This is a genomic window from Streptomyces sp. NPDC060035, assembly GCF_042736635.1.
Classification (GTDB): Bacteria; Actinomycetota; Actinomycetes; order Streptomycetales; family Streptomycetaceae; genus Streptomyces.
Map to the genome: position 1 here is coordinate 1 of NZ_JBHWVO010000023.1, position 57,291 is coordinate 57,291.

Annotated in this window: 46 protein-coding genes and 3 pseudogenes (1 of these 49 only partly in view); 22 read left to right on the forward strand and 27 right to left on the reverse strand. The window is 70.2% G+C overall.

Annotated features, from left to right (window positions below; translation table 11 throughout):
* Positions 1–15: 15 nt before the first annotated feature.
* Entirely contained in the window at positions 16–1,299 is a 1,284-nt protein-coding gene (locus ACFWBQ_RS29265) for a TetR family transcriptional regulator (protein ID WP_385502142.1), read from the reverse strand.
* Between the two features lie 48 nt (positions 1,300–1,347).
* Entirely contained in the window at positions 1,348–2,439 is a 1,092-nt protein-coding gene (locus tag ACFWBQ_RS29270; RefSeq protein WP_385502274.1) for an XdhC family protein, read from the reverse strand.
* Positions 2,440–2,581: 142 nt separating this feature from the next.
* Here ACFWBQ_RS29270 and ACFWBQ_RS29275 point away from each other — a divergent pair, with 142 nt between their 5' ends.
* The 5 genes from ACFWBQ_RS29275 to ACFWBQ_RS29295 all read left to right on the forward strand — a co-directional run bounded on the left by ACFWBQ_RS29275 (position 2,582) and on the right by ACFWBQ_RS29295 (position 7,756).
* Positions 2,582–3,451 (forward strand): FAD binding domain-containing protein, encoded by an 870-nt coding sequence (locus tag ACFWBQ_RS29275; RefSeq protein ID WP_385502145.1) that lies wholly within the window; start codon positions 2,582–2,584, stop codon positions 3,449–3,451.
* Positions 3,451–3,987 (forward strand): (2Fe-2S)-binding protein, encoded by a 537-nt coding sequence (locus ACFWBQ_RS29280; RefSeq protein WP_385502147.1) that lies wholly within the window; start codon positions 3,451–3,453, stop codon positions 3,985–3,987. The genes ACFWBQ_RS29275 and ACFWBQ_RS29280 overlap by 1 nt, the downstream gene beginning before the upstream one ends.
* A gap of 5 nt (positions 3,988–3,992) precedes the next feature.
* The gene (locus ACFWBQ_RS29285; RefSeq protein WP_385502151.1) at positions 3,993–6,380 is read left to right on the forward strand and encodes a xanthine dehydrogenase family protein molybdopterin-binding subunit; all 2,388 of its coding nucleotides are present in this window, start codon (positions 3,993–3,995) and stop codon (positions 6,378–6,380) included.
* Between the two features lie 104 nt (positions 6,381–6,484).
* Positions 6,485–7,117 carry an SRPBCC family protein gene (locus tag ACFWBQ_RS29290; RefSeq protein ID WP_385502155.1) on the forward strand — a complete coding sequence of 211 codons (633 nt, stop codon included), beginning with the start codon at positions 6,485–6,487 and terminating at the stop codon, positions 7,115–7,117.
* Positions 7,118–7,210: 93 nt separating this feature from the next.
* On the forward strand, positions 7,211–7,756 hold the full coding sequence (locus ACFWBQ_RS29295; protein ID WP_385502277.1) for a MarR family winged helix-turn-helix transcriptional regulator: 546 nt from the start codon (positions 7,211–7,213) through the stop codon (positions 7,754–7,756).
* Positions 7,757–7,774: 18 nt separating this feature from the next.
* On the opposite strand, the gene ACFWBQ_RS29300 is transcribed toward ACFWBQ_RS29295, so the two are convergent.
* From ACFWBQ_RS29300 to ACFWBQ_RS29315, 4 genes are all read right to left on the reverse strand, one after another.
* Positions 7,775–8,614 (reverse strand): alpha/beta fold hydrolase, encoded by an 840-nt coding sequence (locus ACFWBQ_RS29300; RefSeq protein WP_385502158.1) that lies wholly within the window; start codon positions 8,612–8,614, stop codon positions 7,775–7,777.
* A gap of 99 nt (positions 8,615–8,713) precedes the next feature.
* Positions 8,714–8,941, reverse strand: coding sequence for a hypothetical protein (locus ACFWBQ_RS29305; RefSeq protein WP_385502160.1), 228 nt, complete (start codon positions 8,939–8,941; stop codon positions 8,714–8,716).
* Complete coding sequence (locus ACFWBQ_RS29310; protein WP_385502162.1) at positions 8,938–10,518, reverse strand: amidohydrolase; 1,581 nt, start codon at positions 10,516–10,518, stop codon at positions 8,938–8,940. Before ACFWBQ_RS29310 ends, ACFWBQ_RS29305 begins: the two co-directional genes overlap by 4 nt.
* A gap of 288 nt (positions 10,519–10,806) precedes the next feature.
* A complete protein-coding gene (locus tag ACFWBQ_RS29315) occupies positions 10,807–11,751 on the reverse strand; it encodes an NADP-dependent oxidoreductase (RefSeq protein WP_385502278.1) in 945 nt (314 codons plus the stop codon).
* 114 nt (positions 11,752–11,865) lie between these two features.
* Here ACFWBQ_RS29315 and ACFWBQ_RS29320 point away from each other — a divergent pair, with 114 nt between their 5' ends.
* A complete protein-coding gene (locus tag ACFWBQ_RS29320) occupies positions 11,866–12,825 on the forward strand; it encodes a GlxA family transcriptional regulator (protein ID WP_385502165.1) in 960 nt (319 codons plus the stop codon).
* 5 nt (positions 12,826–12,830) lie between these two features.
* On the opposite strand, the gene ACFWBQ_RS29325 is transcribed toward ACFWBQ_RS29320, so the two are convergent.
* Positions 12,831–13,907, reverse strand: a complete 1,077-nt coding sequence (locus ACFWBQ_RS29325) for a saccharopine dehydrogenase family protein (RefSeq protein WP_385502167.1) — start codon at positions 13,905–13,907, stop codon at positions 12,831–12,833.
* Between the two features lie 107 nt (positions 13,908–14,014).
* Between ACFWBQ_RS29325 and ACFWBQ_RS29330 the strand changes: the two genes are divergently transcribed.
* Complete coding sequence (locus tag ACFWBQ_RS29330) at positions 14,015–14,956, forward strand: helix-turn-helix domain-containing protein (RefSeq protein WP_385502169.1); 942 nt, start codon at positions 14,015–14,017, stop codon at positions 14,954–14,956.
* Positions 14,957–15,005: 49 nt separating this feature from the next.
* Here the strand turns inward: ACFWBQ_RS29330 and ACFWBQ_RS29335 are convergent, their stop codons facing one another.
* On the reverse strand, positions 15,006–16,184 hold the full coding sequence (locus tag ACFWBQ_RS29335; protein WP_385502173.1) for a GDSL-type esterase/lipase family protein: 1,179 nt from the start codon (positions 16,182–16,184) through the stop codon (positions 15,006–15,008).
* A gap of 86 nt (positions 16,185–16,270) precedes the next feature.
* Positions 16,271–16,840 carry a TetR/AcrR family transcriptional regulator gene (locus ACFWBQ_RS29340; protein ID WP_385502176.1) on the reverse strand — a complete coding sequence of 190 codons (570 nt, stop codon included), beginning with the start codon at positions 16,838–16,840 and terminating at the stop codon, positions 16,271–16,273.
* 259 nt (positions 16,841–17,099) lie between these two features.
* Here ACFWBQ_RS29340 and ACFWBQ_RS29345 point away from each other — a divergent pair.
* The 5 genes and pseudogenes from ACFWBQ_RS29345 to ACFWBQ_RS29365 all read left to right on the forward strand — a co-directional run.
* Positions 17,100–17,198 (forward strand): annotated as a pseudogene (locus ACFWBQ_RS29345) (NADPH-dependent FMN reductase); the annotation flags it as partial.
* Positions 17,199–17,244: 46 nt separating this feature from the next.
* Positions 17,245–17,505, forward strand: coding sequence for an NADPH-dependent FMN reductase (locus ACFWBQ_RS29350; protein WP_385502179.1), 261 nt, complete (start codon positions 17,245–17,247; stop codon positions 17,503–17,505).
* Between the two features lie 656 nt (positions 17,506–18,161).
* On the forward strand, positions 18,162–18,659 hold the full coding sequence (locus ACFWBQ_RS29355) for a MarR family winged helix-turn-helix transcriptional regulator (protein WP_385502182.1): 498 nt from the start codon (positions 18,162–18,164) through the stop codon (positions 18,657–18,659).
* 270 nt (positions 18,660–18,929) lie between these two features.
* A complete protein-coding gene (locus tag ACFWBQ_RS29360) occupies positions 18,930–20,117 on the forward strand; it encodes a hypothetical protein (protein WP_385502184.1) in 1,188 nt (395 codons plus the stop codon).
* A gap of 848 nt (positions 20,118–20,965) precedes the next feature.
* On the forward strand, positions 20,966–22,171 hold the full coding sequence (locus tag ACFWBQ_RS29365) for a cytochrome P450 (RefSeq protein WP_385502281.1): 1,206 nt from the start codon (positions 20,966–20,968) through the stop codon (positions 22,169–22,171).
* Between the two features lie 90 nt (positions 22,172–22,261).
* Here ACFWBQ_RS29365 and ACFWBQ_RS29370 read toward each other — a convergent pair whose 3' ends face one another.
* From ACFWBQ_RS29370 to ACFWBQ_RS29390, 5 genes are read right to left on the reverse strand one after another with little or no spacing between them, the layout of a single operon-like run.
* The gene (locus ACFWBQ_RS29370) at positions 22,262–22,975 is read right to left on the reverse strand and encodes a DUF2470 domain-containing protein (protein WP_385502185.1); all 714 of its coding nucleotides are present in this window, start codon (positions 22,973–22,975) and stop codon (positions 22,262–22,264) included.
* Between the two features lie 29 nt (positions 22,976–23,004).
* Complete coding sequence (locus tag ACFWBQ_RS29375) at positions 23,005–24,252, reverse strand: alanine racemase (RefSeq protein WP_385502287.1); 1,248 nt, start codon at positions 24,250–24,252, stop codon at positions 23,005–23,007.
* A 57-nt stretch (positions 24,253–24,309) separates the two neighbouring features.
* The gene (locus ACFWBQ_RS29380) at positions 24,310–26,253 is read right to left on the reverse strand and encodes an IucA/IucC family protein (RefSeq protein ID WP_385502186.1); all 1,944 of its coding nucleotides are present in this window, start codon (positions 26,251–26,253) and stop codon (positions 24,310–24,312) included.
* Positions 26,254–26,259: 6 nt separating this feature from the next.
* Entirely contained in the window at positions 26,260–28,170 is a 1,911-nt protein-coding gene (locus tag ACFWBQ_RS29385; protein WP_385502188.1) for an IucA/IucC family protein, read from the reverse strand.
* Positions 28,167–29,369, reverse strand: coding sequence for an acetyl-CoA carboxylase biotin carboxylase subunit family protein (locus ACFWBQ_RS29390; protein ID WP_385502189.1), 1,203 nt, complete (start codon positions 29,367–29,369; stop codon positions 28,167–28,169). The genes ACFWBQ_RS29385 and ACFWBQ_RS29390 overlap by 4 nt, the downstream gene beginning before the upstream one ends.
* Positions 29,370–29,585: 216 nt before the next feature.
* On the opposite strand from ACFWBQ_RS29390, the gene ACFWBQ_RS29395 reads away from it, so the two are divergent.
* Complete coding sequence (locus ACFWBQ_RS29395; protein WP_385502190.1) at positions 29,586–30,458, forward strand: (2Fe-2S)-binding protein; 873 nt, start codon at positions 29,586–29,588, stop codon at positions 30,456–30,458.
* A gap of 69 nt (positions 30,459–30,527) precedes the next feature.
* Here the strand turns inward: ACFWBQ_RS29395 and ACFWBQ_RS29400 are convergent, their stop codons facing one another.
* Both ACFWBQ_RS29400 and ACFWBQ_RS29405 read right to left on the reverse strand, forming a co-directional pair.
* Positions 30,528–33,905: a pyruvate carboxylase gene (locus ACFWBQ_RS29400; RefSeq protein ID WP_385502191.1), complete on the reverse strand. Its 3,378-nt coding sequence runs from the start codon at positions 33,903–33,905 to the stop codon at positions 30,528–30,530.
* Between the two features lie 375 nt (positions 33,906–34,280).
* Entirely contained in the window at positions 34,281–34,697 is a 417-nt protein-coding gene (locus ACFWBQ_RS29405; protein WP_385502192.1) for a Fur family transcriptional regulator, read from the reverse strand.
* Positions 34,698–34,883: 186 nt separating this feature from the next.
* On the opposite strand from ACFWBQ_RS29405, the pseudogene ACFWBQ_RS29410 reads away from it, so the two are divergent.
* From ACFWBQ_RS29410 to ACFWBQ_RS29420, 3 genes and pseudogenes are all read left to right on the forward strand, one after another.
* Positions 34,884–35,261 (forward strand): annotated as a pseudogene (locus ACFWBQ_RS29410) (transcriptional repressor).
* Positions 35,231–37,462, forward strand: coding sequence for a catalase/peroxidase HPI (gene katG / locus ACFWBQ_RS29415; RefSeq protein ID WP_385502194.1), 2,232 nt, complete (start codon positions 35,231–35,233; stop codon positions 37,460–37,462). Before ACFWBQ_RS29410 ends, katG begins: the two are co-directional and overlap by 31 nt.
* A gap of 395 nt (positions 37,463–37,857) precedes the next feature.
* Positions 37,858–38,949 (forward strand): PucR family transcriptional regulator, encoded by a 1,092-nt coding sequence (locus ACFWBQ_RS29420; RefSeq protein WP_385502195.1) that lies wholly within the window; start codon positions 37,858–37,860, stop codon positions 38,947–38,949.
* Positions 38,950–39,008: 59 nt separating this feature from the next.
* On the opposite strand, the gene ACFWBQ_RS29425 is transcribed toward ACFWBQ_RS29420, so the two are convergent.
* The 3 genes from ACFWBQ_RS29425 to ACFWBQ_RS29435 form a co-directional block, all read right to left on the reverse strand.
* Positions 39,009–40,409: a carboxylesterase/lipase family protein gene (locus ACFWBQ_RS29425; RefSeq protein ID WP_385502197.1), complete on the reverse strand. Its 1,401-nt coding sequence runs from the start codon at positions 40,407–40,409 to the stop codon at positions 39,009–39,011.
* Between the two features lie 115 nt (positions 40,410–40,524).
* A complete protein-coding gene (locus ACFWBQ_RS29430) occupies positions 40,525–41,415 on the reverse strand; it encodes an alpha/beta hydrolase family protein (RefSeq protein ID WP_385502198.1) in 891 nt (296 codons plus the stop codon).
* A 295-nt stretch (positions 41,416–41,710) separates the two neighbouring features.
* Positions 41,711–41,833: a hypothetical protein gene (locus ACFWBQ_RS29435; RefSeq protein WP_385502199.1), complete on the reverse strand. Its 123-nt coding sequence runs from the start codon at positions 41,831–41,833 to the stop codon at positions 41,711–41,713.
* Positions 41,834–42,039: 206 nt separating this feature from the next.
* Between ACFWBQ_RS29435 and ACFWBQ_RS29440 the strand changes: the two genes are divergently transcribed.
* Positions 42,040–42,890, forward strand: a protein-coding gene (locus ACFWBQ_RS29440) for an IS5 family transposase (protein ID WP_385502200.1) whose coding sequence is annotated in 2 segments (ribosomal slippage) — positions 42,040–42,384 and positions 42,387–42,890 — 849 coding nt in all. Because the reading frame shifts where the segments join, the coding sequence is not laid out codon by codon here.
* A 317-nt stretch (positions 42,891–43,207) separates the two neighbouring features.
* Positions 43,208–43,303, forward strand: a pseudogene (locus ACFWBQ_RS29445) (helix-turn-helix domain-containing protein); the annotation flags it as partial.
* A gap of 117 nt (positions 43,304–43,420) precedes the next feature.
* On the opposite strand, the gene ACFWBQ_RS29450 reads toward ACFWBQ_RS29445, so the two are convergent.
* Together ACFWBQ_RS29450 and ACFWBQ_RS29455 are read right to left on the reverse strand one after the other, a co-directional pair.
* The gene (locus tag ACFWBQ_RS29450) at positions 43,421–44,290 is read right to left on the reverse strand and encodes a DUF4232 domain-containing protein (RefSeq protein WP_385502202.1); all 870 of its coding nucleotides are present in this window, start codon (positions 44,288–44,290) and stop codon (positions 43,421–43,423) included.
* Between the two features lie 35 nt (positions 44,291–44,325).
* Complete coding sequence (locus ACFWBQ_RS29455; RefSeq protein ID WP_385502204.1) at positions 44,326–45,141, reverse strand: TauD/TfdA dioxygenase family protein; 816 nt, start codon at positions 45,139–45,141, stop codon at positions 44,326–44,328.
* Positions 45,142–45,572: 431 nt separating this feature from the next.
* Between ACFWBQ_RS29455 and ACFWBQ_RS29460 the strand changes: the two genes are divergently transcribed.
* From ACFWBQ_RS29460 to ACFWBQ_RS29475, 4 genes are all read left to right on the forward strand, one after another.
* Positions 45,573–45,713, forward strand: coding sequence for a putative leader peptide (locus ACFWBQ_RS29460; RefSeq protein WP_385502207.1), 141 nt, complete (start codon positions 45,573–45,575; stop codon positions 45,711–45,713).
* A gap of 167 nt (positions 45,714–45,880) precedes the next feature.
* On the forward strand, positions 45,881–46,078 hold the full coding sequence (locus tag ACFWBQ_RS29465) for a hypothetical protein (RefSeq protein WP_385502210.1): 198 nt from the start codon (positions 45,881–45,883) through the stop codon (positions 46,076–46,078).
* A complete protein-coding gene (locus ACFWBQ_RS29470) occupies positions 46,072–46,719 on the forward strand; it encodes a hypothetical protein (RefSeq protein ID WP_385502211.1) in 648 nt (215 codons plus the stop codon). Before ACFWBQ_RS29465 ends, ACFWBQ_RS29470 begins: the two co-directional genes overlap by 7 nt.
* A gap of 342 nt (positions 46,720–47,061) precedes the next feature.
* Complete coding sequence (locus tag ACFWBQ_RS29475) at positions 47,062–47,877, forward strand: phosphotransferase (RefSeq protein ID WP_385502214.1); 816 nt, start codon at positions 47,062–47,064, stop codon at positions 47,875–47,877.
* A gap of 158 nt (positions 47,878–48,035) precedes the next feature.
* On the opposite strand, the gene ACFWBQ_RS29480 is transcribed toward ACFWBQ_RS29475, so the two are convergent.
* The 6 genes from ACFWBQ_RS29480 to ACFWBQ_RS29505 form a co-directional block, all read right to left on the reverse strand.
* A complete protein-coding gene (locus tag ACFWBQ_RS29480) occupies positions 48,036–48,389 on the reverse strand; it encodes a hypothetical protein (protein ID WP_385502216.1) in 354 nt (117 codons plus the stop codon).
* A 374-nt stretch (positions 48,390–48,763) separates the two neighbouring features.
* Positions 48,764–52,624: a S8 family serine peptidase gene (locus ACFWBQ_RS29485; RefSeq protein WP_385502217.1), complete on the reverse strand. Its 3,861-nt coding sequence runs from the start codon at positions 52,622–52,624 to the stop codon at positions 48,764–48,766.
* Between the two features lie 195 nt (positions 52,625–52,819).
* The gene (locus tag ACFWBQ_RS29490) at positions 52,820–53,815 is read right to left on the reverse strand and encodes a helix-turn-helix domain-containing protein (RefSeq protein ID WP_385502218.1); all 996 of its coding nucleotides are present in this window, start codon (positions 53,813–53,815) and stop codon (positions 52,820–52,822) included.
* A 170-nt stretch (positions 53,816–53,985) separates the two neighbouring features.
* On the reverse strand, positions 53,986–55,716 hold the full coding sequence (locus ACFWBQ_RS29495; RefSeq protein ID WP_385502219.1) for a CBM35 domain-containing protein: 1,731 nt from the start codon (positions 55,714–55,716) through the stop codon (positions 53,986–53,988).
* A gap of 100 nt (positions 55,717–55,816) precedes the next feature.
* The gene (locus tag ACFWBQ_RS29500; RefSeq protein WP_385502294.1) at positions 55,817–56,578 is read right to left on the reverse strand and encodes a carbohydrate ABC transporter permease; all 762 of its coding nucleotides are present in this window, start codon (positions 56,576–56,578) and stop codon (positions 55,817–55,819) included.
* Positions 56,579–56,694: 116 nt separating this feature from the next.
* Positions 56,695–57,291, reverse strand: the 3' portion of a protein-coding gene (locus ACFWBQ_RS29505) for a carbohydrate ABC transporter permease (protein ID WP_385502220.1). The gene runs 384 nt beyond the window's last position; the window shows 597 of its 981 coding nt (coding positions 385–981); the start codon falls outside the window, past its right edge — the gene reads right to left on this strand; its stop codon occupies positions 56,695–56,697.

The window sequence follows — 57,291 nt, forward strand, 5'->3', positions numbered from 1 at the left end:
GTCCCGGAGCAGTGATCACTGCTCCGGGACACCGGCCCCCAGCGTTTGCCCCAGGGCGCCGAGAAGCCCCGACAGCCGGCGCCGGTCCGCCGGCCCGAGCCCGGCAAGCAGCTCACGCTCCTGGGCGGACCGTGCGGCAAAGACCCGCTCGGACAACGCGATGCCCTCCGGGGTGAGGCACAACCGGACGATCCGGCGGTCATCGGCGTCGCGCTCCCGCCGGATCAGGCCCACCGCCTCCAGACGGTCCGCGTGCTGGGTGAGGCCGCCCGCGCGGACCGTACCGGCGGCCGCCACCTCGCCCATCGTCCGGCGGTAGGGCTCACCCGCGTCGCGCAGAGTGGCGAGCACCTCGTAGGCGGGCAGGCTGATGCCGTACTCGCGGACGGTCCTGCCGACAAGCCCCTGATAACGCTGGGCGCACTCGCTCAGCATGTCGAACAGGGACGAGGCGGAGTCGTCCGCACCGGGGGGCGTCGGTGCGGGCGCAGACCGCCGGGATTCCGGGCGCTGCGCTTCCGGGCGCTCGATTTCCTGGCTCCCGGCCTCCTGGCTCCCGGCCTCCGGGCCCTCTGGGCGTGCGGGTACGCCCTCGCCCGTACCTTCGGTGCCGCGCACCTGCCGGCGAGCCGGATCCAGGGCATCGCCGAAGGCGGCGGTCAGCACGTCCGTCAGCGCGGGAGCGAGTTCCCCGGTCGGGACGGAGGCCGCCGGCTCATGCGCGAAGACATAGCGTTCCATGATCACGCCGAAGAGGACGCTGCGGATCATGGCGGTGCGCACGTCCGCCTCGGCCGAGTCGCCGAGCAGCCGGGCGAGAGGTTCGCCGACCTGCTTCTCCAGGATCGTGCGCAGCAGTTCGGCGCTCGGCGGGTGACTGACCGCCGAGCGGATCAGCGCGGGCCAGGGATCCTCCGCCGGCAGGCGGTCCCACCGTTCCAGGTAGGCGCGGGCAAGGGCTGCCGGCAGATCGCCCGTGCCGTCGGCCCCGAGCACGTCGCCGCTGACGCCCGCCCCGCCCCCGATCGCCTCGCGGAACAGACCGTCCTTGGTGCCGAAGTACGCCATCACCAAGCCCGGCGTCACCCCTGCCTCGGCCGCGATGGCGCGAACCCCGACACCCTTGTAGCCGTGCGCGCCGAACAGCCGGCGGGCAGCATCGAGGACCGCGCGGCGATTGCCTTCCGGGTCGTGGGAGCCGGGACGGCGCGGCGCGGCCGCCGACTGCCCGCTGTCGCGCCCGGCCTGCGGTACGGGGCTGTCGGCCGCTCGTCCACGGCCCTTGCTTTCTGGATCCACAGCCCTCACATTAAACGAGTGTTCATAAAAACAGTCGTTCAAAAACGGTCACACTCTGTGCACCGGGCCGGGCCGGAGGGTGAGTGGCAGTCCGCTGCCGCCGCGCCGCACCGCGACGATCTCGGCCATGATCGACACGGCGGTCTCCTCGGGCCCCCGGCCGCCGAGATCCAGGCCGATCGGCGAACGCAGCCGTGCGATCTCCGCCTCGGTGGCGCCGGCGGCACGCAGTCGTGCGAGCCGGTCCTCATGTGTACGGCGACTGCCCATGGCCCCCACGTAACCGGCCCGGCTGCGCAGCGCGAGCGCGAGGACCGGCACGTCGAAGCGATGGTCATGGGTGAGCACACACACGGCGGTCGTCGCGTCGACCAGATCCTCCCGGGTACGGAACCAGCGGTCGGGCCGGTCGGTGACGACCTCGTCGGCCATCGGGAAGCGCTCGGGCGCCGCAAAGGCGGGTCTGGCATCACAGACCGTCACGCGGTGTCCGAGCGCGGCGCCGATATCCGCCAGGGGCCGGGCGAACTCGGCCGCACCGAAGATCAGCAGCTGCGGCCGGGGAGCGAAGGACTGCACCAGCAACTCCCGCTCCGGCGCGCAGGCGGTACCGTTGGCCGCTGCGTTTCCGCTGGTCACGAGCCCGCTCGCGGCCCGTCCCAGCATTCCCTCGGCGGCCTGGGCTGCCGCCCTGTCCGCCTGCGGGTCACCCAGCGAGCCAGTCACCGTCCCACCGCCGACGGCCAGTCCGCCACCGCCGACGGGAGTGACCAGAGCCACCGGCACACCGGCCGCCAGGTCGGCGGCGATCCGGCCGAGCGGTACCTCGGGACCCACCTCACGGATCAGCACCTCGATCGTGCCGCCACAGGTCAGGCCCACCTCGAAGGCGTCCTCGTCGCCGACTCCCCAGCGTTCGACCGTCGGCGGGGCGCCCGCGAGCACCTCCTCCGCGATCGCGCAGACAGCTGATTCGACGCATCCGCCGGAGACGCTGCCGACGATACGGCCGTCCTCGCCCACGAGCATCGACGCGCCCGGCGCGTGCGGCGCCGAGCCCCAGGTCCGCAGGACGGTCGCCATGGCGAAGCGGATTCCGGAGCGCTGCCAGGCGACTGCCTGGTCGATGATGTGTCGCATATCGCTCACCTCGGACAGGGAAATCTCGGACAGCCTCTTGCCAAGAAGAAACTTTAGTGTAAATCATTTTAGGTACTAGATAGATCTGCGCGTGTCGAATGCCACGGCGCGACGACGACCAGAGAGGACCGGTGGCAGCAAGTTGAAACCCTCACCCTTCGACTACACCGCCCCCAGCACCGTCGGCGAGGCGGTCGCCCTCCTCGCCGACGAGGAGCGGGAGGCAAAGGTCGTAGCGGGCGGTCAGTCCCTGATCCCCATGCTGAACATGCGCCTCGCCAGACCCGAGCTACTCGTTGACATCACCCGTATCCCCGAGCTCGGCCGCCTGTACGTCGACGAAGCGGGCAACCTCCGCATCGGAGCAGCCGTGCGGCAGGCCCGCGCCGCCGCCGACCCCGCGGTACGGGACGGGTGGCCGCTGCTGGCCGCCGCGATCGAGCACATCGGCCACCCGCAGATCCGCAACCGGGGCACCGTCTGCGGCAGTCTCGCCCACCACGACCCGGCCGCCGAGCTGCCCAGCGCGGCCCTCGCACTGGACGCCCGGTTCGTGATCACCGGACCGCGCGGCACCCGTACCGTCACCGCGGAGGACTTCTTCGTCGCGACCTTCTCCACTGCCGTCGAGGCGGACGAGCTGCTCACCGAGGTCGTGTTCCCCCCGCTCCCGGCGGATCACGGCTGGGCCTTCGAGGAACTGACCCGCAGACATGGCGACTTCGCCACCGTCGGCGTGGCGGTCGTTCTGGAACGGAGCGCCGGGACGGGCACCGTCCGGGCCGCCCGCGTGGTCTTCAGCGGCGCGGCCCCCGTCCCCGTACGTCTGTCCGCCGCCGAGGACGCACTCGTGGGCAGCGATGCCGACGAGCCGGCCCTCGCCGCCGCAGCCGGCGCCGCGCTGGCCCGCCTCACACCCTCCGACGACGTCCATGCCACCGCCGAGTACCGGCGCGAGGGCGCCGCCCATCTCCTCGTCCGCGCCTGCACCACCGCCTGGGAGCGCTGCTGATGACCCCGTCCGTCCCCACCCCGCTCGCGGCCCGTACACCTCCGCTCGCCGAGCCGTCCGCCTGGCACGAGATCGCCCTTACCGTCAACGGCCGGCCGGTCACCGCCCAGGTCGAGTCCCGGCTGCTCCTCAGCGACTTCCTGCGCGACCGGCTCGGTCTCACAGGTACCCATGTCGGGTGCGAGCACGGAGTCTGCGGGGCCTGCACCGTCCTTGTCGACGACGAGCCGGTGCGTACCTGTCTGACGCTGGCCGTGCAGTGCCGTGGCACCGAGATCCGCACGGTCGAGGGCCTCGCGCCCGGCGACGCCCCCCTCACCTCCGTACAGCGGGCCTTCCACGAGTGCCACGGCATGCAGTGCGGCTTCTGCACGCCCGGGTTCGTGATGACAGCGACGGCACTCACCGAGCAGTCCGACCGCCCGGACAAGGAGCAGGTCGCCGACGCCCTCAGTGGGCATCTGTGCCGGTGCACCGGCTACCGCAACATCCGCCGTGCCGTGTGCCAGGCACTCGACGAGCGATTCGGGGAGTGACCCGTATGTCCCACGATTCCGACCTGCACCGGCACGGCGACGGGCGTTGGATCGGCCGTTCCGTCCCGCGCGTCGAGGACGACCGGCTGCTGCGCGGCAATGGCCGCTACGTCGACGACATCGCCCTGCCCGGCGCCGTCGAGGCCGCATTTCTGCGCAGCCCGCACGCCCACGCCCGCATCGACTCCGTCGATGTGAGCGCGGCCCTGGCCGCGCCCGGCGTCGTCGCCGTGTGGACCGGCGACGACGTGGCGGACCTTCCCGCGATGCTGAACAAGGAGGAACTGCGCACCCCGCCGGGGCTCGCCGAGCTCCTGGACCCGGTGGTCCGCATGACTCCCATGCCACTGCTCGCCCGCGACAAGGTCCTCTACGTCGGCCAGCCCGTCGCCGTCGTCTTCGCCGAGAACCGCTACCTCGCCGAGGACGCCCTGGAGCTCGTCGACGTGCGCTACTCCCCGCTGGCCGTGCTCGTCGATCCCGAGCTCTCCTTGGCCCCGGACGCGCCTCTGCTGCACGAGGAGCTGCCCGACAACACGGCAGTCGCCGTCGCCGCCCGTGTCGGCGACCCGGACGCGGCGTTCGCCCGTGCGCACGCCGTGGTGAGCGAGCAGTTCGAGGCCCACCGGTACGTCGCCTCGCCGATCGAGACCCGCGCCATTTCGGCCCAGGTGGAGCCGTACAGCGGCCGGGTCAAAGTCTGGTCGGGCACCCAGACCCCGCACCGGCTGCGGGACGCCATCGCCCACACCCTCGGTCTGGAATCCGCCGCGGTCCATGTCATCGCGGCCGATGTCGGCGGCGGTTTCGGCCAGAAGGGCATCCTCTACGTCGAGGAGCTCCTCGTCCCGCATGCCGCCCGCCGCATCGGCCGACCCGTGCTGTGGCGTGAGGACCGCAACGAGAACCTCACCGCCGCCTCCCACGCCCGTGAGCAGATCCACCGCATCGAACTCGCCGCGGACGCCGAGGGCCGGATCGTCGCCGTACGCGACCGGATCACCGTCAACTTCGGCGCCTACAACATGACCGGCCTTGTGGTGCCGTACAACTCCCTCTGTCATCTGCTCGGCCCCTACCGCATCCCCAACGTGGACATCGACGTCGTCGGTGTGCTCACCAACACCACCTTCGCCACGCCCTACCGGGGAGCCGGACGCCCGGAGACGGTGTTCGCCATGGAACGCGCGATGGACCGGCTGGCCGCGGAACTGGGCATCGAGCCCGAGGAGCTGAGGGCACGCAATCTTGTCGGACCCGACGCGATGCCGTACGCGACCGGGCTCGTGGACCGTTCGGGCAGACCGCAGATCTACGACTCCGGGGACTATCCCGAGCTCCTGCGCCGCGCCGTGGCCAAGGCGGATGTCGAGCGGGTACGCGCACGGCAGCGCGAAGGCGCCCGTGACGGGAAGTACATCGGCATCGGATTCGCCATGTACATCGAGGCCACCGGACTCGGACCGTTCGAAACCGCCCGGATCGACATCGCCCCCAGCGGCAGGGTGCGCCTCGCCATCGGTGCCCCCTCCCAGGGGCAGGGGCACCGCACCTCCATGGCGCAGATCGCCGCGGACGCCATCGGGGTGCCGTTCGATGTGATCGACGTGGTCGGCGGGGACACCGAGGCCACCCCGTTCGGTGTGGGCACCATCGCCAGCCGTGCCCTGGTCACCGCGGGAAACGCCACCCACCGGGCCGGCCGACTGATCCGCGAGAAGATCGTCGAAGCGGCGGCACGCCGTCTCGGCGTCGACGCGGACGGCCTCCGCCTGAGCGAAGGCGTCGTGGCGTCCAAGGAGCCGGGCGGCCCGTCCATCGGTCTGGCGGAACTGGCCGCCCGCGCCCCGCTGCCCGGCACCCCCGAACCCGCCGACGGACGGTACGGCACCGAGATCAGCGAGACCGTGCACTTCCGCCCACCGGGTTTCGCAGTCGCAGGCGGAGCACACGCGGCGGTCGTCGAGGTCGACGAACACACCGGCGGCATCGAGATCCTGCATTACGTCGTCGTCCACGACGCGGGCAACATCGTCAACCCGATGATCGCGGAGGGACAGGTCACCGGTGGCATCGCCCAGGGGATCGGCGGTGCGCTCTACGAGGAGATGGTCTACGGCCCCGACGGCCAGCCCCGCACCGGCACGTACATGGACTACCTGGTGCCCACGTCCTCGGAGATACCCGACCTCGACATGGACGAGATCTTCACCCCCAGCCCCATGAACGATCTCGGTGTCAAGGGGCTCGGCGAAGGCGGCGCGATCGCCCCGCAGGCGGTACTGGCCGGTGCCGTCGAAGACGCGCTGCGCCCCTTCGGTGTGGTCGTGCGCCGAGGACCCCTCTCACCCAGCCGGGTCCGTGAACTGATCCGTACGGCCGACCGCACCTGAGCCGGTGCCGGACCTGAATCCGGCCCACGTATGAATCAGCACCGCCCCCGCGGCCTGCCCTCCCTGATTCCGGCCACGGCCGGCCCCTCTCCGATTGGACACCCATGCAGCTCGACCACTCCTTCACCGTCCCGGCGGATCCCGACGATGCCTGGAAGCTGTTCCTCGACCTCGGCCGGGTCGCACCGTGTATGCCCGGCGCCGTGCTGGACACTCTCGACGGTGACTCGTTCACCGGACGCGTCAAGGTCAAGGTCGGTGCGGTGCAGATGAGTTATCGCGGGGAGGGCACCGTCAGCCGCGACGGGTCCGCCCGCTCGATGCACCTCGATGTCAGCGGGAGCGAGACCCGAGGCGCGGGTACCGCGTCGGCCACGGTCACCGCGACGCTGACCGCCGACCCCGGCGGCACCCGGGTGCGCGTACGCACGGACCTCGACATCACCGGCCGTCCCGCGCAGTTCGGCCGGGGCATCATGACCGAGGTCGGCGACCGCATCGTCCAGCAGTTCGCCACTCGCCTCGAGGAGTTGCTGCGGAACTCCGGTGGCGCCGAGTCCGTCGCGGTCACGACGGCCGCGGCGGGGTCGTCCGGCCGGCTCTCGCCCGAGCCGGAGGCGGTGGACCTCGGAGCGGCGGTGCTGCCCGTTCTGCTCAGAAAAGCTGCCGCGCCGACGGCCGCGGTGCTCGTCGCCGTCGTGATGATTCAGCTGCTGAGGCGGCGTTCCCGCAGGTGACCCGGGGCTGGACAGCCCCTCCCCGGTCCGGCCCATCGCCTCAGCAGTAAGATTCTCAGTGCCGTGAGAAGCTGGCGGGCGCTGTACGAGGGGATGGGCATGGCTGCATCGAGGCCGGGGGACCGGGACGCCGTCGCGAGCGTGATCGAGGACTGGGCACGCGAACGCCCCGAGCTGGACACCAGCCCGCTCGAGGTTCTCGCGCGCCTTCACCGCTCCTTCCTGCGCTACAGCACCAGGCTCACGGCATCGATCGAGCATCACAGGCTGTCCGTGGCCGGCTTCGACGTGCTGACCGCCCTGCGGCGGTCCGGAGATCCCTACCGGCTGACGGCCGGACAGCTCGCGGACACCGGACTGGTCTCATCGGCAGGGGTGACGCTGCGGATCGACCGTCTGGAGAAGGACGGTCTCATCGTCCGCGAGCGGGACGCCGGCGACCGCAGAGTCGTTTACTCACGTCTCACCGACAAGGGCCTGGCGACGGTGGACACCGTCTTCTCGGAGCACCTCGACAACGAACGCCGGATGCTCAGCGGACTCTCGCCGTCCGAATGCCGCCAGCTGGCGCGACTGCTGCGCAAGCTGGAGGTTTCGATCCTCCATTCCGACGAGGAACCGACCGACGCCACGGTTTGATCAGCGGTAAGCCGTCCGTCAGCCGAGGAATGCCGCGGTGGCCGCCACGAACATGTCGGCATCGTCGAGCCACGGGAAGTGCCCGGCCCCGGGCTGAACGACCAGCTCGGCATGCGGAAACAGACCGGCGAACTCGCTCACCGCGGGCGGAGGCGAGTTCAGATCGACCTCTCCGGCCAGCAGGAGGACCGGCGCGGTGAACCGGGCGAGCGCCGCGCGCGTGGCGTCCGGGTCGAAGGCGCCCTCGGCCGCGAAGACGGCCGCCGCCTCCCGGTTCTTCTGCCTGTCCTCCGCAGCCCGGAAGGCCCGGGCCGCCTCGTCCCAACGGCCGTGGAAGAACGGGGCGACGGCCTCGAACGCGTCGGGAGTCGCGTTGCCGGCGACGATCGCTCCCAGGGCCGCGAAGGCCTCCGGGAACCACGGCTCGTCCCGGCGGAGCTGCGCCGTCTCGCGCCGGAGTTCCCCCGTGATCGTGATGCCGACGGCCATGACGCTCGGCGCAATCAGTGCGAGCTTGCCGATGCGCTCCGGGTGGCGCTCCGCGTACAGCGCGGCCAGATTGACGCCGGCCGAGTGCGCGAGGACGTCCACCGTGTCCAGGCCCAGGTGCGCGCGCAGGGATTCCACGTCGTCGACGAGCCGGTCGCAGCGGTAGGAGGAGACGTCCTCGGGTACGGCCGACCGTCCGGTTCCCCGAAGGTCCAGCATGATCAGCTGCCGGTGCTCGGAAAGGCCGCCGAGGTTCCCGAGGTATACGGAGTCCTGCATCGGTCCGCCCGGAAGGCAGAGCACCGGAGCGCCCTCTCCGCACGAACGGTGGGCAAGCTCGGTCCCGTCATGTGCGGTGAAGGCAGTCATGGACCGGACTCTGCCGGCGGCGTGCGGATGGAGCAACCGAGTTCCCGGGTGGCCGGCAGCCGACGAACGCAGGTGTGCGGGGGGCAACGCCTGCGCACGCTATCCGCACGGGCGGCCCGGATACTCGTCGTCCTCCGGCACGCCGGCCGCACGCATGCTGCGCAGGACGTCACGCAGGTCCGCATCGGACACCTCGGCGGGGATGTTGAGCTCCTTGTCGAAGACCATGCTCTCCCCGCCCGTGTTCCAGATGACCCACCGGTCGGGTGCCGCCGGCGTCTGCCACAGGTTCGTCCGTCGTCCGGGACCGTCGGGTCGCTCACTCACGGCTTCCTCGCCTCCTTGGTGTCACGACCGGCCACGAATGTGGCCACGACCTCGATGTCTCCGATCCGCGAAGGGTCGACGCGCCTCGGATCGTCCCCGAGCACCACGAGGTCGGCGCGTCTGCCCGAGGCGAGGGTTCCGGCGGTGTCGTCCCACCGGCAGGCGTGGGCACCGGCGACGGTGTACGCACGCAGGGCCTCATCGACGGTGATGCCCTCCTCCGGGCCGATCACCTGGCCGGAGGCGGAGGCACGCTCGACCATGAACTGGATCGCGCGCAGCGGCGAACCGTCCGTGACGGGGCGGTCGGAGCTGCCCACGAGCGTGACGCCGTGGTCGAGGAATCCCCGGCCCCGGTACATCCACGCCGCCCGCTCCTCCCCCATGACGGCCGCGTAGTCGTCGCCGAAGTAGCGCAGGAAGTTGGGCTGGATCACGGCGCTCACGCCGAGGCGGGCGAAGCGCGGGAGCTGGTCGGGCCGGATCAGCCCGGCGTGCTCGACGCGGTGGCGCGCGTCCGGCCGGGGCCGTAGCCGCTGCGCCCGCTCCAGGGCGTCAAGCGCGAGGTCGGCGGCGCGGTCGCCAATGGCGTGGACGGCGAGCTGCCAGCCGGCGAGATGGCCGTCCACGATGAGGTCGGTGAGACGGCCGGGATCGTCCTGGAGCTGACCTGTGTGGGTCATGCCCTCGTACGGGGAGGTGAGCGCCGCCGTGCGCGCCATCATGCCGCCGTCGGTGTAGATCTTGAGCGCTCCGAGCGAGAGCCAGTCGTCGCCGAACCCGGTGCGCAGGCCCAGGTCCAGGGCCCGCGGAATGCCGTCGTCCCGGTGCGCGGCGAGTGGCCGCAGGGTGTCCCCCGCCGCCATGAGCTGGACCCGCAGGGGCAGCCGGCCCTGGTCCCGGAGCAGTTGGTACGCCCCGGCCTCGACCGGGCTGTTGCCCAGGAGACCGCCACCGACGCCTGCCTCCGCGCAGGCGGTGACTCCTTCGGCGAGACAGCCGCGGGCCGCGTGCACGATCGCGTCGGCGAGCTCCGCCTGGGAGTACGGCAGGCGCAGCTTCCGTGCGGCGGTCATGGCGCTCTCCGCCAGGAATCCCTCCTGCTGCGGAACACCGGCCGGAAGGAGCTCCAGAACCGCGCTGTTGACCACGCAGGCGTGTCCGGAGTCGTGCATCAGGAACACCTTGCGTCCCTGGCTGACCCGGTCCAGTTCGGCGGCGGTCAGATGGCGTCCGAGAGCCCGTTGGTCGTACCCGACGAGGTCGACCCAGGCGCCGGGCGCAGGCGTCCGGGTGACGGCCTCCGCCACCACGGCGAGGACGTCCTCGACCCGCTCGCAGGGGGCCACGCTCGGCGTGCTCGCCCTGAGACCGGTCCACGCCAGGTGTACGTGGCTGTCGATGAACCCGGGCAGTACGGTGGCGCCCTGAAGATCGACGACCTCGCGTGCGGGCAGGGCGGCCACTTCGTCGTCGAGGCCCACGATCAGGCCGTGCCAGATGCCCAGTTCGTGGGCGACGGGTCGGTCCGGGTCCATGGTGAGGATGTGCGCGTTCGTCAGCCTCGTACAGAGCATGGGCAGTCCGTCACCGGTCGTCGGAGGTCTCGGCCATCACGGTGTCCGCGCCCGGCACTTCGCGGGCTGTCCGCCGCGTCGGATGACCGGCGACCGGGCGAAACTTAGGTAAAGCTAACTTGATCCGGCCGACCTGTCGACGGGGCGAACCGGACAGGTCGCCGGGCGGTCCCATCGACACTCTGGGAATGCGTGGGGCTGCTGCACCCTGGGCACGCGTTCCTGGACTCCGAGCGGCGCGTACCCGTGGCAGAAACCGGTCCGGCCACGGGTACGCGCACGGCCCGGTCAGGCGTCCACGGGGCCGACGATCAGCACGATCTTGCCGGTGGTCCGGCCGGTCTCTCCGAGGGTGTGGGCCTTCGCCGCTTCGGCGAGCGGAAGGGCCGCCTCGATATGGGCGCGCAGGGAGCCCGCTTCCACGAGGTCCGCGATCGCCTCCATGCCGGCCCGGTCCGCCTCCACGAGCAGGGTTTCGACACGCACGCCCAGCTCGGCCGCCCGGGCCGCCTCGCCCGGGTCGGTCCCCGGCAGGAGGGAGATGAGGATGCCGCCGGTGCGCAGGACTCCGAGGGAGCGGGTGCGGGTGTCACCGGACAGGGGGTCGAGGACGATGTCGATGTCCTGAACCACTTCCGCGAAGTCGACGCTGCGGTAGTCGATCACCTCGTCCGCGCCGAGCGAGCGGACGAAGTCGTGCTTGGCACCGCTCGCGGTACCGATGACGTAGGCGCCGCGGGCCTTGGCGATCTGGACGGCGAGGTGGCCGACCCCGCCGGCGGCCGCGTGGACGAGGACCCGCTGTCCGGGGCGGACCCCGGCGGTGTCGACGAGTGCCTGGTACGCGGTGAGAGCAGCGAGCGGGAGGGCTCCGGCCTGGATGTGGTCGACACCGGCGGGCTTGTGGGCGAAGGCCCGGGCCGGGCCGCTCACGTACTCGGCGTGGGAGCCCAAACCGTGGGGGTACGGAAGCATTCCGAAGACCTCGTCACCGGGCTTGAAGAGGGTGACGCCGAAGCCGACGGCCTCGACGGTCCCGGAGACGTCCCAGCCGAGGACGAGCGGCAGCCGGTCCAGGAAGAGACCGCCCTCCCGGTGCTTCCAGTCGGTGGGGTTGACGCCCGCCGCGCGGACGGCCACCAGAATCTGACTCGGCCCGGGGACGGGCCTCGGCAGGCGGACCTCCTCGAGGACATCCGCGGTTCCGTAGGTGTTCTGGCTGATGGCGCGCATGGTGGCGACGGCCGGGGCAGCGCTGTTCGCTGTGCTGTGACTCATACGTCCAGCATCGCGAGGGCATCCGTTCCGTACCATGGCATGATTGCCATCTTTCGACAGGATTCTGCCATGGGACATGTACACCGCGTCGTCGTGCTCGCACTGGACGGCGTATACCCGTTCGAGCTGGGCATTCCGAGCCGGGTCTTCGGGGCCGCAGGCGGCCGGTACGAGGTCGTGACCTGCACCGTCGACGGACGTCCGGTGCACACCAACTCCGACTTCTCGGTCACCGTCGAGCGGGGACCGGAGGCACTGACCACGGCCGACACCGTCGTGATCCCACCCGTCGATACCTCCTTCATCTCCCGGGAGGTACCGCCGCCGGTCGCCGCGGCCCTCGCGTCCGTGCCGAAGGGCACGCGCATCGTGTCGATCTGCACCGCCGCCTTCACTCTCGCCGCGGCCGGACTGCTCGACGGACGGCCGGCCACGACGCACTGGGCCGTCGCGCAGGTCTTCCGGGAGTGGTTCCCGCACATCTCTCTCGATCCGGACGTCCTTTTCGTCGATGACGGCGACGTTCTGACGTCGGCGGGTGCGGCCTCAGGGGTGGATGTGTGCCTGCACCTCGTGCGCAAGGACCACGGCAGCGGCGTCGCCAACCAGGTCGCGCGCGCCTGCGTGGTCCCGCCGTGGCGGGACGGCGGGCAGGCGCAGTACATCGAGCAGCCGGTGCCCGGGACCTCTGCGAGCGGTACCGCCGCCACCCGCCAGTGGGCGCTGGAGCACTTGTACGAGCCGCTGAGCCTGGCCGGACTCGCCGACCACGCACGCATGAGCCTGCGGACCTTTGCCCGCCGCTTCGGTGAGGAGGTGGGCATGAGTCCTGGGCGTTGGCTGATCCAGCAGCGGGTCGTCCGGGCACGTCACCTGCTCGAATCCACCGATCTTCCGGTGGACGACATCGCCGCGCAGGTCGGCTTCGGCACCGGCACGTCGTTGCGCCAGCACCTGCACACAGCCATCGGCGTGACTCCGCTCGCCTACCGGCGCACCTTCCGCGGCGTACCGGCGGACGCCCGCTGAGCGGATCAGTCCGTCTCGGCCGGCAGGTCGAGCCGGGTGAGGTGCTCGGGCGTCAGGGCACGCAGGAAGCTCCTGGCATCGAATGCCTCACCGGCCGCGGCCACGCCCGTTACCTTGCAGCGCCCGTCCAGGACGCGCGCGACTGCTTCCACGACGAGCGGTGCCGTGACGGCGTAGATGTCGCGCCCGCCCGCGACAGCACGACGTGTCTCCCCGCCACGGCGGACGACCGCCTCGACGAGGAAGGTCTGTGCGGAGCGCCCGCTGTCGTCGACGGGTACGGGCGCCGGTGTGTCCGTGGCACGGAGGTCCTGCAGCGGCGCGAGGTTCATCACCGCGCGCACCTCCGGCGTCCGCACATGGCGCGGGAGGGTGACCTGGTCGGCCGTCGCGAACGCACGTGCGTCCTGGGTGCCGAGTGGCTCCGGGAAACGCCACGGGAAGACGTCCTGGGAGTAACTGAAGGGCTGGAGCCTGCCTCCCGTATACGTGAGGTGCTGTCCCGCGTTGGTCTCTCCCGTGAGCCGTGTACCGGGGGTCGGGTGCCAGCTGTCGAGGCCGTAGGCAAGGGTGACTTCGTCCGCGTCCGGCCAGTCGCCCAGGGCCGCGGTGGCGAGCAGGTCACCCAGACCGCCGTAGAAGGCCAGGGACGGCACGAGGACGACGCCCGCCTCCCGGGCACCGTCGCCGTACGTGTCGAACAGCGCAGCGGTGACGCCCTGTTCGGCGGCGACGTCCAGATACGGGATGCCCGCACGGAGCGCCGCGGCGGCCACGGCAGGAGCTGTCGCGAGAAACGGTCCCGCGCAGTTGACGACCGCGGCAGCGCCGTCGAGGGCACGGTCGAGGGAAGCGGGGTCCTCGGTGGACGCCACGCGCACGGACACGTCGGCGGCCGGGCCGCGCAGCGCGTCGAGCTTGTGCCGGTCCCGCCCGACGAGGACTGGTGTCATGCCCCGGCGCAGCAGCTCCGCCACGACGAAGCGGCCGGTGTGACCGTACGCGCCGAGGACGGCGACCACCGGCCGCCCGGCACGGTCCCCGGCGGACGGTGCGGCAGATACGGAAGGGACATTGCTCATCGTTGGCTCCCGGTGTCCGGAGGGCGAACTGCCCCTGCCCGCAATGTTCCACGCCGGGTCCGCACTTCACCAGCGGCCGAAACGACGAGGGACGTACAGTTTCGGACATGCGGACAGTGATGATGGCGCTCACCGAGGGAAGCATGCTCTTCGAGGCAGCTGCGGCGTGCGAGGTCTTCGGCACGGACCACTCCGACCTGGCCCGCCCGTGGTACTCCTTCACCGTCTGCGGGACGGCCGGCACCCGTGTCGGGGACTGGTTCCGGGCCGAGACCACACAGGGGCTGGAAGCTCTTGCCGACGCGCACACGGTGGTCGTCCCGGCGTGGCGCGGCGTGGACATGGAACCGCCGGAAGAGTTGGTCGAGGCCGTCCGCGCCGCCCACGCGGCGGGAGCGCGGATCGTGTCCCTGTGCACCGGGGCCTTCGTCCTGGCCGCAGCGGGGCTCCTCGACGGACGCCGCGCCACCACGCACTGGGCCCATACGGACATGCTCGCCGCGCGCTACCCGCGCGTCAGGGTCGATGCCGGGGTGCTCTTCACGGACGAGGGCGACGTTTTCACCTCGGCGGGGAAGGCCGCCGGGATGGACCTGTGTCTGCACATCGTCCGTGCCGACCACGGGGCGACCGTGGCCAACGCGCTCGCCAGACTCCTCGTCACCCCGCCTCACCGGGAAGGCGGCCAGGCGCAGTTCATTCCGGCACCGGTGACGCATGGGCGCGACCATCCGCTCGCCGACCTGCTTCCCTGGGCACTGGCCCGGCTCGACCAGCCGCTCACGGTGGAGGACCTGGCCCGGCAGGCGGGCATGAGCAGCCGCAACCTGGCCCGTCACTTCCACGCCGTCACCGGAACGGCACCGCTGCGGTGGCTGCTCAGTCAGCGCGTGCGTCAGGCGCAGGAACTGCTGGAATCGAGCGACGCCGGCATCGAGCGGATCGCGGTGTGGACGGGAATGGGGACGTCCGCCACTCTGCGGCGGCACTTCACTCGTGTCACGGGCCTGCCGCCCGAGGCGTACCGGCGGACCTTCGGCTCCCGGTGAGACCGGGAGGAGCTTCCGGCCCGACGCGGCGGGCTGAACAGCGGCCGGATCAGGCGTTGTTGTCCGCGAAGACACCGGTGGCGGCGAAGGCCGCACCGGCGAAGCGCTCGCCGATCCGACGATGCGACTCGGTGTCCGGGTGGAGCTGGTCGGGCAGCGGCAGTTCGGCGAAGTCCGCCTCACCGTAGAGGTCGCGGCCGTCGAGGTAGTGCAGGTTCGGATCGTCGGCGGCCCGTGCGGTGGTGATGCGCAGGAGTTCCTGCCGGATGACGGTGAGCGTCAGACGGGTGGAGTCCGAAGGGTCGCCCGTGGCGAGGAAGCTCAGCTTCCCGGCGCTGAGGTTGCTGAAGTCCGGGGCGGCCGGGCCGGGCGTGTCCTCGTGGATCGGGCAGAAGATGGGCGAGACGACCAGCAGCGGAGTGGCCGGGTGCCCCTCCCGGACGGTGTCGAGGAAGCCGTGCACCGCCGGACCGAAGGCACGCAGGCGCATCAGGTCGGTGTTGACGAGGTTGATGCCGATCTTGACGCTGATCAGGTCGGCGGGGGTGTCCCGCATGGTCCGCGCGGTGAACGGGTCGAGCAGCGCACCGCCGCCCAGGCCCAGATTGATCAGTTCCACGCCGCCGAGGGACGCGGCGAGTGCGGGCCAGGTGCTGGTGGGGCCCGAGGCGTCGGAGCCGTGACTGATCGAACTGCCGTGGTGCAGCCATACCTTGCGCCCCCGGTCCGGCGCGGGCTCGACAAGGGCGTCGGTGCGCAGCTCGACCAATACGGTGGTCTCGTTGTGCGGCAGCCAGATCTCGATGTCCTTCTCGCCCTCGGGCAGATCGGCGAAACGGAGAGTGCCGGCCCGGCCGGGCTCATATGCGGCGGATCCTGTGGTCATGTCGATGGTCAGGGTGTTGCCACCGGCCACGCACGCCCGGCCTGCCAGACGGCCGTCGACGAGCAGGTCGTACATGCCGTCCGGGCGGGGCGGAGCACCCACGTAGATCCGCTTGGTCGGCACGGTGTCCAGTTCGACGACGGTGGCCCGGGTACGGAAAACCAGCCGTACACCGGAGGGCTGGGCCTCCGCCATCGCCAGCTGTCCGTCGGAGCACTGGGCGCGGGCCCAGGCAGGAAGCCGGTGCGGCAGAACACCTTGAGCGGTGCGCTCCAGGTCGAGGGCACCGCGGAGGATGTCAGCGGTGACGGGCGTAGTGATCCAGTTGTGCTCGGTGTACATGTCTCAGCCTGTTGATCGAAGTGTTCGGGTGCGGGGTTCGGCGGTGTACCTCGCGGCCGGGGCTTCCGGACGGTGCGGGGCCGCGGTCAGCGCGCGGGCCAGTTCCGCAACAGGGCGTCGAGGGCGTCCATCATCCGTGACCACGTCTCCTGGGTGTCGGGGGCGCTGTGGCTGAAGCCTCCGCCCATCTCCAGGCTGACGTAGCCGTGGAAGAAGCTGCCCAGCAGCCGGACCGCGTGGGTCTGGTCGGGCTCCGTCAGGTCGTAGCCGCGGAGGATCGCACGCGTCATCTGTGCGTGCCTGCTGCCGGCGCTGGCGGCCGCTGCCTGCGGATCGAGCCTCAACTGGGCCGCGGCGTAACGGCCTGGATGCTCCCGGGCGTAGTCGCGGTAGACGTTCGCGAGGGCGGCCAGGGCGTCCTTGCCGGCCCGCCCCGCCAGGGCGGCGGCGCCACGGTCGGCGAGTTCCTCCAGGGCGAGCAGGGCGATCCTGGTCCTGAGGTCCTGGGAGTTCTTCAGATGCGAGTACAGACTCGCGACCTTGACGTCGAACTGCCTGGCGAGCGCCGAGACGGTCACCTGCTCGAAGCCGACCTCGTCGGCCAGTTCGGCTCCGGCCCGGGTCAGGCGTTCTGCGGTCAGTCCTGCGCGCACCATGGTCCTCTCCCATTCGACGGCGCCCATTATGCATTTACCTAACACTTTTAGGCAAATCGAATAGTCAGCAGAAGCCGGAAAGGGAGGGTGGCCACTCCCCGAACGGCGGCGGGTCACCGCCCCGGCCGGCACACCCGCCCAACTTCCGTATACGCAGGTTCACTTCAGTCCCGTGAACAGATCCGGAGGGAGTTGACGTATCACCTCGGGCCCCACACCCTTGAGTTGACACATCAACTCGTAGGGATGGGAAACAGTCATGCCCAGAATTGCCGTGATCGTTGGAAGCGTTCGCCCGGGCCGGGTCACCCGCGAGGTGGCCGAGTGGGTGCACACCGTCGCTTCCAAGCGTCCGGAGGCCGACTACGAGCTGGTCGACATCGCGGACTTCGGCCTGCCGGCCTGTGCCGCCGCAGTACGGGCAGTACGAGGGTGCGCACACCAAGCGCTGGGCATCGAGGATTGCCGAGTTCGACGGCTTCGTCTTCGTCACCCCCGAGTACAACCACAGCGCCCCGGCTGCGTTGAAGAACGCGCTCGACTACATCTACGGCGAGTGGAACAACAAGGCCGCGGGATTCGTCAGCATCGGCGCCGCGGGCGGCGTGCGCGCGGTCGAGCACCTGCGGCAGATCGCCTCCGAACTCCAGATCGCGACCGTGTAGGCGCAGCTCGGACTGCCCGTCTCGGTCGACTTCCCGAGCTACCCCGCCTTCTCCCCGTCGGAGACGCGCGAGGAGGAGTTGGGCCGGGTGCTCGACCAGCTGGAGAACTGGGCCGGCGCACTGAAGGCAGTCCGCGCCTGACGGTACGGCACACGCCGCACATCCACCGCACCATCGCCCCTCCCGCGCGCGGGGCCGTGGGAGGGTACTCCTCATTGCGGAGGTGGGCGATACAGAGAGAGCCGTCGGTGACGGTTCGCAGTTCGGTCGACCGCCCAACACGTCCGCGCGGCGGCCTCCTGCCGCAACCGGCAGATCCTGGGTCCGCCGGAACGGAGGGCGCGCACAGGAGGTGCCATCGACAACGCCGCCCGCCGGACCTGATAGGCCGAGCGGGACCGGTTCGGCCCCATCGCATCCCACCACCGTCGCGAAGGGGCTGAGATCCATTGAGGCCGTCGGGTTCACCCTGACGAACTGTTCTCCCAGCGAGAACCGGGTGGAGAGGCTCTGCGAATTCCTCGGTGGCGGGCCGGCGCCGATCCACGGCGGGTGTGCCGTAACGCGGCATGCTGGGGCGGGTTGACACGGGCGCGTGACCATGGCGGAGTGGGATGACCTGTCACCTCCACTCGCTCTCCCTAGGATTTCGTGCCATGCACAGCACCGCAGACCATCTCTCGACGCGCGAAGACCTCGTCTGGCGCGCCTTCTTCGAGACCCAGGTGCTCTTCTGGCGACGGCTCGGCCAGCAGCTCCAGCACGACACCGGGCTGTCCGAACCGGACTTCGCCATCCTCAGCGCCCTGGCGCAGGCACCGGAACAGCGCCTGCGCGCATTCGAGTTGAGCGGTGTCACCCAGTTCGAGAAGAGCCGACTGCACCATCACCTGAACCGGATGATCGGCCGTGGGCTGCTCACCCGGGAGCAGTGCCCCGGAGCGTCCCGCGGGACGGTCATCGCCCTCAGCCCCGAGGGCCTCACGGCCATCACCACCGCCCTCCCGATCCGTGCCGCGCATATCCGCCAGTGGCTGACGGATCCGCTCAACGACGGTCAGATCGACTCGCTGACCGAGATCTCCGAGACCTTGCTCGAGAACCTGCGCGCGGCCGACGCTCCCCCGGCCACTCCCCCGATCGACTGCGCCTGACCGGCGCCGCCGCCGCCGGCTGACGCGGCCCATCGGCAAGCGGGGCAGCGGCGGGCCACTCGACACGAGGGCCGCGTCCCTACGCAGTCTGCTGTGCGCGTCCTTTTCGGCCCGGCAGCTGAAGGGCAGGACGCCCAGGTTGCGATATGCACCGAGGGAGAGAAAAGTTGTTCTTGTCAGCCTGCGAACCGTCGAGCATTGGGACTCCGGTGACTTTGGGCCGTGCCCACATGTCAAAGCAGGACACCCCGAAGCGCACCTGGAATCATCATGGCCAGAACCGCCCGGCGACAGATCTCCCGCTTTGTCGGCGCATCCTGCTTGGCTGCCGCACTCGCGCTGCCGACGGGCATGGCGACTGCTGTGGCAGCGCCTGATGCCCTCGCGCAGACCACGACCTCAGCACCTGCCGGCCCCACGCCACCCCCACCCCCGGAGGAGCAGGAGCAACAGCCCGAAGAACAGCAACCGGAACAGCAACCGGAGCAGGAGCAGCAACCGGAAGAGCAACAACCGGAGCAGGAGCAGCAGCCCGAAGAACAGCAACCGGAGCAGGAGCAGCAACCGCAGGAGGAGCAGCAACCGGAAGAGAGGCAGCTCCAACAGCTCACGCCGGCGGAGGAGCAGGACCTGCAGGATCAGCTGGACAATCTGGATGTGCCGAAGGAGTTGAAGGACAAGCTCCAGAAGACGCTCGACAAGACGATGGCTGCGGCCAAGGATCCGAACACCTCGGCGGCGGACAAGGCCACGTACGACAAGATCCTCAAGGAAATCAACGACGCGCTGAAGGTCATCGCGAACCCGAATACGTCGAAGGCGGACAAGGCCGCCCTGACGAAGATCATTGCAGGGATCAACGAGGCACTGAGAATCGTCCACGACCCGAACACGTCGCAGGCGGACAAGAATACGTATAAGAAGCTCGCGGAGGGAGTCGCGCAGAACCTGCCGAGTCTCACGGACCCGACGTTGCCGGCCGATGTTCGTGCGTTCAACAAGAAGGTCCTGCTGCTGATCAGCGACAGCCTGCTGGCTGCTCAGACCCCGGAGACGAAGCCGAAGGAGCCGGAGGACCAGGAAAAGATCAAGAAGGTTCTGAAGGAGAACGTCAACGCCCTGAAGACCTTCCGGAACCCGGACGCCACCCCGCAGCAACGGAGCGAGGCCAAGGCCCAGTTGGACCAGCTGGCCCGAGCGCCGGAGAACCCCGACTACCTGGAGTTCGTCCAGGAGCTGAAGCGCCTCGACGCGCCCAAGTCCTGCCTCGATTCGGTGGAGAACCGGACGCGTGAGGCCGGTTGGCCGGACGGATCCCTGTGGGGCGTTTCGGACCAGTCCTGCGGCGACACGGTGGAAGCGGGCGCGGCCGACACCGGGAGCGACTGGAGCGCACTGTTCCAGTGCGTGCAGCAGAAGCCGTTCTCCCAGTGTGTGGCCAGCATCCCCAAGAACTGATCAGGCCTCGGAAGAAGGCTCTCGCGGCGAGGCCGCGGGAGTCTTCTCCGCCGTGCAGGGCCGCTGCATCCCGTGTCCAACACTCTTTCCCCCCGTCTCGTCCAGGGTGGGGCGCCAGCGGCGCGGATGCCCCACCCTGGACGGGCGCCCGCAGCGCAGGGGTGCCGCAGGTCCTGGCCGTCCTCCACGTCGCCTTCTACGAGGAGAGTTCACACCAAAGGTTCACGCCCTTGGCGGGACGGTCATGCCCCTGGGCAGCGTCGCCGGACCGGTCCTGGCCGGGGCGTTGACCGGTGCAGACGTGTTCGGCCTGGGGGCGGGCCGCACAGAACGGCCGGCGCATCGGACCGATGCGCCGGCCACCCTCGTCCTGGTCGACAAGCCTTTGGGCCTGTCAGTGCATTGAGGGGGAAGCTCTCCAGTTGCCTTTCACGTCAGGCCTGTTGGTCTAGGCTCTGCATGCTCCCGACGTCGCACGGGAGTTCGGCATGTCCGGGAAGGGTCCACTTCGTGGCTGGGGCTGTGGTCTGCAAGGTAGCCGGTTCGAGGCCCAGCTGATGCTGGATTCCGACCAGGGATTGATCCTGCTCACCCATGCCGGGATGGGCGCGCGCACCTGGGTGTCGCGAGCGACCTCGAGGCGGACGTGGGCCTCGTGGCCCAGTAATGCAGCTGCTGGTGGCGAAGATCGGTGGCCGCCTGAGCAGTCCGCCGCGGGATCAGGCCGCCGCGTCGTCATGCCCGAGGAGCCGAGGGCCTCGGCAATGCGTCCCTCCATTCACCCTTCAATCTGGAGAGCCCTGTTGAACACGTCACCGGTGAACTCCGCAGTCGACCAGCCGCACCGCATGGACCCGGCGGGCGGCTGCCCGCACGCGGCCAATGCCCGACTGCTGGCCCAGGGGGCCGTCACCCCTGTGATCCTCCCCGGCGGGGTGGAGGGCATGGCGGTACTGGGCCACGATGCGCTCAAGGAGTTCCTCTCGCACCCCGACGTCGCCAAGAACGCACAGCACTTCGCAGCGCTCCAGGCGGGTGGGATTGCCGATGGCTGGCCGCTGAAGACGTTCGCCACGGTGCAGGGGATGACCACCGCCGACGGCGCCGATCACCGGCGGCTGCGGTCCCTGATGAACAAGGCCTTCACCGCACGTCGTGTCGAGGAACTGCGTCCGCGTATCGAGGCGTTGACGTCCTCGCTCCTGGACAACCTCGAAAGGGCGGCCGCCGCCGGTGACGGTGTCGCCGATCTGCGTACGCACTTCGCGTTGCCGTTGCCGATGGGCGTCATCTGTGAACTGCTGGGCGTGGACGCCGGACACCATGACCGGCTGCACCACTTGTCCAACCAGATCGTCGCCACGGACATCGGCCCCGCGGAGGCAATGGAGGCCAACCGGGAGATGGTGGAGGTGCTGGGCGCGGCCGTCGCCGCCCGGATGGAGAATCCGGGGGACGATCTCACCAGCGCGCTGATCGCGGCCCGCGAGGAGAACGGCGACCGGCTCAGCCCGCACGAGCTGATCGGCACCCTGATGCTGACGATCATCGCCGGACACGAAACGACGCTCAATCTGATCACCAACGCCGTACGAGCCCTGTGCACCCACCGGGATCAGCTCGCCCTGGCCCAGTCGGGCCAGGCGACCTGGGCGGACGTGGTCGAGGAGACGCTGCGCTGGGACAGCCCGGTCAGCTACTTCCCGTTCCGCTACCCGACCCGCGATCTGTCGCTCGGCGGCACCGTCATCCCCAAGGGGACTCCGGTGCTGGCCGGTTACTCCGCGGCGGGCCGCGACACGACGGCCCACGGCCCCGACGCCGAACGCTTCGACATCACCCGCAACAGCGAGGCGCGGCACCTCTCACTGGGCCACGGCGCGCACTACTGCATGGGCGCCCCTCTGGCCCGGATGGAAGGTACTGCCGCTCTCGAGCAGCTGTTCACGCGTTTCCCGGACCTCGATCTCGCCGTCCCCGAGCCCGAACTGCCGCGGCACGCTTCCTTCGTGGGCAACAGCGTGCAGAAGCTGCCGGTGCGGCTGCACGGCTGAGGCCGGGTCCTTCTCGGCAGCCGAGTTACGTCGAGGGCGCCGGCTGCCGCGCGGGCCGTTCCGTGGTGTCCGGGCGCCGCAGGCGGCAGTTCAGGGACGGGAGGCACCCCGGCAGTGCCGGGCGTGGGCGAGCAGGGCCTCGACCTGGACCCCCACCTCGGCGGCGTCGCGCACAGGGGCCGGGAAGAGGAGGCGGGCGTCGCGGTGGCCCTGGGCGTACTCGTAGCGGAGGGTGAACCCGTATCGGTCCATGGCATACGGGCGGACGTCGACCACTCCCCGGCGGACTTCGGGGGCGGCGAGGCGGGCGAGCAGCGCGACCACGTCCCGGTGGTCGTCGTCCAGATGGCCGAGCATGGCCGCCTCCTGGAGCGCGATGGCGTCCGGCTCCGCGCTGAACACAGCGTCGAGGGCGACGTGTTGGACGCGCCCGTGCCACTGGATGCCGGCACGCGCCGGGTCCAGGCCGAGAATCACGACGTTCCCGTGCCGCCGCCCGGACGGCGACAGCCAGCCGGACAGCGTGACCCGGGTGCGGATCCGGTCGCGTGCCCGGACGGGCGCGATGTCGGTGAACTCCACGAGAGCGCCCAGCGCGCCGCGTGGAGCGCACACCATCTCCGCGGCGAGCGGTGTGTCGTCGGGCACGCGGAGCGTGAGCCGCCCGTTCTCGACCGTGTGCATGGCCATGAGGTCGTAGGACGCGCCGGGGGTGGTCAGGCTGAGCGAGTCCGCGGCGGCGACGACAGAGCGGATCCGCTCCGCGTGGGACAGCTCGGCGGTGCGGGCAGGGGCGACTGCCATAGCGTCTCCTTAGGTAAGGCTTGCCTAAGTTAACACCCTTCGGGGCTCGGTGTCCCCGACCCACCGAGAAATCGGAAGCCCGGCGGTGGATGCATCAGGAAGTCGCGGTGGGAGATGTTCCAGGCGTACGCGCCGGCCAGGGCGAAGACCACCCGGTCCCCCGCACGGAGCCCGGCCGCCGCCAGGCCCCGGGCGAGCACGTCCTTCGGCGTGCAGAGCTGACCGGCGACCGTCACCCGGTCACCCGACGCCGCCGGACGCGGCCACGGGTGCGGCCACGGCTCGACGGGTACCACCTCCGCGGGCTGGTCGTGCCCCTTGGCGGCGGGCGTCCGCAGATGGTGGGTACCGCCGCGGACCACGGCCACGTCCTCCCCGTGGCTGCGTTTCACGTCCAGTACGTCGGTCACGTACCAGCCGCAGTAGGCGGTCAGGGCGCGGCCTGGCTCGATACGAAGGCGCACGCCGGGGTGCCGCCGGGCCAGGGAGTCCAGGCCGGCGCCGTAGGTGGCCCAGTCGAAGCGGTCTTCGGGGCGCGTGTAGTCCACGGCCATGCCACCGCCCACGACGACCTCGTGCAGGGCAGTCCGGTGGCGGCGGGACAGCGCGGCGGCGGCGTCCACGATCGCCTCGGCCACGCGCAGCAGGGCGTCGGCAGGCAGACCGCTGGCCAGATGCGCGTGGACACCGGCCGGTTCGAGGCCGGGGCAGTCGTCACCGGCGAGCAGACGGAGCGCTTCGGATGCCTCTTCGTTCCCCATGCCGAAGGGGGTCGGGCCGCCTCCCATCGTGAGGGCACTGCCGGTCAGCGTCCCCTCCGGAACAGACGGGTTGATGCGGAGCAGGACACGGGTGGGCGGGCGGCCCGGGACGTGGCTGCGGGCGGCCAGCGCCCCGAGCATCCGTACCTCGTGGAGGCTTTCGGCGTGCACGCGCTCCACTCCGGCGGCCAGAGCGGCGGCAAGTTCGCCAGGGGTCTTGCCGGGTCCGGAGAAAGCGAGGGGCCGGCCCGGCGCGGCGGCTCGGACATGGGCGAGTTCGCCGCCGGAGGACACCTCGAAGCCGTCGGTCCATGGGGCGAGGGTGGCGAGGATCTCGGGTTCGGGGTTGGCCTTCGCCGCGTAGTACAGCTCCACCGCGGGCGGAAGAGCCGCACGTACGGCCGCTGCATGGGCATGCAGGGCCGTCAGATCATGTACGTAACACGGGAGTTCGGCGGGCGCGAGAGTCTGCGCCTCGGCCCGTACGGCGGGGGTGAGCAGGGAAGGGGACACCAGTGATCCGTTCGTCGGTGGCGGCCCGGGCCGCTGGTCCGCGGGGAGCAGCACGCGGGGTCAGGGAGCGCAGGGACGGCCGGCGGTGGGCGCGGCCAGCGGGGACGGCAGGCGGACGTACCCGGCGTCGCGGTCCGCCGAGCGGCGCCAGCGGGTGAGCAGATTGGCCTTGGCCGGCAGCGGGGCCCCCGCCAGCAGGGCGGACAGCTGCGGCGGCCTGCCGAGGGAATCGGCGCTCTGCTCCAGAGTGGTGCGCACCTGCTGCCAGAGGACGGGTTCGATCTCGGGGTGGAGGTCGGCGACGGCGGCGAGGAGTTCGGCGAGGTGGTTGACGAACAGGCAGTAGACGACCCGGTCCCAGCCGCGGTGCCGGTCGTACGTGAGGGGCCCGGCGACCTCGGGGGGAAGCCTGCGCAGCGCCGGGGCGTGGTGGCCGGCCAGGAGTTTGGTGCCTTCGAGATCGCGGAACAGGACCCGCTCGGGAGAGCCGTCGCGGCCTACGCAGACGACGACGTTCTGGAGGTGCGGTTCGAGGACCACACCGTGGCGGAAGAACGCGGTCAGGACAGGCGGGACGAGCAGGGCGGTGTAGCGGCGCCACCACTCGGCGGCCTCGTCCGGTCCGGCTTCTGCGAGGAGTTCGGAGGCCCGGCCGGGGCCGAGCGGGTACTCGTCGGCGACGGCCGCGGCCAGCAGAGGCGTGGTGCCCGCGGGGGTGTGGCGGGCGAGGCCCTCCCGGACGATCACGCCGAAGCCTTCGAGCAGGGTGCGGTCGGGGCGGCCGTCCGCACCGGGAAGGGCGAGCGAGCGGTAGGCGGGCTCGCGGAGCACGGCGGCGGAGGGGTGGCGCCCGGCGAGGTCCGCGAGGACGGGGGCGAGCAGCCGGGTCAGGGCGACAGCGCCGGTGAGTTCGTACGAGGCGTTCTTCCGCAGGCAGTTGGTGATGCGTACGTCCAGACTGAACTTCAGGAAGCCAATCCCGTCGTGGACCGTGCGCACGGAGGCGGTGGGGGTCACCGGAGCCCCGGCCGGGCCGAGGTCGAGCACGTCCCGGCGAGCGAGGGCGGCCAGCAGAGCGGGGTGATCGCCGAGCAGTCGGTACTGCCAGGGGTGCGCGGGCAGCAGCCGGTACCCGGGCGGGGCCTCTCCGGCCCGGTCGAGGGCCGCCGCTCCCCCGGGCTCGGCGGTCTCCTCGGCGAGAAACCTCTCCCGGACGGCGAGGAGCCGCAGCGGGAAGCGTGCGCCTTCCTCCGGGGCGTACGCGGCCCACACGTCGGGGTCGGCACCGTGCGCCTTGGGCGTGGGGTGGAAGCGGTGGCCGAGGAGCAGGGACTGCTCGGATGCGAGATAGGCGGCGAGCGGATCCCCGGGACGGTCCGCGTCTAAGGGTCGCCCCGGTGCCGGGAAAGGCGTGCGCTCCGAGCGCGCGCAACCACCGGACCGGGCGTCGCCGTCGGACCGAGCGTCGCCCCCGGGGCGGGCCGGCGCCGGGGACGGCGTGTGCCCGGACCGGGCGGGCGTCCCGGACGGGCAGCCTCCCGGCCGGGACGCCGAGTCTCCGGCGGGGGCGATGACGGAAGCAGTGGCGGAAGCACTGGACCAGCGGCCGAGGGCGCTGGCGACGGCGCGGTGGCTGGCGGCCACCTGGCTCACGAACTCGTCGTTGTCCGTGCCGGTGCGCAGGGTGAGTTCGGCGTGCACAAGTTCGGCGAGCCGCTGCCAGCCGATCGTCGTCCAGACGCCTTCCGACCGGCTCTCCCGGATGCTGACGGGGCCGGTGAAGCGGTGGGCGCCCAGGAGCGAGGCACGGCGCACGCCGACCCGCAGAAGCGTGTCGTGGTGCGGCAGGCGCAGGACCAGGCGGCCGTCGGCGAGGGTGCGGTCCTTTGGCGCGGTCGCCTCACGCAGCAGGCAGTTCAGGATGGTGTGGCCGACCGCCTCGTCGGCGGTCGGCGGGCATACCGGTGCACGGGCCGGAGTGCGGGGCGTGGTGGTGCTGGGCATCGGTGTTCATGCCTTCCGCAAAAGGTAGTTGGGGCCGGTGGTGTAGTGCTTGTTGATGTCGGCGGCGCCGGACCGGGCCTTGGTCAGCAGAGTGCCGGCCGTCACCATGGCCTTCACGGGCAGCTCGGGGGCGTCCAGCACGCGGGCGCGCAGCACGGCCGCGGCTTCGGGCCGGGTGGCGGCGGTCCGGTCGATAGCCTCCGCGAGCCGGTCACGTATCAGGCCGAGCAGCCGGTCGAGAGGCGCGGCACCGTGCGCGGCGAGACCGAAGGCCAGGGAGCCCGCGCACAGGTGGACGGTGATGACGGTGAACAGGTCGGCGACGGGCCCGTCCGCCGTGACGCAGATCCGCCGGTCGGCGAAGCCGAGGCCGTCGGCGGTGGGCTCCGCGCACCCCCATGCCTCGGCCAGCCGCCGGGTGTGGACGCGCGGCCCGTCGTTGTCCTTCAGGAGCAGTCGGGGCCCGTCGGTGCCGCCGCCGAGGACGAGGGAGATGTTCTGCTGGTGGGACTCCAGGGCGATGCCGTGGCCGAAGAGGGTCGTCTGCCAGTCCAGCAGCAGGGTCAGGACGGCGTCGGCGAGGGCGACCGGGTCACCGCTGTGGAAGCGGTCGGCGAGGTGGCCGATGACCGGGCGCCCGTCAGGGGCGGGCGCCAGCAGTGCGGCGAGCGGGAGGACGGCGGCGTCGTCGAGTCCGGCCGGCTGGGTGCGGCGGAGTACGGCCAGGAGTTCGTGTCCGGCGTGGGCGTAGCGGGTCTCGTCGGCAAGCAGGACGCGCCCTGCGAAGCGGGGTTCGCGGCGCAGGACGCCCTCCAGGAGGCGTTGCCCGGCGGCGCCGTCGCGCAGTGAACCGGGCGTGACGGTACGCCGGTTGAGCAGGCCCAGGGTGGCAGTGGCGAGCGGGAGTTTGAGGTGGGTGTCCGGTCTGTCGGCGAGCGCGACGGTCCGCATGGACAGGGTCGGCACGGCGTCGAGCAGGGGCCGCTCGGCGAGGGCCGCGTGCCCGGCGAGACCGGCCGCGGCCAGAGCGTCGCGGAGGCGGCCGACGGCGGTGAGGGGGTGGACGGGCAGCAGGACGTGGCCCTCGTGGTGGCTGCCGGGCAGGCCCAGCTCCGCGGGGGTGGGCCAGCCGTCGTGCAGACGTACGCCGCCGGTCCCGGCGACGGTCTCGGCGCCGGTGTACGGGACTTCGCCCATGCCGGTGCCGTCCGCGGCGGGCGTGCCGTTTCCGGGTGCCAGGGTGACATGCCCGGCCGGCAGGGACAGCCAGCGGAGCGGGAAGCGGGGGTGGAACTCGGGTGCGTATGCGCGCAGTTCCCGCTCTCCGAGGCCCTTTCGACCTCGGGAGACGGGGTGCACGGGGTGGTCGGTCCGGGCGGCGAGGGTGTCGTGGGCGAGGGCTCCGGTGTGGCCGTGCCAGTGGGCCGGACGGGACCCGTGATCATCCGTCAGGCGGGTGAGCACCACCTCCCGGGTCGCGGTGTGCAGGTGGCGTGCCGCGAGGTCACGGCGGCACTCCTCGGCGAAGGCCGCGTAGCCGGGTGTGTCCTTGGGGGCGGCCAGCCGGGCGAGGGCGGCGAGCACGGTCTCGGAGGTGGCCAGGTCGGCCCCGTCCGGTTCCTGGCGCAGGAGGGGCAGACGGGCGGCCCAGGTGCTCTGGAAGCCGTCCTCGCGCACCGGGAGGAGCAGGGCACGGCCGGGGCCGGTGGCGAGTCGCAGCCAGGGGCCGTCGGCGCGGCCGAGGAGGCTGGTGCGGGTGCGCAGCCCGGCCACGTCCTCGCGCAGCAAGGCACTGAGCACGCGCAGGAGTTGGTGGGCTGCGGCAGGCGTGGGCCGCGCCGCGGCCGGGGGGTCGGTGGCACCGGGCCCGGTGGCCGGGGGGAGGTCGTCGGGGGTACGGGGCGGGGCAGCGGTCACGGCGTGATCTCCCACCTCTGGGCGGCGAGGAACGCGTCGGCGGCGCGGTCGACGACGTCCTGGTCGGGGCCGATGGTCCGCAGGATGCCGAGGTAGTCGCGGTTGGTGCGGTGCAGCGGGTGGCGCTCGCCGGTCGGGCGCAGGGGCCGGTAGGTGAGGCGCACGTCTCCCTGCGTCCGGTCGACCGCACCGGGCGCGGAGGTGAGCACCCCGGCCCGGTCGGCGCACGGGGAGTCGATCCGGGCGGCGCGGTCCGAACGGGCACCGAGGCTCTCGGGCAGAGGTTCACCCAGATGCGTGGCGAGGATGTGGTCGAAGAGCGGGATGGCGAGCAGGTCGGCGAGGAGCAGGTCGCCGTGGTCACCGATGGCGCGGTAGTTCACCTCGATGATGCGCGCCCGGCCCTCGTGGACGACGAACTCGGTGTGGCAGGCGCCGAATCCCACGCCGAGCAGCGCGAGCCGTTCGAGGATCTGCGCGCGAACGGCGGCGGAGTGGTCGGGGACGTAGGTCAACCGCTGTTCGATGAAGTGGGGCGGAGGCGAGAGACGGGTGTGGAATCCGCCGAGGACGTGCAGGCGCCGGCCGTCGCCCAGGGTCTCCAGGGTGTACAGCTCACCGGGCAGGAACTCCTCCACGACCAGGGCGGCGTCCGGTCGGCGTGCGCGGATGTCCGCGCACAGACGCAGGAGTTCGGCGGGGTCGTCCGCCCGTACGACGTCCTCGCTGGCGACACCGTCGCGCGGTTTCACGACGCAGGGGTAGGGCACTCCCCCGGCCTCGAGACACGCGCGGGGCGACTGGCCGGGCAGGATCTCGACGGCGCGTACGGGTTCAGCTCCGTCGGTGGCGAGATGACGACGCATCAGGGCCTTGTCCTTGGTGCGCAGCGCTGCCCGCCAGCTCTTGCCGGGCAGCCCGAAGAACTCTGCGGCGAGGGCGCCCTGGGTCTGGAGATGGTCGCTGTTGGTGAAAACGGCGGCCGGCTGCCCGCGCCGGGAGACATGCGTGATCACCGCGCGGTGGTCGCGTACGTCGCAGGCGGCGACCTCGACGTCCGGCCCGAGGGCGCCGGGTGGCCCGTACGCCCCCGGCTGGTCGGTGAGCAGCGTCACGGACAGGCCGAGTCGCTCGGCGGCCGGGAGGAAGCCGCTGACCACCGAATCGGTCGGGTTGAGGGCAAGCAGGTACGTCTGCATGGGCGGTCACTTCCGGCGTGCTGGTACGACGGGAAACGAGAGCGAGCTTAGGTTAGGCATACCTATTTCCACCAACTGGCCGACACGAGCCAGGGGTTCGCCGGAGCGACTCTTGATCAGTAGTAAGGTGAGCCTCCCCTAAGCAGCTTGATCCGTGGACTGCCGCCATTCCCGCGGATCGCGTCTTTCGTGTGCACCCCTCTCCAGGAGCCTTTCGTGATCCTCGCCCCGGCACCGGCACCCCTCCGGCCCGCCGAGAGCCCCTCTGCCCTCCTCGCCTCCGCTTACCGCCGCCTCGCCGATCTCTGTCCCGCCCTGGAGGCGGAGGTCGCCGAGCCGGGTGCCCCGGCCGGGCAGGGCTGGGTCGATGTCGCCGAACTGGCACTCCGGCCCGGGCTGCTCGACGCCTTCCTCGATGCGGAGGCCGCCCGGATCACCGAGCGCTACGACCACCGGGCCCGCCCCGACGTGGTCGCCTCCCGCCTGCTGCACGACTGCCTCTGGTCGTTGTGCCTGCTGCTCAGCGGGCCCTGGTACCTGGATCGTCGGGTGCCGCTGCCCCGCCCAGAGGACGTACGGATCGGCCGCTGCGACGATCGCTACCAGGTGGTGCCCGGTACGTTCGCCTGTCTGCCGGGGGACCCGGCGGCAGGGCTTCCCGGGGTACGCCCGATGTCCGGCGAGGCGGCGCTGGGCGACGTGCTGCGGACGACCGTCGCCGACCTGGTACGCCCGCTGTGCGCGGCGCTGAACCCCCGAGTGCGGCGCGGGCCCCGGGCGCTGTGGGGCATGGTGGAGGACGACCTCGTCTCGGGCATCTGGTACGTGGGCCGCATGCTGGGCGAGGAGGAACGGGCGGTCGCCGCGGCCGAGCGGCTGCTGCCGGGACCCGTCCCGCCGTTCCCGGCCGGCGCCGGGTTCCGGCAGCTGACGGACACGGACGGCATGGCGCACCCGACCCGGGACCGCGCGGGCTGCTGCCTCTTCTACACGCTCCGCCCCGCGGAGGCGTGCGCCACCTGCCCCCGCACCTGCGACCCCGAACGCCTGCGTCGCATCGAGGCCGAACGGGCCCCGGCGGCCGGGTGACGGGGCCCGCAGGACGCCAGGCCGGCCCGGAACCTCACCCGGGCCGGCCTCGTACGCCCTGAAGCAGGCTCAGCCGATCTCGATGAGCAGATCGCCCGCCTCGACCTGCTGGATCTTCCCGATCGCCAGCCGCGCGACCGTGCCCGCGCGCTGGGTGGTGATGGAGGCCTCCATCTTCATCGCCTCGATGGTGGCCACCGTCTGACCCGCCGACACCGCGTCGCCCTCCTCCACCTGGAGCGTCACGACGCCCGCGAACGGTGCGGGGACATGACCGTCGTTACCCCGCTCGGCCTTCTCCGCCGCCTTGACCTCGGTGGCGACGGACGTGTCCCGCACCGACACCGGGCGCAGCTGGCCGTTGAGCGTGGCCATCACCGTACGGAAACCACGCTCGTCGGCCTCGGAGATCGCCTCCAGCTCGATCAGCAGCGTGACACCCGCCCCCAGGGTGACCGTGTGCTCGGTGTCCGGTTCGAGGCCGTAGAAGAAGTCCTGCGTGGGCAGTACGGACGTGTCGCCGTAGGCCTCGCGATGGGCCTCGAACTCCTTGGTCGGGCCGGGGAACAGCAACCGGTTCAGCGTCGCCCGCCGGTCCCCGCCGAGTCCCTCGCGGTCCTCGTCCGACAGGGTCGCTGCCTCGGCCTGCGCAGGTCGGCCCTGGAGTGCGCGTGTACGGAAAGGCTCGGGCCAGCCTCCGGGCGGGTCGCCCAGCTCGCCGCGCAGGAATCCGACCACCGAGTCCGGTACGTCGAACTTGCCGGGGTCGGACTCGAAGTCGGTCGCGTCGACCCCGGCTCCGACCAGGTGCAGGGCGAGGTCTCCCACCACCTTCGAGGAGGGGGTCACCTTGACCAGCCGGCCCAGCATCCGGTCGGCGGCCGCGTAGCAGTCCTCGATCAGCTCGAAGCGGTCGCCGAGGCCGAGCGCGATGGCCTGCTGACGCAGGTTCGACAGCTGTCCGCCGGGGATCTCGTGGTGGTAGACGCGCCCGGTGGGCGAGGCCAGCCCCGACTCGAAGGGCGCGTAGACCTTACGCACGGCTTCCCAGTACGGCTCAAGTCCCCCGACCGCGTCGAGCGAGAGCCCGGTCGCGCGCTCGGTGTGGTCGGTAGCCGCGACGAGCGCCGACAGGGACGGCTGGCTGGTGGTGCCCGCCATCGAGGCGACGGCGGCGTCGACGGCGTCGACGCCCGCGTCGATCGCGGCGATCAGCGTGGCGAGCTGGCCGCCCGCCGTGTCATGGGTGTGCAGATGCACCGGCAGGTCGAAGCGCTCGCGCAGCGCGGTCACCAAGGTGCGGGCGGCGGGCGGGCGCAGCAGGCCCGCCATGTCCTTGATGGCCAGTACGTGCGCGCCCGCCTCGACGATCTCCTCCGCGAGGCGCAGGTAGTAGTCGAGCGTGTACAGCTGTTCGGCCGGGTCCGACAGGTCCGCCGTGTAGCACAGGGCAACCTCGGCCAGCGCCGTGCCGGTCGACCGTACGGCGTCGATGGCGGGACGCATCTGCGAGACGTCGTTGAGCGCGTCGAAGATCCGGAAGATGTCCATGCCGGTCGCCGCCGCCTCGGCGACGAAGGCCTCGGTCACCTCGACGGGGTAGGGCGTGTAGCCGACGGTGTTGCGCCCACGCAGCAGCATCTGCGTACAGATGTTGGGCACGGCCTCCCTCAGGGCCGCGAGCCGTTCCCAGGGATCCTCGGCGAGGAAGCGCAGGGCCACGTCGTAGGTTGCGCCGCCCCAGCACTCCAGGCTCAGCAGCTCCGGTGCGGTGCGGGCGACATGCGGGGCGACGGCCAGCAGGTCACGCGTCCTCACCCGGGTGGCCAGCAGGGACTGGTGCGCGTCGCGGAAGGTCGTGTCCGTCACCGCGACGGCCCGCTGCGCACGCAGCTCCGCCGCGAACGCCTCCGGCCCAAGTGCCGCCAGGCGCTGCCGAGAGCCTTCGACGGACGGTGCGGCCAGGGGCACGGGAGGGAGTTTGGCGGCCGGGTCGATGACCTGGGGACGCGGGCCGTGGGGACGGTTGACGGTCGTCTCGGCGAGGTACGTGAGCATGCGGCTTCCGCGGTCCGCGGAGGGGCGCGCCCGGATCAGCTCCGGATGTTCGGCGATGAAGCTCGTCGTGATGCGGCCCTCCCGGAATCCGGGGTGGTCGAGCACGGCGCCCAGGAAGGGCAGGTTGGTGGCGACGCCGCGGATACGGAACTCGGCGATCGCACGCCGTGCGCGGCGGGCGGCGTTGGTGAAGTCGTGCCCGTGGCAGGTCAGCTTGACCAGCATCGAGTCGAAGTGGGCGGACACTTCGGCGCCGGTGTGAACGGTGCCGCCGTCGAGCCGTACACCGGGGCCGCCCGGGGAGCGGTACGCGGAGATGGTGCCGGTGTCGGGACGGAAACCGTTGGCGGGATCCTCGGTGGTGATACGGCACTGGAGGGCCGTGCCCGTGAGGACGATGTCGTCCTGCGTCAGGCGCAGTTCCGGAAGTGTCTTTCCTGCGGCGATCCGCAGCTGCCCGATCACCAGGTCCCGTCCGGTGACCTGCTCGGTGACCGTGTGCTCCACCTGGATACGCGGGTTCATCTCGATGAACACATGGTTGCCGCGCTCGTCGACCAGGAATTCCACGGTGCCCGCGTTGACGTACCCGATGTGCTTGGCGAACGCGACGGCGTCGGAGCAGATGCGCGCGCGCAGCTCCGGGTCGAGGTTCGGCGCGGGCGCGATCTCGACCACCTTCTGGTGGCGCCGCTGCAACGAGCAGTCCCGCTCGTACAGGTGGACGACATTCCCCTCGGCGTCGGCGAGGATCTGCACTTCGATGTGGCGCGGGTTGAGGACGGCCTGCTCCAGGAAGACGGTGGCGTCCCCGAAGGCCGACTCCGCCTCGCGCATCGCCGCGTCGATCGACTCCCGCAGCTCGGCGGGCTCGGCGACGCGCCGCATTCCGCGCCCGCCGCCGCCTGCGACGGCCTTGACGAACACCGGGAACCCGATGGAGTCGGCCGCGCCGACCAGCGTGTCCACGTCGGTGGACGGCTCCGACGACTTGAGTACGGGAACCCCGGCCTCACGGGCGGCTGCCACCGCACGGGACTTGTTGCCGGTGAGGTGCAGTACGGAAGCGGGGGGCCCGACAAAGGTGATTCCGGCCTCGGCGCACGCGGCGGCGAGGCCCGGGTTCTCCGACAGGAAGCCGTATCCGGGGTAGACGGCGTCGGCACCCGCCTTCAGAGCGGCCTTGATCACCTCGTCGACCGAGAGATAGGCCCGCACCGGGTGGCCCTTTTCACCGATCTGGTAGGCCTCGTCGGCTTTGGCACGGTGAAGTGAATTGCGGTCCTCGTAGGGGAACACGGCCACGGTGGAGATGCCGAGCTCGAACGCCGCGCGGAACGCGCGGATCGCGATCTCGCCCCGGTTGGCGACCAATACCTTGCGGAACATCAATGTCCCCTGTCGTGTTGCGGGCACGCGGCCCCAGGTGGCGATGTCATTCCGGCTGCCGGGATCGGCATCCGCTGTCCCCGTGGACGGTACCGATCAGTAGCGGTGGCGTCGATCACCCACCAGCGGGAGATAGCTCACGCCGGTGGGAGATAGCTCACGCCGGTGGTTGATGCCTCACGCGGGTGGGAGATACCTCACGCCGGTCGGAGCAGAAGTCGGTCGAGTCCGATGCGACTGCCCGGCACGGGGCGGGAGCCTCTTGCGCGGGCTCCGGCCCACGTACGCCACCGGCGACGTGGCCTCGTGAGGCGGGGGCGGACGCCGACACGCCGTCAGGCGTGCCCTGCGCACGCGCCCCAGGGGTGCGGATCACTACACCTGGGCACAGGACGGACAGAGCCCCCGATAGGTGACCTCGGCCCCGGACACCCTGAAGCCGAACCGCTCCTCGGCCGGGAGGTCGGCCAGCGGATTCCCCGTCGGGTGGACATCGCGGATGGTGCCGCATGTGGAGCACACCAGGTGCTGGTGCGGGCGGTGTGCGTTGGGGTCGAAGCGCTTGGCACGGCCGTCGGTGGAGACCTCTATGACCTCGCCGAGGGCGACCAGCTCACCCAGGGCGTTGTAAACGGTCGCGCGGGAGATCTCGGGCAGCCGTTGTGCCGCGCGTGCGTGCACCTCGTCGGCGGTGAGATGCACGTGGTCGCCGTCGAGGACCTCCGCAACGACACGCCGCTGGGAGGTCATCCGCCAGCCACGCCCTCGCAGTCGCTCCAACAGGTCACTCATATCGGTTCACCTATTCAGGTTTGGCGGGATACCCGAAGTTTACCGGCGAACGTCCGGACTCCGATTGAGTACGAGTTTGGTGTGCTTGTTGACCTGGACTCTATCCATCGTAGGATCAGTTCCGGCGATAGCCAAGGGACAGGAAGACACCAGTACGGCAGGAGACAGAGACGTGACGGGACCACCATCGAGGACCTGCGCGGTGCCCGCCTGCGGGTGACGGCTGCCCGCGTCGCGCTGTTCGCGACCGTCCGGGACGGTGACCACCTCGGCGCTGTCGGGGGCGATCGCCTCCGGGGTGAGCGATCACGTGGGCACCCCATCACTTCTCGGGCCTCGACGTGCTGACCGCCGCTGGACGCACCGTCTCGTTGCTGACGTCGGCCCAGCGCCCGGCAGGGCCCCACGGCTGACTACGTCCGGCCACACGGCTTCTCGATCGACAGAACCGACGCCACTCACTCCTGCGCCCCGACCGCTCCACCGCCCGCAGTACCTGAGCAACGCGATCCGCCCAGTCCGGAAGGATTCCCATGTCCGAGAACCATGATGCAATCGTCGTAGACGCGAAGACAGAGGGCGGAGGTGGCTGCCCGGTCGCGCACGGACGCGCCCCGCACCCGACACAGGGCGGCGGAAACCGCCAGTGGTGGCCGGAGCGGCTCAACCTGAAGATCCTCGCCAAGAACACCGCCGTGGCCAATCCCCTCGGCGAGGAGTTCGACTACGCCGAGGCGTTCAAGGCCCTCGATCTCACGGCCGTGAAGCAGGACATCGCGGGGGTGCTGACGACCTCGCAGGACTGGTGGCCGGCCGACTTCGGCAACTACGGCCCGTTCATGATCCGGATGGCCTGGCACAGCGCGGGCACGTACCGCATCAGCGACGGCCGCGGTGGCGCCGGAGCCGGGCAGCAGCGCTTCGCCCCCCTCAACAGCTGGCCGGACAACGGGAACCTCGACAAGGCCCGCCGCCTGCTGTGGCCGGTCAAGAAGAAGTACGGCCAGAGTCTCTCGTGGGCCGACCTCATGATCCTCGCGGGCAACGTCGCCCTGGAGTCGATGGGCTTCGAGACCTTCGGCTTCGGCGGCGGTCGTGCGGACGTCTGGGAGCCCGACGAGGACGTCTACTGGGGTCCCGAGACCACCTGGCTCGACGACGAGCGCTACACCGGCGACCGTGAGCTGGAGAACCCTCTCGGTGCGGTCCAGATGGGCCTCATCTACGTCAACCCCGAAGGCCCGAACGGCACCCCGGACCCGATCGCCGCAGCCCGCGACATCCGTGAGACGTTCCGCCGCATGGCGATGAACGACGAGGAGACGGTCGCCCTGATCGCGGGCGGCCACACCTTCGGCAAGACCCATGGCGCGGGCCCGGCGGAGAGCGTCGGCGACGACCCCGAGGCCGCCCCGATCGAGGCACAGGGCCTCGGCTGGAGCAACTCCTTCGGTACCGGCAAGGGCGGGGACGCGATCACCAGCGGCCTCGAGGGCATCTGGACGAACACCCCGACCACGTGGGACAACAGCTTCTTCGAGATCCTGTTCGGCCACGAGTGGGAGCTGTTCAAGAGCCCCGCCGGGGCCCACCAGTGGCGGCCGAAGGACGGCGCCGGGGCGGGTACGGTCCCCGACGCCCACGACGCGTCGAAGAGTCACGCTCCCACGATGCTGACGACCGACCTCTCGCTCCGCCTCGACCCGGCGTACGAGGTGATCTCACGGCGATTCCTGGCGAACCCCGACCAGTTCGCGGACGCCTTCGCGCGTGCGTGGTTCAAGCTGACCCACCGCGACATGGGCCCGGTCGTGCGCTACCTCGGCCCGGAGGTCCCGGCGGAGACGCTGGTGTGGCAGGACCCCCTCCCCGCCGTGACGCACCAGCCGGTCGACGCCGAGGACATCGCGTCCCTCAAGGACCAGATCCTCGCCTCGGGCCTGTCGGTGTCCGAGCTCGTCTCCACCGCGTGGGCGTCGGCCTCGTCCTTCCGCGGCAGCGACAAGCGCGGCGGCGCCAACGGTGCGCGCATCCGCCTCGAACCGCAGAACGGCTGGGAGGTCAACGACGCCGACCGGCTGGCCACGGTGCTGCGTACGCTGCAGGGGATCCAGGAGTCCTTCAACTCCGCCCGGACCGACGGTCGGCAGGTCTCGCTCGCCGACCTGATCGTGCTGGCCGGCGCCGCGGCCGTCGAGAAGGCGGCCAAGGACGCCGGCTCCGACGTCGAGGTCCCGTTCACACCGGGCCGCGTGGACGCGTCGCAGGAGCAGACCGACGTGGAGTCGTTCGCCGCACTGGAGCCGACCGCCGACGGGTTCCGCAACTACCTCGGCAAGGGCAACCGGCTGCCGGCCGAGTACCTGCTGCTCGACCGGGCGAACCTGCTGAACCTGAGCGCCCCCGAACTGACGGTCCTCGTCGGTGGCCTCCGCGTCCTGGGCGCGAACCACGAGCAGTCCTCGCTCGGTGTCCTCACCGCGACCCCCGGGTCGCTGACCAACGACTTCTTCGTCAACCTTCTCGACCTGGGGACGACGTGGAAGGCGACGTCCGAGGATGCGCACACGTTCGAGGCGCGGGACGCCGCCACGGGTGAGGTCAAGTGGACCGGCACCCGCGCCGACCTCGTCTTCGGGTCGAACTCCGAGCTGCGGGCGGTCGCGGAGGTCTACGCGAGCGACGACGCGAAGGAGAAGTTCGTGAAGGACTTCGTCGCGGCATGGAACAAGGTGATGAACCTCGACCGGTTCGACCTCGTCTGATCAGGACGTCCGGGCCGGCCCGCACCGGCCGGCCCGGACGGCTTGGAGAGGGACCGCGGTTCGTGCGCATCAACACGCGACCGGGGCCCGCGCCGAATCGCTACGGGTTCCTGCGGCGACCAGGTCGCGATGAGGTGAGGAGCGCCGGTACGAAGCCGAGTTCGTGGGGCGGCCGTTGTCGGTGGGCCGCTTCGAAGAGGCCCGGGACGGCTCGGCGATGACGGCCCGGCCTCGCTACGCAATACGGCGGCGGCCACCGCGCCCGGAGCCTGGGTTGAAACGATCACGAGCGCCGCAGGACCCCTCGCGCGTGCTCGCGCCATCGTGGTGAGCAGCGATTGACGGAAGCATTTGTGCAATGTGACGATGCGCCGATGCTTGGCCTACATGCACGGATGGCTGTTCGCAGGGGTGACTTCATCGCGGCCGTCGTCGCTCGGTGTGCGGCGGAGGTGCCCTTCTACGGGGAACAGCCGCGCCGCACGCTCGAGGGCGAGGTGACGCGGTCGATCACAGCCGTGCACGAACTGCTGCTGCGGGCGCTGCGTGAGGGTGGCGTGATGGGCCCGGGTGACCTGACCCGGCTCATCGAGTGGTCGGGGCGCCGGGCGGAGGAGCGCGTGCCCTTGGAGGCGGTGATCGCCGCCTATCTCATCGGTGCCGAGGTGTGGTGGCAGGTACTCACCGAAACGGCGCAACCCGAGGAGTTGACCGGGGCGGGGGCGAAATTGCTGGCCTGCCTGCACGCGGCCATGCCTGCTGTCGTGCTCGCTCACCGCAATGCCCAGGAGGACATCCACAGCGAGGACAAGCGGGTACGGCGGGCGCTGCTGACCGCTCTGCTGGACGGTCGGCCGTACGAGCAGCTGGCGGAGGCGGCACGGGTCGCGGTGGGTGGCGAACATGAGGTTGTCGCCTTGGCATTCGAGTCGAATCCGCCGACCAGGCTGGTGCAGTCGTCGCTCGAGGCCCATGCGGGTGTCCCTGTGTTGATGGATCACGTCGCCGGGATCGCGCTGCTGCCGGGCAGTTGCGACCTGTCCGGCCTGCCGGCTTCGCTCGGAAAGGACGTGGGGCAGTGCGTGTTCGCGGCTGCTGCCCCGGCCGTGGGGCCGGCGGCCATTCCCGCCGCGGCGGCGGAGGCGGGGCGCGTACGGGAACTCGTACAGCGGTTGGGCCGCCCGCCCGGGTTGTACCGGCTCGATGACGTGCTGCTGGAGTACCAGCTCGCGCGCCCAGGTGACGGACTGCTGCGGCTGGCGGCCAAGCTCGACCCGCTGGAAGAACATCCGTACCTGCTGGAGACGCTGCGTGTCTTTGTCGACCACGGACACAACCGCCTCCGGAGCGCATTGGAGCTGTGCATCCACCGCAACACACTGGACTACAGGTTGCACCGGGTGAGAACGCTGACCGGGTTGGACCTCACGGTACCCACCGAGGCGCGACTGCTCCAAGCTGCACTCGTCGCCAGGGATCTCGCCTGACCACGGGTCCTGACGGCACGCCCCGCAGCGGGCCGAGGCAATCGCTGCCGTCCCGGCCGCTACAGCCAGGCCTGTAGCTCCTCCTGCCGCGGCGCGAGGACCATACCCGTGGCTGGATGGTCGAAGACCATGACCGGTCGGCGTGCGTCCCAGGCGGACCAGCCGGGGTCTCCCGAGGTGGCGAAGGCGACCCAGGCCCGGTGCATGACGTCGGCCAGCGGCTGTGGGGCATCCGGCCCGGTCAGTGCTTCACCGTGGCGGAGGTTGTCGAAGACGAAACCGATCTCCAGGGCATGGCACGCACCCAGTTCCAGGACCGGCGAGCGCCAGGCGAACTCGTACAGAAACGTCCGTGCCGGCCGGGAGTCGGCAAGCCGGTTGAGAGGCCCTCGCAGCAGCAGGTCCGTGGCCATCTCGCCGAGGATCACCCCCGGCTTCGTGCCCGGCCGGGCTGCCCGGTACAGCCGCGCCACTCGACCTGGGATCCGGAACTTCAGCAGCGCCAGCCGCAGCGTGAGTCCACTGATGCGGTCCGTAGCTCCGCTCGGCGCGAACCACAGTCGGTACTCCTCCCGGTTGCAGCCCAGCAACAGGTCGACCGAGGGAAGCGGAGGATCGGCCGGCACCACGTCGTCGTCGACCACGATGTGGAAGCCGGGCCCACCCCTGATCGGGTCGGTACGGCCGACCACCACATCCTGCACATCCAGCAGCCGTTCGCGGTTCACCGCGGCGAACGCCTCCGCTGTGGCGGGTACCCGCAGCGCCTTCGCCATCGCACTCACGGTCTTCGCGCCCCGGCTGCGCGGCACGGTCTGCGGCGGGCCGCTCTGCAGGATCGCCCGGTGGAACAGGCCTGCCGCACGAGTGCCTGCCATCAGGGCGGCGATGCTGACGGCTCCGGCGGACTCGCCGCACACCGTGACGCACCCGGGGTCTCCGCCGAAAGCCGCGATGTTCTCCCTGACCCAGGTCAGGGCAGCAATCTGGTCCAGCAGGCCCCGGTTGTCGGGTGCGTCGGGAAACACTCCGAATCCCTCGACGCCGAGCCGGTAGTTGATCGAGACAAGGACCACGCCGTCGCGCGCGAAGGCCCGGCCGTCGTACAGCGGCATGGCAGCCGAGCCGTTCCGCAGGGACCCCCCATGGATCCACACCATCACCGGCAGCGGTCCGCCACCGGCATCCGGCGTCCATATGTTGAGGTTGAGGCACTCCTCCCCCGGGATGTTCACGTCGGGAATCAACTGGTCAAGAGGCGGCCGGTAAGGGCGTTGAGGAACGGTCGGCCCGTACTCCAGCGCGTCACGCACCCCTTCCCAGGGCTCGACGGGCGCAGGGGCGCGAAACCGGTGGGCGCCGAAGGGCGCGCCAGCGTAGGGGATCGCGAGGAAGGTGGCGATTCCGTCCTTGACGCGGCCTCGGACCTTTCCCTGGCACGTGGTCGCGATGATGTCCATGTCGGTCCTTTCACGAGGTGTGCCCGCCTCCCCTGTCGCGGGGCGACCAGGGAAGGCGGTGACGAGGGAGATCGGGACGCTCTCCGTGACGGCGCCTGCGATCGGCCGAGGCGGGTTACGCGGTGGTGGCCGGGACGCTCAGGGCCAGGTCGTTGCGGCGGACGTCGGACCAGGTGGTGGTGTCGGTGCAGATGCCGCAGCCGGGGCCGAAGAACTGAGCACGGGCCGTCCGGTCGCCCATGAGCTGGGCACGGAACCACGCGGTGGTCGGCGCGGCGAACGGTCCGGCGTCGCCCACGACCGTGAAGTGGTCGGCCCCGCGCAGCTCGCCGTAGAGGGCCGGGATGTGGTCGGCGGCGTTGTAGAAGGCCTTGACGATGAAGGGGAGGACGATGCTGTCCTTTTCGCCGGCCAGAAGGAGCGCGGGTACGTGCACGGCGTTGATGTTGGCCAGCGGGCCGGGCTGGATCGGCAGGATGGTGTCGATGCGGGGGTCCGCGCCGACGACGATGGCGGCCGCGCCGCCCTGTGAGTGACCCGATGCGCCGATGTGTTCGAGGTCGACGTGGTTGAGGAAGATGCTGTCCGGATCGGCGTTCCTGCGAGTGAGCATGTCGATCCCCGCTCGCATGGAGATGCCGAGGTTGGACTGCGGGGTGTTCGCGGCGGCGACGATGAAGCCCTGGCTCGCCCAGTGGAGCAGCAGATCCCGGTAGACGAGGGGAATGCCGTTGGTGCCGTTGCCCCACACGATAACGGGGTGGCGGAGATTACTGTTCGCGATGTCACGCGGGTAGTACAAGGTGGTGATCGCCCCGACTTCCACAGCTGTGGCGTAAGGGCCGGGGGCACCGAAGTCGCTGGTGGCCGAAGCGGCAGCAGCGCCGCCTGCGACCGTGGCGGCACCGACGGGGGTGGATGCCGCCGCGGTACCCGCGCCGACCGACGTGGACAGGACGAGGGTGAGCGCGGCCAACGGGACGAGCAGATTCCTTCTCCACAACACGGTGACTCCTGAGGTCAAGGTGAACCGGATGTCCCATCCGGACGGATCACATCGGCGTTAGATCGCACATCCTGTTGGAACAATCGACGGCCGTCTCTCCGCAATCGCGGCAATCACCGACGGCAGAGTTTGTGCAACGTGCCGAGAGTCGTGAGTTCGGCGGTGGTGCCACGCTGCGGCCCGGAGTCCCTGTGTCCACGTACCGTCCCGACCGCGTCGCCCGGGTCCGCGAGAAGACCGGGGCGCGGACGAACGGCGAGTTCTACCGGGCCGGCAGCAGGAGGCCGACGGCAGGTCAGGCAGGAGTGGCTTTGTCGTGTGCCTCTGCGATCAGTTCGCGCTTGAGGATCTTTCCGGTGGACGTCAGGGGCAGACCGGCGCGGAACTCCACACTGCGGGGGTACTTGAAGGCGGCCATGCGTTGGCGACACCATTGCCCTTGGCCTGCCCGAGCAAGGACCGTTCCTATGCGTCGTCGCCGAGCACAGCGACGTCAACGCGACAGGACAAGCCCTGCTGCGCAGCGGACTGCGCTCCGCGTGGCGCCCCCGTCCCGAGGGCCTCGCCGGCATCGTCGCCCTAGGGCCTGTCTTCAAAGGTAGTTGATGGTGCATCATGTGGTGCATGGTGCGGCGGCATGAGCTTACGGACGAAGAGTGGGACGTGCTGTCGGGGCTGCTTCCGCGGACGGAGACGGGACGGCCCCGGCGGGATGACCGGGTGGTGCTGAACGGGATCGTGTGGAAATTGCGGACCGGCTCAGCCTGGCGAGATGTGCCCGAGAGGTACGGGTCCTGGCGGACGTTGTACACGCGTTTCCGCAGGTGGGCGCTTGACGGTACGTTCACGCAGATGCTGGAGGCGGTCCAGGCCCAGAAAGATGCGGCCGGGGATATCGACTGGCTGGTGTCGGTGGACTCCACGATCACCCGCGCTCACCAGCACGCGGCCGGCGCCCGTAAAAAGGGGCAGCCCCCGCAGAAGCGGCACACGCTCACGCCCTCGGACGATCCCGTGGCGGACTGACTACCAAAATCCATCTCGCCTGCGACGGTCGCGGCCGCCCGCTCGGCTTCATCCTCACGGGCGGCAACGTCAACGACTGCACCCAGTTAGAGCAGGTCCTCGCGCAGATCAAGGTTCGCCGCCTCGGCCCGGGCCGGCCGCGCACCCGCCCCGATCATCTCCTGGGCGACAAGGGATACAGCAGCCGGAGCATACGCAATTACCTGCGGAAACATGGCATACCGCACACCATTCCGGAACGCTCGGACCAGCAGGCGAACCGCCGCCGCCGCGGCAGTAACGGCGGCAGGCCACCTGCTTTCGACAAGGAGCGCTACAAGCAGCGCAACGTCGTCGAGCGCTGCTTCAACGCGTTAAAGCAGTACCGGGCCATCGCCACCCGCTACGACAAAACCCGCGAATCCTACGAAGCGGCCCTCACTATCGCGTCACTCCTGATGTGGATATGACTCTTTGAAGACAGGCCCTAGGTGACCCCGCTCCTGCCTCCGGATCCGCGCACATTCCCGGACCTGCCATGGTCCTGGAAGCCGTCGGCACCGCGGTTACGGGGCGGGCGGGTCTCAGCCCTGCGTATACCCGGCTGCGGGAGCGCGCCGGCGCACTGCGCCTGGCAACGCCGGCCCGGGCCTCGGCGCGAGGCGGTCACGCTCGATCACGACACGATCCGGCCGCGGGCCTGGTCGGGGCCGGACACGACCTGGCCCTGCGGAGGGCCGTCACCCTGCTCGACCCGGTCCTGGCCGCACCGGACCGCAAGGACCTCATGGAAACGCTCACCGCATGGCTGGACTCCGATACCGGAGCCACCACCGAAAGCGCAGAAGTCCTGTACTGCCACCGCAACACCGTCCGCAACCGGCTCGACCGCGTGTCCCGCCTCACCGGGCGCTCCCTGCTCCGGCCCGCGGACGTCGCCGCCCGCGATGCCGGGGTACGGGCTCTCAAGATCACCGCGCTGACGGCCCGGAACGCCTTGTCAGCCGTTCACCGCCGTGGTCGTGAAGCGGTCACCGCAGATGTGGAGTCGGGGAGTGCGCAGGGTGAGTGCCTCCGTGGAACCGGGCGGATAGACCCTGAGGTAGTCGGGGTGGTCCCAGCAACCGGAGTCCTTGATTCCCTGGTTCAGTGTGTGCAGGGTGACGTCGGCGGTCCTGCCGGGACCGATCACCGTCTGCTCCCGCATACCGCCCTCGCGCTCGGCCGGCACGCCGATCACGCTGCCGTCACGCCTGATCAGTGAGACACCGGGGAAGCCGTGCAGGGTGCATGGGTCCTGGGACTTGTTCTCGAACGTGAGCCGGTAGTAGATCTGCCCCGCGCCCGCGTCGGCACGGCCCAGGCTCATGGACAGGCCTTCGGCCGTGCAGCGCCGGGAATCCGGACCGGCGGCTGCAGGCTCGGAGTCGTCGGGGGCGACTGCAGCAGCGGCGGCGGAGGAAGACCCACCGGAGGGGCTTGCCGCGCCCGGTGCGGTACGGCCGGGCACAGGACGCGTCACCCCGGACGGACCGGCTGACGCCGAGGTATCGCCGCAGCCGGCTGTGACGAGAGTGATCGATGCGATCGCGACCGGGGCAAGGACATGCCGACGGAGTGTCCGAGCCCTCCAGTCCGTCCTCCGGCTCCGCGGCGGGAACAATCGCTCGGACTGTGATGCGGTGGTGCGCGAGAGTGGGCCCATGTCTGTCGCCTGCTCAATTTCGCGCCGTCTGAACCTTCTGGGCCGGGGGCGCGGTTGCGGTTGAACCACGGCGTGAACCTCTTCACGCCGCCGGCCCTCGACGCGAGTGGCGCGCGGTCCATTCGAACTCGGGACAGTGCCTCCGGCCGTGCACTCGCGCCCCATGTGCTGACGCGAGTGCACATCTCGCCGGCCGGCTGTCAGGTGGCGGTCCCGGCCTCCTGACGTTCCACGCCGATGACCTTGCGGTACACGCGGGCGCCGTCGCCGTAGTCGTCCACGGCGTAGTGCCAGGTCGCCTGGTTGTCCCACAGCACGAAGTCACCGGGGTTCCAGCCCAGCCGGATGGTGTAGTTCGGCGAGGAAGCGTGCCTGAGCAAGTGGTCGAGCAGCACCTTGCCCTCCTCCGGCCGGACACCGGTGAGCCCGAGCGCCGCGGTGCTGATGAACAGTCCCTTCCGCCCGGTAACCGGGTGTTTCAGGACGACCGGATGCTCGACGGTCTCTGTGACGGCGGTCCGTTTGCTGCCCTGGGCGTAGTTCTGCGGGTCGGCATCGTAGACGGCGCTCACCGATTCGAGCAGCACTTTGAACGGCTCCGACAGATCGTCGTACGCCGTCTGGAGATCGGCCCACAGGGTGTGCCCGCCGAGCTCGGGCACCTCCTCGTAGGTGAGCGACTCGATGGCGAACACGGGGCTCCGCCACAGCCCGCCGATGTGCCAGGTGCTCGCCTTGCCGGTCTGCTGGACGTTGTACGGGTAGACCAGCGGGTTGGCAGCATCTTTGACGGCGGTGGGGTGGTCGAACGGTTCCGCGAAGATGTCCACGGCCTTGACGTGTTGATCAGGCGTCAGGTTCTGGTCCCGGAACACCAGCACCTTGTGGTCCCGGAAAGCCTGACGCAGCTGGTCCGCCGTGTCGGCTTCGACGGTGTCCGTGAGGTCGACGCCGATTACCTCGGCGCCGAACCGCGGTCCCACACGCCGTATTTCGTGACTGGTGACAGTAGTCATGCCCATCTCTCTGCGTTGTCGTGCGGGACGACGCACACCTCTCGGAGGGCGTGCGAACGGTGAGGTCCTGTCCTGTCTGATGCCGTGGATCAGATCAGGGCAGGGCCTGGGTTCGTCGACAGAGGGACGCGTCGGTGCGCGCCAGATCCACATGCAATCTGCGGTACAAGGCCGGGGCGGTCACCCGACCACGGTAGTCGGACCGGTTCGCTGCGGGCGAGGGAGCGTAGGTGCTCCGGGCCCGTCGGCGGCCCGCTTCGAGTGTCGGAACAACCCTTGCGGCGCAGGTCGGGCCGCATCGTTTCACTCGTATGAACATCGGCGGTCGAGTCAGTTCAACGCCGGCGGAGCGGTTAACGTGAAGAGCGAGCACACGCGTCAGCAGCACATCCTGAGCTGCTGATCGACCCGACGGCTGTGAGGTGACGGGCATGCAGGCGCGACCCTTCGGCGGGCGCGACGGCCGCATGCCGCACCACGGCGGGTCCTTCGAGCTGCGGGTCGCCCGGCGCCACGTCGACCTGCTCCGTGTGAGCAGCGCACTGTGTCCGGGGACGTCTCCGCGCGGCTGACCGCGCCCATGCCGCTCGCGCCGGTCGGTGCCGGACTCCGATCGCGCCTCGCGTTCACCCGGCATGCCTCGCGCATTCCTTGTTCCTGTGTCGACGTCTGTCTTGTTTCCCCGTGTTCGGCAACTGCGGCGTCCGGCCTGCCCGCACACCTGACCGAGAGGATCACGGTGCCCAAGAGCCCCGCACGACCGGGGGTGTTCGCCGCACTGCGGGTCCGTGACTACCGGGTCTACTGGAGTACGGGCCTGGTCTCCAACGTCGGCACCGCGAAGCAGGGTGTGGCGCTGGACTGGTTCGTGCTGAACCTCACGCACAGCGGGACCGCGGTGGGCTGGGCCGCGGGCTGCAGTTCGCCCCGGTGCTGATGTTCGGGCTGTGGGGAGGGGTGCTCGCGGACCGGTACGACCGGCGCACCCTGCTCGTGTGGGCCCAGTCGCTGTACGCGGCGCAGGCGCTCCTCATGGCGGGCGGCGAGTTCGCGGCCGCCGTCCGAGTCCCCGGCCTGGAACAGCACCAGGCCCGCTGGGTGCGCCGCGAGCAGGTCAACGGGCCCCGGGCGATCGCCTTCCTCGAGCAGTACTGGGGCACCGACCTGTCCGCCTACGACCCGGACGGCCCGCTGCCCGACATCGAGCCCAGCGAGAACGAGCTCGACCCTTCCCGGGGGACGATCTCGATCGAGCACCGCAGCGGCAAGGCGGCCCTGATCCAGAAGTGGCGCGACCTGGCGGCCGAACGCGGTCTGTCGATACGTGAACTGGTGCTGGAGGTGTCCCCGGGCCACCCGTCCTTCGTCGGTACCCCTTCGGCCATCGCCGACGAGTGGACCCGCTACGTCCGCACCCGCGCAGTCGACGGCTTCAACATCGTGCCGCACCTGCTTCCGACCTCCCTCACGGACATCGTCGACAAGCTCGTCCCGGAACTCCAGGAACGGGGCGTCTACCGCACCGAGTACCGGGGGACCACCCTGCGCGAACACCTCGACCTGCCCCCGCTGCGCTGAGTATGCCCTGCCACGCGAACAGCGTTGACCGGAGCTGCCGGCCCGGTTGACGCCGTTCCTTGTTCGCACTCGGCTGCGGCCCGGGGCTGGGGTGGAGCCGGGTGGGCAGGTTGTGCACGCGATTGCCGGTGCGGGTGGCTCCGGCCGGGGATCCTGGTCGAAGCCCCTGCCTGGCGTTGCGCGGGAGCCACCCGGCCCGGCTCGAGTTCAGCCGTCCGGTATTTCGGGAGATGAGATGACGAGGCCCCCGCGCGTCCGTCGAACCCCCGGGGGGCAAGGTGAGTTCGGGTCGCATTCCGGCCCGGCCCACAGATGGAGCGGCCCGCCGGTAGCGTGATCGGTATGACGGCACGGGGCGGGGCATCGGACTGCGAAGCGCTGGCCGGCGGCATGGTGAACGCGGGCGCGGTCTTTCGCCGGGGCGCCGTGGTGGACCGTCCGGCACCGCGCAACGCGCAAGCCATCCATACCTGCTTGAGCGCGCTCAAGGAGCAGGGCTTCGAAGGGGCCCCGACCCCGGTCGGTCCTGCTGCCGACGGCCGTGAACAGCTGACCTTCATCCCCGGCGAGGTCGCCCTGCCGCCGTTTCCGCGCTGGGTGCTGACGGCAGCCGCCCTCAGATCGGTGGGCAGCCTACTGCGGCGCCTGCACGAGGCGAGCGCGGCTGTCGGGGTCGACGCCTCCGCCGACTGGTCTCTGGACCTGGCCGACCCGGAGGGAGGAACGCTGCTGTGCCACAACGACGTGTGCCCGGAGAACGTGGTCTTCCGCGACGGCCGTGCCGCTGCCCTGATCGACTTCGACCTCGCGGCCCCGGGCCGTCCCCTCTGGGACGTCGCGATGACCGCCCGCTATTGGGTTCCCATGCTCGACCCTGCATCGGCGACCGTCTCCTATCCCGACGGGCTGGACGCACCGGCACGGCTACGAATCCTCGCCGACAGCTACGGCCTCTCTTCGCAGGATCGCGCTGAACTGCCCGGAGTCATCGAGCAGGCCACCGAGAGCTGCCGGGCCTTCGTCGCCGACCGCGTCGCCGAGGGTGACCCCGTCTACGTCCAGGCGCTGACGGCACGCGGTGGCTGGGAACGCTGGAACCGCATGCAGGCCTGGCTGGTGGCCCACCGCGAGACGTTCACGACCACACTGCTGGACTGACCCCGCCCGGACGTTGGACGACATCCGGTCCGTGCCGACTTCGACACCGCGAGCAGAGGGGCGAGCCGGCACGACTCCGAGGCTGTGGTCACACTCACACCGGTCACACCAGGATCATCACGCTGCGCGCACCTGCTCCGCCCGCAGGCGTGCGTCTCTCAGCGGAACTCGTGCACCAGCTGGATCTCACCGACGATGTGAGCGTTGAAGGTGTCGAGTTCCTCCGCCGGAACCCACAGCTCGAGGATCGTCCGCCCGCCGGCCTGCTGGACGGGATACCGGCTGAGGAACTCGGACTCGACCTCGAAGCGCGTGACGAAGCCGGCTCCGTCGTGCTTCACGTTCCAGTCCCTCGCGATCTTGATCGCATAGTCCTCGTCGAGGACCGGATAGAAGATCGGCTGCTCCGGCAGGCGAGGCGGCCAAGCACGCCAGTTCAGTTCCTCGACCAGGTCCAGCTCCTTGGGGCCGGTCGGGCGCCACAGGGTCGTCGTCGCGTGCTGACTGGTCATGAAAGTCTCTCTCTGAACCTCGTGAGTCGCCGAAATGGCTGATCAGAAGACCGAACGATACCGGTAGGGCAAGCCCGTCGGCCACGCCGTTCTCGGCACCCCGGCCGTGCCCCGACGGACCGCGATTCGCCGGTTATCGGGACACCCCAGGTCGTCCGCCGGGGCCCGCTCCCCCGAGTGGCTGAGAGATCGGCAGACACAACTGGTGCCTGCGGCAGGAGGGGCTCTGTCCGCTCCCGCGCATCAGGGTCGGCGCGATGGGGCGATGGCATCGACGGCCGCAAGCAGAAGGCGTCCGGCGACGCGGTTGTCGAAACCCGTGTCGCCGGACGCCTCGTCAGCTACTGCCCTGGGCTGAACTTGTGGTCAGTGCCTCACTTCAGGGCGTAGGCCCGGTTGATGGTCTGGACGGTGCGGCTGCCCGCGGAGTCCCAGGCCTCGGTCTTGAGGGTCACGAAACCGTTGGTGTCCGCCAGCTTGGGGTGCCACAGCAGCGCCTGGAAGGAGTTGTCGTCCTTGCGCAGCATCGCGGCGGACTTCCAGGTGGCGCCGTCGTCGTAGGAGACGGAGACCTTGGCGCCGGCAATCGCGGTGGAGCCGGCCCAGCCCTTGGGGCGTCCCGCGTCCACGGTGAAGGTGTACGGCAGTCCGGCCCGTGCCTGGTTGAGCACGTTCAGCGGCAGGTCGTAGTCGAGCAGGACCACGGGCATGGACTCACAGAGCTTGGGCGTGGGAATGAACGCCGTGTCGCAGTCCTTGATGGCCATGGTGGTCGGTGCCGCCTGGCTGAAGTTCCACTCGGTCCGTATCTCGCGGCCCAGGTTGATGCCCGGGACGTCGGTGGCCAGCTTCTGGTCGAGGACGTACCGGTAGTCCGCCTTCTCCGGCACCAGCTGGCCGAAGCCGGTGATCGGCTGCCCGTCGCGGTAGAAGCTCCAGGTGGCGGTCTGGCCCGACATGGTGTGGGTGGGCTCGTTGTCCGCACCGCTGTTGCCGGGCAGTTTCTGCCAGACGTCGCTGCGGCAGAACGCACATGGCCCGAACTCGTACTGGGACAGGCGCACCGGCCCGGCGAACCAGCTCCGGGTGTAGGACTTGCCCGGGGTGCTGAAGGTGGCGCGCAGGTCGCTCATCCGCCAGGCACTGGACTGGAAGTTGGCCGTCGTCGTCGACTGGTACGACACCCCGGTGCCCGCGAGGAAGTAGTCGTCGCGGGTGGTGCCCTGGTAGAGCGGCTGGCCTACGGAGCCCGTGCTCACCTGCAGGGGACCCCAGACGTTCATGTTCTCGGCACCCAGGCGCCGGGCTCCGTCGGAGTGGAACGTATTGGTGACCTTGGCGAAGTCCTTGACGTCGACGGTATTGGCCAGGTCGGCGGGGATCCGGTCGTCGGTGAAGTGCGGGTTGTAGGTGTAGCCCGATTCCAGGACACCCTTCAGGGCGATCCGGACCTTGCCCTTGGCCAGCAGGGCCTTGAGGGTTGCGGCGTTGTCGTACGTGGCGTGGGCGACCGGGATGGTCTGTCCGGCAGGGACGCCGCTTCCGCTCGGCCCGGGGTCGGCAGGGGCCACGATCATCGCGACGGCTCCGGCAGCCGCGGCCCTGGTGGCCTGGTCGTCGGCCTTGGTGACGTCGGCCACGGAGACCAGAACGGTCTTGCCCTTGACGTCGGCACCGGCGAAGTCCTGCTCGGTGCCGGCGCCCAGGTGGACCAGCTCGGTGCGCTTGGTGCCCTCGAAGCGCTTCGCGTTCACCGAGAACTTCAGCGGAATGGTCGCGTGCCCGGGGGCCGTCACCTCCAGCTGGACCAGCGGTTCACGCCGGGCCAGGGCGGTCTCCAGGCGCAGCGCGCCGGTGGTGGCGGCGGCACTGGGGATGGCGCCTTGCCGGAGGTCGGTGTGGTTGAGCAGGTTGCCGATGCCGGAGAAGTTCAAGTAACCGCCTGCGGTGCCGGGGTCACGGACGACGAACGTGGTCACCTGGCCGTTCTCCAGCGGCCGCTTCTCGCCCTTGATCTTCACGCTGAGGTCGGTGGCGGTGGTGCCGTCGACGGTGAGGGTCTGGTCCCGGTCACTCACCTCGATGTTGGGCACGGTGAACAGGTCCGCCGCGTAGGAGATCGCGCCGCCGGTGGGAGCCGCCGAGTAGACCGAGCCCTCGATGGAGTACTTGCCGAGCGGCACCGACAGGGTGGCGGTGCCGTTGGCGTACATGGTCTGGCTCTGCCAGAAGGTGTTGTCCATCCCGTGCAGGGTGAACTTGAGCGCACTGGGGGTTTTCCCGAAGCGGTCCGTGACCTTCAGCGTGACGTCGTGCTGCTCGACGGAGGTGACGAAACCGAGCGCAGCGTGCACCGACTCACCGCTCGCGGCGGTGGCGGTGATGGATCCGCCGTACTGGCTGGTCTTCAGTCCGTTGGGGTCGAGGGTGACCGTGATTTCGGCGGTGGAGCCGGCCGGGACGGTGACCCGGCCGTCGGACAGGCCCGCTCCCGAGAGGGCCAGCGTGCCGGCAGGGACCTCGGCGCCGCTCGCGTCCTTGACCGATGCGGCCAGGGTCACGACGGTGTCGCTCGTGGCGTTGTTGCGGAGCGTGAGAGTGCGGGTCCGCTTCTCGTACGTGCCCTTCTGCCACGGGATCATGCGGAAGTCGGTCGTGCCGGACAGCTCGAGTGACGGGTCGAGCGCGGCGGGGATGTCGACCCGGCCGTAGCCCTGCTGGTAGACGGTCTGCTCGGCGGCCGACTTGGCGTGCGTGGTCAGGGCCTCCTTGATGTGCTGCCCGGTCCAGTCGGGGTGGCGCTGCTTGAGGATCGCTGCGGCACCGGCCACGTGCGGGGTAGCCATCGAGGTGCCGTTGGCCGAGGTGTAGTTGGCGTCCACGGGGGTGCCCATGGTGGTGCCGGCCGCGCGGGCGGCGACGATGGCCACACCCGGGGCGGTGATCTCGGGCTTCATCGCCATGTCCCCGAGCCGCGGTCCGCGGCTGGAGAAGTCGGCGAGCGCGTCGGACTTGTCGACGGCGCCGACGGTGAGGGCCGCGTCGGCGGCGCCGGGGGTGCCGAGGGTCGACTCGCCCTTCCTGCCGTCGTTGCCTGCCGCGATGACGAAGAGGGTGTCCGAGGAGGCGCTGAGCGAGTTGACCGAGTTCGTCAGGACGTCCTCGCCGGGGGTGTCGGTGCCGCCGAGGCTCATGCTGACGACGTCGGCGCCCTGCGCGACCGCCCACTCCATGCCGGCCAGGATGCCGGAGTCCAGGCCCTGCCCGCTGTTGCTGAGCACCTTGCCGATCAGCAGGTCGGCGCCCGGGGCCACACCCTTGTACGCGCCGCCGGCGTTGGCGCCGCTGCCCGCGACGGTGGCCGCGACGTGGGTGCCGTGGCCGTGGCCGTCCTGGACCGTCTGGCCGTTGACGAAGCTCTGGCTGGCAACGATGTCGGACTTGATGTCGGCGTTGTTCAGGTCGGCGCCGGTGTCCAGGACGGCGACCTTCACGCCCTTGCCGTCGTACCCCTTGGCCCAGGCCTCCGGGGCACCGATCTGCGGCACGCTCTTGTCCAGCAGGACCTTCGCCCGGCCGTCGTACCAGACCTTGGCCACTCCGGCGGTGCCGGGAACGACGCTGCTGTCGCCACTACGGGTGAGCGACGTGGCGGGCTTGACCGCCCGCCAGAAGCCCTTCGCGCCGTCCTTGTCGACCTGGACGGCGGACAGGCCCAGCTTCGGCAGGACGCGCTGGGTGTCACTGCCCGGCAGGTCTTCGGCCTTCTGCTTCAGGGCGGCGGCGGCAGGCGTGCCCTTGAAGTCGACGATGGCCGGGACCTCGTCGGTCTTCGCGTCGCCGTAGCCGTCCCGGATCATCCGGCTGATGTTGAACAGTTCGCGGTCCACCGTGTCCGAGGCGATCGCGGCCGTCGTGTCGTCCGGATAGACGTACAGGTCACCGTTCTGCCCGCTGGTGGTCTCGAACGTCTTGGACGTTCCGGCCGCCGACAGGATGTTGACCGCCTGCCGGCCGTCCGCCTCGGTGGTCAGTGCCACCGTGTCCCCGGTGATCAGGGTCAGCGTCGACGTGGTCGCTGTCTTCTTCTCGGTCGTGGGCTGCACGAGGGAGCCGCTCTGCGGGGTCGCCGCAGCAGCCGCTACCGGTAGCTGACTCGTGAGTGACAGGGCGACCGCCACTGCCACTCCGCCGACGGCAGCGGTACGCCGCCGTCTCTCGCGGAATATGTACATCAGGTTCCTTTCACACGCTCAACAGGCTGGCGCGCCAAAGAAGGTGATGCGTGGACGGGCCTGGTGGTGACCAGCCGAAACGTCCGTACGATGCCGCGCCGCCCGGAACCTAACCGGCAGGTGACCAGCGGATCCAGAGGTGTCGTGGCGCATCTGCGCCACATGGCGCTTTGTTGCCACGAGGCGATGCGAGAGTCATACCGGTTGGCGCCCGGTGACCGTTTCGTGAACATCCGTGATCCAGCCCAGCCGGGCAGCCTGCCATCCCAGTTGCATCCGGCTGGAGACGCCCGCCTGGTCCATGAGGCTGTGCACCCGCCGGTTCACCGTCCGCTTGCCGATGCCGAGCTGGCGTGCGATCGCATCATCGGTGAGTCCCGAAAGCAGGAGAGTCAGCATCTGGGCGTCCGGCTGCGTGAGGGGCCCCTGATCGGAGACGGGATCCAGCGGCAGCGCGGACGCCCAGACCATCTCGAAGAGGGCCAGCAGGGCTTCGAGGAGCGGCCCGGGGTGGATCAGGAGGGCCACCTGCGGCAGCTGCGCATCCTCGGCCCGCAACGACACCAGCGCCGTGGACCGGTCGACGATGACCAGCTTGAGAGGGACCTGGTTGAGTACACGGGCCCGCTCACCGGCGTCGACATACTGCTTTATCTCCTGCATCGCACCGGTTTCGGCCACCGCCAAGCGGTCGTACACGGTCCGGTACGCGACCCCGGCCGTCAGTTGGTCGAGCTCGGCGGAATTGAGGCCCTCGGACACCAGGTACGGCGGTGCGTCGAACCTCAGCACCTGCTTACGGGCATTGCGCTGGAGCTGCTCGTACCGCACGGCCAGGCTCTCGTCGGGAACGATCTCGGCTATCTCCTCCAGGGCAGCCGGGCCCGACGTGGCTTGCCGGTACTCCTTGGTGAGCCGGTTCAGGACGCCCCGCGCACTCCGGAGCTGGTTCATCCGCAGCAGGAGCAGCTCCTCACCGGCAATGTCTGGCGGCGAGGCGAGCAACTGCGCCGGCCGCTCATCGGTGAGGGTCACCAGCCCTTTGGCTACGAGCCCCTGCGTCGCTTCGTCCGTCTGCGCATCGCTCAGGTTGAGTCGCTTCCGCATCTGTTCGGTACAGATTCGCCCCGACCTGACAAGAAATTGGTACATCTGCGACTCGCTCGTGCTCAGCCCCAGCGTCTCCAGCATGTGTGTCCTTCCCCTCGAAGACCAGCAGAGGATAGCGGGGTGCCGGACGGGCGGGTCGCCGGAGACAGCAGGTGAGAAGGTACGTGGATTCGCCATGGTTCGAGAGGATTGTGCCAGGGCGGTAGGGGGAGGCGCCTCCGCCCTGGCACGGATGTGGAGCGACTGCCTTGCTAGTCGACCTGGATGTAGTCCAGTTCCGCGTACCCCGTGCCGCCGGCGAAGTTCGGTGACCCCTTGGCGAGCCGGATCACGTTGTACCCGGCCTTCAGCGTCACCGTCCGGGACACCGTGGCCCCGAACTCTCCCCAGCCAGCGGTCGGCGGGTAGCTGACCGTGGACCATGCGCCGCCGTTGTGGGCGAGGCCCTGGGTGGCCTGTGCTCCGGTGCCGTTGGCGTAGCCGATGGTCAGCTGGTACGCGCGTGCGGTGGGCACGTTGACGACGAAGTCGACGTAGGAATGGGTACGGGCGTCGCCGCTGTTGTCGATGCGACCGACATAGCCGCCATTGGAAGCACTGGAGGAGGACAGGCTCTCACCGCGGAAGACAGAAGCGTTCTCCGCCTCGTAGCGGTGCTGGTGGTCGGCGACGGTGTCAGCGGGTGCTATCGCCAACTGATAGGCGGATCCGACGTTCATGCCGGGGACGGTGACGCTGATCGCCCCGTTGGAGACCTGGTGGGTCGTGGTCGAGACGGTGGTGGGGGCCGTGACGGCCGTCTGGCGCCCGGAGCTCGGAGTGGCGCGCAGGGTCACCTTCACCGACGAGCCGAGCGGAGCCAGTCCCTTGACGTTGACGGTGTTGGTGCCAACTTCGTTGCCGAAGACCACATCGACGGTCTTGCGGGTGGTGTCGTAGGAGGCGAAGCCGTCGAGTCCCGTGAGGGACGAGGGGGTGGTCGTCACCATATTGCCCGCCATGTCGCCGTACCACTTGTAGAGCCAGTACGAGGCGGTGGGCTGGTACGCGGAGGTCGTCAGCAGACCGTTGAAGGTGCCGTACTCGTACCAGAACGCACGGTCCGCGGACCATACCTTCGCGCGTTCGAGTTTGGCGATGTAGCTGCTGATCCGCCCGGGTACGTCGATCTCCTCCGGGGCTCCGTACTCGTTGACGGAGATCGGACGGGGCGACAGACCGAGATCGGTCTCGATGGACCGGTAGTCGGCTATGTGGGCGGCGATCAGGTCGGGGCGGGCGCTGAGTTCATGCCAGCAGGTGACGTCGGGGACGGTGCCGGACGCCTTGGCCGCGGTCAGGAAGGCCCGCATCCGCGTCGAAACGTACCCGGCGTCGCTCGGACCGACGATCGGGGTCACGGTGTCCTTGGCACGCACGGCCTTGAACGTGCGGGCCCATCCGTCGTTGAACGAGCCTGCGGCGGCTGTGTCCCAGGTCCAGTCCGGCTCGTTCCACAGCTCCCACCCGCGGATGTTGGTCGCGCCGGTGGCGGCCAGACGCTTGTCGATCATGGTCCCGACCTTGCCGAGCCAGTCGTCCCAGCCCACCCACCGGTAGGGGAAGTCGGGATAGATGTCGGGCATCCGGATGATCTCTCCGGCGCCGGTGCGGCCTGCCTTGTCCGCGACCACCAGGGCGTCTCCCCCGGCGGGCTGGCCGTTGGGTTTCTGTCCGACGCCGGGGGCGGGCTGGGTGTGGGTGTGCGGACGAAGTGCCTGCACGAGCGAGTCGTCCGGAGGTGTGGTGGCGTCCTTCAAGGCGTAGAGGCCACCGGCCGCGGTGCGGGTGACGGGCTTGAACGGGGCCGCGACATCCACGGTGAGGATGCCGCCGGCTGCATGGGCGGGAGTGGGGGTGAGGGTTTGGGTGAGGAGCAGAGCGCTTGCGGCTAACAGGGATGCAGTCAGTGCCCGGCCTCTGCCGAGGGTGTGGGAGCGCATGGGAAGGAGACCTCCGTGCGGGTGATGGGTAGGGGGACTGGCCTTCGCGCACCGTCCACGTGCGACGTGCCACGGTTGCGTGCGGTGCGCGGAGGGTGGATCAGCTCTTGACCGCGCCGGCGGTCATGCCGGCGGCGACGTAACGCTGGGCCAGGACGAGGAGGAAGGCGACGGGGACCGAGGCCACGACCGCGGTCGCCATGATCGAGTTCCATTCCTGGTTGTTGTTGCCGATGTAGCGGTAGATGCCCAGCGTGATGGGCTGCAGGGAGCTTCCACCGGCGAGGGTGTTGGCGAAGACGAAGTCGGACCAGGCCCACAGGAAGCTGAAGAGGGCCACGGTCACGGTCGCGTTGCGGCTGACAGGCAGGACCACGGAGCGGAAGGTACGCCAGGCACCGGCTCCGTCGATCTTCGAGGCGTCGAGGAGTTCGTCGGGGATGCCCTGCATGAACGCGGTGTAGATCATGACGCCGAAGGGGACGGCGATGGTGGAGTCGGCGACGACCAGGCCCCACCAGGTGTTGAGGAACCCCAGATTGAGGTAGATGCCGTAGAAGCCCATCGCCATGACGATGCCCGGGATCATCTGGGCGATGACCAGCACGAAGCCCAGGGAGCCTCCTCCGCGGGGGCGGAGTTTGGCCAGCGCGTAGGCTGCCGGAGCGGAGATCGCCAAGGTCAGGGCCACCGTTCCCAGGCCGATCAGCAGACTGGTTCCGAGATACGGCAACTGGTCGTCCAGTACGGCTCGGTAGCCCTCGAACGTCGGGTCGAGCGGGAACAGGGACGGGGTCGACGAACGCATTTCGTGCTGGGGAGTGAGAGAGACGTTGACCATCCAGTACACCGGCAGAAGCATCAGCGCGGTCAGCACCAGTGCGATCCCCGTGTTGCACCGAGCCCGGAACCGGGACCGTCCGGAGGCAGGGTGCCGCGGGTGTCCGGCGGGCCGGAGGGCGTGCTGATGCACCGTGGTCATGTCTCCTGCCTCCTTTGGGTGTAGATGTGCGTCACGCCGAAGACCAGGGCGATGACGATCAGGAGATTGCCCACCGCCGCGCCGGGGCCGAAGTGGGGAAGCATGGATCCGAACCCCAGCTGGTAGGACCAGGTGGCCATGGTGGTGGACGACGAGCCGGGCCCGCCCTTGGTCATGATCCAGATGAGATCGAAGACCTTGAGGGTGTAGACGAAGCCCAGCAGCAGCGTGATGGCGGTGACCGGCCGCAGGAGCGGGAAGGTGACGCGACGGAAGGTCTGCCAGGGGCCGGCGCCGTCGAGCGCGGCGGCCTCGTACAGCTCGGCGGGAATGTTCTGCAGGCCGCTGTAGAGGATGACGAGGTTGAACGGAATCCCGATCCAGATGTTGGCGATGACCACGGCGGTCAGCGACCACTCCGGAGAGGTCAGCCAGTTGACGTTGCCGCTGCCCAGAGACCGCAGCACGTGGTTGATGACGCCGGACTCACTGTTGAGCATCCACGACCAGGTGGAGGCGGACACGATCAGAGGGAGAAGCCAGGGCACGAGGAAGAGGGCGCGGAGTGTGGCCGAGAGCCGGAAGGTGCGGTT

Bases quoted from the DNA above. Each gene is read 5' to 3' on its own strand.
- ACFWBQ_RS29480 (WP_385502216.1), bottom strand. From the start codon at position 48,389: ATGACCAGTCAGCACGCGACGACGACCCTGTGGCGCCCGACCGGCCCC.
- ACFWBQ_RS29295 (WP_385502277.1), top strand. From the start codon at position 7,211: ATGGGCATGGCTGCATCGAGGCCGGGGGACCGGGACGCCGTCGCGAGC.
- ACFWBQ_RS29315 (WP_385502278.1), bottom strand. From the start codon at position 11,751: ATGCGCGCCATCAGCCAGAACACCTACGGAACCGCGGATGTCCTCGAG.
- ACFWBQ_RS29325 (WP_385502167.1), bottom strand. From the start codon at position 13,907: ATGAGCAATGTCCCTTCCGTATCTGCCGCACCGTCCGCCGGGGACCGT.
- ACFWBQ_RS29380 (WP_385502186.1), bottom strand. From the start codon at position 26,253: ATGCCCAGCACCACCACGCCCCGCACTCCGGCCCGTGCACCGGTATGC.
- ACFWBQ_RS29290 (WP_385502155.1), top strand. From the start codon at position 6,485: ATGCAGCTCGACCACTCCTTCACCGTCCCGGCGGATCCCGACGATGCC.
- ACFWBQ_RS29390 (WP_385502189.1), bottom strand. From the start codon at position 29,369: ATGCAGACGTACCTGCTTGCCCTCAACCCGACCGATTCGGTGGTCAGC.
- ACFWBQ_RS29270 (WP_385502274.1), bottom strand. From the start codon at position 2,439: ATGCGACACATCATCGACCAGGCAGTCGCCTGGCAGCGCTCCGGAATC.
- ACFWBQ_RS29300 (WP_385502158.1), bottom strand. From the start codon at position 8,614: ATGACTGCCTTCACCGCACATGACGGGACCGAGCTTGCCCACCGTTCG.
- ACFWBQ_RS29475 (WP_385502214.1), top strand. From the start codon at position 47,062: ATGACGGCACGGGGCGGGGCATCGGACTGCGAAGCGCTGGCCGGCGGC.
- ACFWBQ_RS29330 (WP_385502169.1), top strand. From the start codon at position 14,015: ATGCGGACAGTGATGATGGCGCTCACCGAGGGAAGCATGCTCTTCGAG.
- ACFWBQ_RS29310 (WP_385502162.1), bottom strand. From the start codon at position 10,518: ATGCTCTGTACGAGGCTGACGAACGCGCACATCCTCACCATGGACCCG.
- ACFWBQ_RS29340 (WP_385502176.1), bottom strand. From the start codon at position 16,840: ATGGTGCGCGCAGGACTGACCGCAGAACGCCTGACCCGGGCCGGAGCC.
- ACFWBQ_RS29450 (WP_385502202.1), bottom strand. From the start codon at position 44,290: ATGGGGCGCGAGTGCACGGCCGGAGGCACTGTCCCGAGTTCGAATGGA.
- ACFWBQ_RS29370 (WP_385502185.1), bottom strand. From the start codon at position 22,975: ATGGCAGTCGCCCCTGCCCGCACCGCCGAGCTGTCCCACGCGGAGCGG.
- ACFWBQ_RS29435 (WP_385502199.1), bottom strand. From the start codon at position 41,833: ATGGCCGCCTTCAAGTACCCCCGCAGTGTGGAGTTCCGCGCCGGTCTG.
- ACFWBQ_RS29500 (WP_385502294.1), bottom strand. From the start codon at position 56,578: ATGCTTCTGCCGGTGTACTGGATGGTCAACGTCTCTCTCACTCCCCAG.
- ACFWBQ_RS29355 (WP_385502182.1), top strand. From the start codon at position 18,162: ATGCACAGCACCGCAGACCATCTCTCGACGCGCGAAGACCTCGTCTGG.
- ACFWBQ_RS29425 (WP_385502197.1), bottom strand. From the start codon at position 40,409: ATGGACATCATCGCGACCACGTGCCAGGGAAAGGTCCGAGGCCGCGTC.
- ACFWBQ_RS29285 (WP_385502151.1), top strand. From the start codon at position 3,993: ATGTCCCACGATTCCGACCTGCACCGGCACGGCGACGGGCGTTGGATC.
- ACFWBQ_RS29335 (WP_385502173.1), bottom strand. From the start codon at position 16,184: ATGTACACCGAGCACAACTGGATCACTACGCCCGTCACCGCTGACATC.
- ACFWBQ_RS29400 (WP_385502191.1), bottom strand. From the start codon at position 33,905: ATGTTCCGCAAGGTATTGGTCGCCAACCGGGGCGAGATCGCGATCCGC.
- ACFWBQ_RS29495 (WP_385502219.1), bottom strand. From the start codon at position 55,716: ATGCGCTCCCACACCCTCGGCAGAGGCCGGGCACTGACTGCATCCCTG.
- katG (WP_385502194.1), top strand. From the start codon at position 35,231: ATGTCCGAGAACCATGATGCAATCGTCGTAGACGCGAAGACAGAGGGC.
- ACFWBQ_RS29405 (WP_385502192.1), bottom strand. From the start codon at position 34,697: ATGAGTGACCTGTTGGAGCGACTGCGAGGGCGTGGCTGGCGGATGACC.
- ACFWBQ_RS29485 (WP_385502217.1), bottom strand. From the start codon at position 52,624: ATGTACATATTCCGCGAGAGACGGCGGCGTACCGCTGCCGTCGGCGGA.
- ACFWBQ_RS29460 (WP_385502207.1), top strand. From the start codon at position 45,573: ATGCAGGCGCGACCCTTCGGCGGGCGCGACGGCCGCATGCCGCACCAC.
- ACFWBQ_RS29455 (WP_385502204.1), bottom strand. From the start codon at position 45,141: ATGACTACTGTCACCAGTCACGAAATACGGCGTGTGGGACCGCGGTTC.
- ACFWBQ_RS29320 (WP_385502165.1), top strand. From the start codon at position 11,866: ATGGGACATGTACACCGCGTCGTCGTGCTCGCACTGGACGGCGTATAC.
- ACFWBQ_RS29365 (WP_385502281.1), top strand. From the start codon at position 20,966: ATGGACCCGGCGGGCGGCTGCCCGCACGCGGCCAATGCCCGACTGCTG.
- ACFWBQ_RS29420 (WP_385502195.1), top strand. From the start codon at position 37,858: ATGGCTGTTCGCAGGGGTGACTTCATCGCGGCCGTCGTCGCTCGGTGT.
- ACFWBQ_RS29360 (WP_385502184.1), top strand. From the start codon at position 18,930: ATGGCCAGAACCGCCCGGCGACAGATCTCCCGCTTTGTCGGCGCATCC.
- ACFWBQ_RS29280 (WP_385502147.1), top strand. From the start codon at position 3,451: ATGACCCCGTCCGTCCCCACCCCGCTCGCGGCCCGTACACCTCCGCTC.
- ACFWBQ_RS29490 (WP_385502218.1), bottom strand. From the start codon at position 53,815: ATGCTGGAGACGCTGGGGCTGAGCACGAGCGAGTCGCAGATGTACCAA.